Origin of the sequence: Pseudomonas pseudonitroreducens (assembly GCF_021603645.1) — a bacterium.
Classification (GTDB): Bacteria; Pseudomonadota; Gammaproteobacteria; order Pseudomonadales; family Pseudomonadaceae; genus Pseudomonas; species Pseudomonas pseudonitroreducens.
Window position 1 is genome coordinate 56645 of record NZ_BQHJ01000012.1, and the last position, 54475, is coordinate 111119.

Sequence of the window (54475 nt, forward strand, 5' to 3'; positions counted from 1 at the left end):
CTACTTCAACGCCGGCGACGTCACCACCAAGGGCCTGGAGCTGTCGCTCAACGGCCTGCTGCCGGCGAACTTCAACTACTTCGCCTCCTGGACCTACCTGCGCTCCACCCAGGACGACGACTACAGCGCCGGCGGCGCCAGCCTCGACACCAGGGGCAACCAGCTCTATGACACCCCGCGCAACCTGTTCAGCGCCGGCATCGGCTACGACAACCAGACCTTCTACGCCAACTTCCTCGGCCGCCACACCGGCAGCTTCTACGGCGACCTGGCGAACAACGAGAAGATCGGCGGCTACACCGTGTTCGACGCCAACCTGGGCTACCGCCTCAAGGACCTGGGCAGCGCGCTGAAGGAAACCACCCTGACGCTCAACCTCAACAACGTCTTCGACAAGCACTACCTGTCGGGCGTGAACTCGGGGACGGTCTCCGCCGACCCGGCCGACGGCGACTTCTACGGCGCGCCGAAGTACTACAAGGGCGCACCGCGCGCCCTGGTCGCCGGCATCTCCGTCGGCTTCTGATCACCCTGCACGCGCCCGGTGCGGGAGCGCCGGGCCGGGAGGCGACATGACCACTCCTCGCTACGACCACATCATCGTCGGCGGCGGCAGCGCCGGCAGCGTGCTTGCCAGCCGCCTCAGCGCCGACCCGCAACGCCGCGTCCTGCTCATCGAAGCCGGCCCGGACACTCCACCCCACACCACGCCGGCGGAAATCCTCGACGGCCACAACCCCTTCCGCCTGCGCCTGGAACTGCGCGAGCGCTATTTCTGGCCGGACCTGAGCGTCCGCCACGGCGCGCAGCCCGAAGGCGTCGAGCGCCCCGAGCGCTACCTCGAACAAGCCCGCGTGCTTGGCGGCGGCTCCAGCGTCAACGTGCTGGTGGCCAACCGTGGCCTGCCGCGCGACTACGACCAGTGGGCAGCGCTGGGTGCCGAAGGCTGGGGCTGGGACGACGTGCTGCCGTACTTCCGCAAGCTCGAACGCGACACCGATTACGCCGGACCACTGCACGGGCATGACGGGCCAATCCCGATCAGCCGCGTCTCCACCCGCGACTGGACACCCTTCACCCACTCCGTGGTCTCGGCGCTGCAAGCCGAAGCCCTGCGCGACATCGGCGACCAGAACGGCGTGTTCGACGACGGCTACTTCGCCCCGGCGGTGAACCTGGAGCACGGCCAGCGCGTGTCCGCCGCCCGTGGCTACCTGGACGAACAGGTGCGCGCGCGGCCCAACCTGACGCTGTGGACCGACAACCCGGTGCTCGGCCTGCTGCGCGATGGCACGCGCATCACCGGCGTCGAGCTGCAACGCAACGGAGAGCTCATTGCGGTGGAAGCTGGCGAAGTCATCCTTGCCGCCGGAGCGCTGCAATCGCCGGCCTTCCTGCTGCGTAGCGGCATCGGCCCGACCAGCCAGTTGCAGGAGCTGGGCATCGAGGTGATCGCCGACCGCCCCGGCGTCGGCGGCAACCTGTGGGAGCACAGCTCGCTGGGTACCCTCGCCACCCTGGGCGATGCCGCGCGCTCGGACGCGGTGCTGGCGCGGCCCGGCACCTCGCACCAACTGGGTATCCGGGTCTCCTCGGGCGTCGATCCGGACACGCCCTCGGACCTCTACCTGGCCATCGGCGCGGACGCCGAGCGCGGCGTCGCTCACGCGCTGTTCTGGATCAACAAGCCCAGCTCCAGTGGCCGCCTGACCCTGCGTGACCGCGACCCGGCAAGCCCACCGCAGGTCGATTTCAACCTGCTCGCCGACCCTCGCGACCTGCAACGCGCACGTGTGGCACTGCGCACCATCCAGCGCCTGTTCAAGCACCCGGTCCTGGCGCGCTACGAGCTGCAACTGGCGCTCACCCCCTTCGCCGTGCCGCAACCGGGCGGGCCGAAGCTGGAAACCCTGCTGGCCGACGACGCGGCGCTGGAAGCCTACCTGCGCCGGCACATCGGCGGCGTCTGGCACCCCAGCGGCACCTGCCGTATCGGCGCTGCCGATGACCCGCAGGCTGTGGTCGACAGCGCCGGTCGCGTCCACGGCGTTGAAGGCCTGCGCGTTGCCGACGCTTCGATCATCCCGGTGATCCCCACCGCCAACACCAACCTGCCGACCCTGATGCTCGCCGAGAAAATCGCCGACGCCATCCTGGGCGGTGCCTGAGGAACTCGCCATGTCGCGCTATGAACTGCTGATCGATGGTCGCCTGCAGGCGGCTGAGCACTACGACCGGGTGATCGACCCAGCCAGCGAAGAAATCGTCGGCGAGGCCGCCCGTGCCAGCCTGGCACAGGTCGACGCGGCGGTGGACGCCGCACACCGCGCCTTCCCGGCCTGGGCCGGCGATCTCGACGTCCGCCGCCAGAGCCTGGCCCGAGCCGCCGAACGAGTACGCGAGAATGCCCAGGCGCTGGCCGAGCTGATCACCCGCGAACAGGGTCGCCCACTGCGCTCGACACTGGAGGAAGTGGCTGGCGTCGCCGCCACTTTCGAGCACCACGCGCAGCTGGAGCTACCCGCCGACACCCCGTTGCGCGACGACGGCGAACGCCTGGTGCGCATCACCCGCAAGCCCCTCGGCGTGGTCGCCGCGATCACGCCGTGGAACGTTCCGCTGATCCTGCTGGTACTGAAGATCGCGCCCGCCCTGCACGCTGGCAACAGCGTGGTGGCCAAGCCCTCGGAGCACACTCCGCTGTCCACCCTGCTGCTGGCGCGACTGCTCGGCGATGTGTTCCCCGCTGGCGTGTTCAACGTGATCGCCGGTGCAGGCGAGGTCGGCGAACACCTGGTACGTCATCCGCGAGTGAGCCACGTGACCTTCACCGGCAGCGTCGCCACCGGCAAGCGCCTGTATGCCGGTGCAGCGGACGACCTCAAGCGCCTGACCCTGGAGCTGGGCGGCAACGATCCCGCGCTGGTGCTGGAAGACGCCGACCTCGACGCCATCGTCGAACCGCTGTTCTGGGGCGCTTTCTGGAACAGCGGCCAGGTGTGCTTCGCAATCAAGCGCCTGTACGTGCATGAAAGCCTGCTCGAACCCCTGCTGGCGAAACTCGCCGAGCGCGCCCAGCGCACCCGCCTCGGCCACGGGCTCGATCCGCAGACGGAACTGGGGCCGCTGACCAACGCGCAGCAACTGGAACGGGTGATCACCCTGGTGGAAGACGCCAAGGCTCATGGTGCGCGCATCCACAGCGGCGGCGTGCGGCCCGATGGCCCCGGTTATTTCTACCCGCCGACCCTGGTCAGCGGCGTGGCGGCCGGCGTCGCGCTGGTGGATGAGGAGCAGTTCGGCCCGGTGCTGCCGCTGATCCCGTTCCGCGACGAGGAGGACGCCATCGCCCAGGCCAACGCCAGCCACTATGGCCTCGGCGCCTCGGTATGGACCCGCGACCTGGCGCGCGGCGAAGCCATCGCCGGGCGGCTGGAGGCGGGCCTGGCCTGGGTCAACCAGCACGGCCACATCCAGCCCGGCGCGCCCAAGGGCGGACACAAGTGGAGCGGGCTCGGCTACGAAGGCGGGCAACGCGGTCATGAGGCCTTCAGCGAGCTGCAGGTTCTAAACATTTCGCGGCGCTGAAGCGATTCAAAAGCCCCCCACCCTGCCCCTGGCTACGCGCCCCGCTCCTCAAGCGGCAGAGGGGACCGCTCGGCGCAGGATGGAACTACCGCGTCTACCGGTACGAACTGTCCCTTCTCCCAAAGGGAGAGAGGACCGTTTGGCTCCGGATGAAACGGCTGCGTCAGCCAGCGCGGACTGCCCCCTCTCCCCAAGGGAGAGGGCTGGGGTGAGGGGAAAAACGCCGGCGCAAGCCTTCCCGGAAAACAGACAGCCATTGCAACCCAACTCTCAAAGAGGATTCCCCGATGCGTGCCGGAAGCTGGCCCTCGATCCTGCTCACCCTGGCCTTCGCCGTGATCATCGCGGCGTGCCACGGCAAGACCATCCTGCTGGTCGCCGACATCGCCAACACCTTCTCGGTCAGCCCCTCGCGGGCCAGCTGGGTAGTGTCGGCGGTGGCGGTAGTCGCCGCCCTCGCCTCGCCGCTGGTCAACTGGATCGTGGCGCGGGTCGGCGAGCGCCGCGCCATCGTCTTCGGCCTGTTGCTGGCGGCGGCGTGCAGCTACCTGGCGAGCCGCACTGAAGATTTCACCACGCTGATCACCCTGCGCGTCATCGAAGGCGCCGGCTACATCAGCGTGGTGCTCGCCGCACTCGCCTTGCTGGTGCACACCACCGAAGGCCGTCGCCGCACCACCGCGCTGGCGTTCTGGTCTGTGGCCTCGCCCCTGGGCGGCGCCATCGCCATCTTCGCCGTGGCGCCCTATGTCGGCGGCCAGCATGGCGAATGGCGCAACGCCTTCAGCGGCCACGCGCTGGTGCTGCTGGTTCTGCTGCTGGCGACGCCGCTGCTGCCGTCGGTGAACCTGGCGACCCGCAGCGAGCGCCACTCCCTGCGCCAGACCTTCCGCCTCTACGCCGACCCGTCCGTGCTGCGCCTGGCGCTGGCCGTGGGCGCACCGCTGACCGTGGCGCTGGGCCTGGTGACCATCACCCCCGACTACTTCATCCACAGCCTGGGCGTCGCCCCTTCGACCATCGGCGTGATCTCCACCATCGGTATCCTCTCCAGCGTGCTGGCCGGGCTGCTCGCCGGCTTCGTGCTCAACTTGCGCTTCTTCGGCCCGCTGGCGGTGGTCGGCGGCGCGCTGATCGGAGTGGTGCTGGAGGTGCTGGTGTTCATCCCCGGCATCGCCGCGTCCACCGCCATCGTGGCGAAGATCGTCCAGGGCTTCGTCGGCAGCTTCGTCGTCGCCTGGGTGTTCACCAGCATCCCGCGCATGAGCCGTGGCGGCGACGTGATGGGTGCCGGCGGTGTGGCAGAGCAGGCGCTGTACCTGTCGATGTTCCTCGGCCCGGTGCTGCTGTTCCCGCTGTTCAGCCTGCCCTCGCGCCTGCCGTTCTTCGCCGTGCTGATCGTCGCCAGCCTGCTGCCGCTGTTCCTGCTGCCACTGGGGCTGCGCTGGCGCGCAGCGGAACCGCCGGTAACCGCCTGACAAAGTCGGCCCCAGCAGGACGCTCACACTCGCGCTTTCCGTAGGATGGGTGGAGCCTGCGATACCCATCAGCCAAGGCCGGGCGAAACACGATGGGTATCGCTTCGCTCCACGCCATCCTACAAAGGCACGCCGGAAAGCCTGGTGTGTGAGTGTGTGTAGGAGCGAGCTTGCTCGCGAACCAACCTCGCTGCGGACTCTGTTCGCGAGCAAGCTCGCTCCTACTAAAGCTTCGGAGGTGGCTGGCCCATCCCGAGGAAATGGCAACCGCAGAGTGCTATCATATGGCGATAGCATTTCTGGATGCAGAACCGCCACCGTAAAACCCTCGCCATGATCTTCCGCACGCCAACCAGTGCATCGATAGTCTTTACCGACATCGAAGCTCTGGTTCTGCATCTGGGCGGCACCGTGGATAAGCGTGAAGGGTCACGGGTGAAATTGGTTCTGCATGGCCAGACCTGGCGCTGCCATCGCCCGCATCCAGGCAAGGAGGCCAAGCGTTACCAGGTCGAGGAAGCCCGGGAATTCCTGCGTCGGGCCGGAGTGGAAGCATGAGCCGCATGACCTACAAGGGCTACATCGCCCGTATTGAGTTCGATGATCGTGATGACCTCTTCGTCGGCCGCCTGCTGGGCGTGAACGACATCATCAGCTTCCATGCCGACAGCGTTGGTGGGCTGCATGCTGCCTTCCAGGATGCCGTCGAGGATTACCTGGCCGACTGCGCGGAGCGCGGTGTGGAACCGGAGAAGCCGGCGTCCGGCAAGATCATGCTGCGCATCCGCCCGGAAGTTCACGCTGCCGCCGCCATTGCCGCCAAGGCGTCCGGCAAGAGCCTGAACCAGTGGGCGGAGAGTGTTTTCGAACGCGCAGCCCGCAGACGCACCAGCGGTTGAGTGCAGATTTGTAGGAGCGAGCTTGCTCGCGAACCGAGCCCACAGCGGAGCCTGTTCGCGAGCAAGAACTTGGCGTCCCCCTCGCTCCTACGAAACGCCGCCGATTCGCAGCCATGAAAAAGCCCTCGCAAGAGGGCTTTTTCAGTTCAGGCGAAGGTTCAGGCCGCCGCGCCCAGCAGCTTCTGGCCCTGCTCCCAGAGGCCGGTCATCTTCCACTGCTGTTCCAGCACGCCGGGGCCGAATTCCTGGGAGCCGCCGAGGCCTTCGGCCAAGCCCTGGAAGTAGGCGCCTTCCTCGATCAGCAGGATCAGCTTGGACGCCTTGATCAGGTCCTCGCCCCAGAAGGTCGCGCCGCCGTTGGCTTCGAGGATGGCCGGGGTGTGCGGGTTCTCGGCAATGCGGTCGAGGATGAACAGCGGCTCCGGCTGGCGGCGGTCGATGTAGATCGGCAGCTCGCGGGCCAGGGTCACGCGCTGGGAGGCGGCGTAGCGGATCGGCAGCACGCGGTGGGCGCTGGCCCAGCCGCCGAGGTACGGCGTGTGCACGTGGATCACCACGTTGATTTCCGCGCGCGCCTGGAAGATCGCCGCGTAGCGCTTGCCGTTGCCGCCGGCGCCACGGCCGCTGAGCGGGGTCGCCCCGGCGATGCTTTCGTCGAGGATCACCTCGCCGTCCCAGGTCGAAATCACCGCACGGATTTCCTGGTCGTCCGCCCAGGGGTTGGGCGCATGGACGGCGATCACCTTGTCGCTGTCCGGCACGCGCACGTAGGCCTGGTAGGTATTGGTGGCGGTGAGGGTGCGGCTCTCCTTGAGCACGCGGAAGGCCTTGGCGAAGTCGCGGCGGACCTGTTCGAGCTGGCTGGCGAGTTGCGGGTCGAGGGTGGACATGGAGTGCCTCCTGGCAGTCGGGGATGGATGAACCGCGTGGCGGTGTTCCAGGGACTGAGCAGGACTTGTGCCATTAAAAAATATTCAAATTAATCAGCAAGTTAAGAAATTGCCCCGGTTTCACCAGGACAGCAACCGCGGCTGAACGGGAGAAATTGCTGCCCGTCCAGCATCCCCTGCTGACCCACTGCTGCTGTACAGACAAACGCCCTGCTGCGACAGCAGCACACTGCCCTGCAAGCCGCGCTCCGCCTGGCCTGCAGCCTTTGGGCACAGCCCTTGCTCAAGACCTTGCACGAGCAGCACGACGCTGCCCCCGCAAAGCAAAGGAGCACGGCCATGAGCACCGAATTCTTCTGGCGACTGCCGCTGGGCAGCGACGGTCCCTATCTCGCCTCGGACAAGAACAACCGTGGCAGCCACATCGAGCGCCCCGGCAACATCGCCCCGGGCCGCCTGCCCAACGGCGAGCCGGACGGTTTCACCTACATCGACTACATCGCCCAGGTCGCCAAGGCCGCCGAGATCGCCGGCTTCGAAGGTGCGCTGCTGCCCACCGGACCGGAGCCGTGGATCGCCGCCGCGGCGCTGGCCCGCGAGACCCGGCGGATCAAGTTCCTCATCGCCTTCCAGGCCGCCTGGACCCTGCCCGCCTATGCCGCGCAGCAGGCGGCGATCCTCCAGCACCTGTCCCGCGACCGCCTGGAGTGGAACATCATCACCGGCGGCAACCCCGCCAGCCAGCGCGCCAACGGCGACTTCCTCGAGCACGACAAGCGCTACCAGCGCACCGGCGAGTTCCTCGACATCATCGACGGCCTGTGGAAGAACGAGCAGTTCTCCTACCAGGGCGATATCTACCAACTGGAGAACGGCTCGCTGCCCATCGCACTGCGCAACGTGCGCAAGCCGGGCGTGTACTTCTCCGGCTTCTCCGACCCGGCGCTGGACGTCGCGGCGAAGCACGCCGACGTCTACCTGAACTGGGCCGAACCCATCGACAAGCTCAAGCCGCACCTGGAGCGCGTGCGCGAGCTGGCCGACAAGCAGGGCCGTGAAATCCGCTTCGGCATCCGTATCGACCTGTTCGCCCGCGAGACCGAAGAGGCCGCCTGGAGCGAGCTGCGCCGCCAGTACGAGCGCATCGACGCGCGCACCAGCGCCTTCATCAAGAACTTCGCCACCGGCTCGGACTCCGTCGGCGCCGCACGGCAGACCGCCTACCACCAGAACGTCGAGCGCTTCGACGACCTGATCCTCGGCCCCAACCTCTGGGCCGGCTTCGGCAAGGCCAAGCCGGGTCCGACCATCGGCCTGGTGGGCAGCCACGAGAACGTCGCCGAGCGTCTCGCCGAATACCGCGACGCCGGTTTCTCCACCTTCATCCTCGCCGGCAATCCGCACCTCGAAGAAGCCCTGCGCATCGGCCAGGAAGTGCTGCCGCTGGTGCAGGGCAAACGCGCCGACATCCACGAACTCAAGGCCCGCGCCTGACCCACAAGGAGCTGCACATGTCCCGTCCCCTCGATACCCTCTGGTACACCCGTTGCCCGGTTCCCACCGGCCTCGGCATCGCCGTGCAGAAAGGCTGGCTGGAAGAATCCCTGGCCGAGCAGGGCACGCAGATCCAGTCGCTGCGCGAGTCTGCCGACCAGGCGGTGCGCGAGTCGCACTTCGACCACACGCTGCAGAATTCGGTGCGCCACGGCGGCAACATCCCGGCCATCTGGGCCCGCGCCAGCGGCCGCGAAACCCGCGTGATCGGCCTGTCCTGGGCGGATGAAGCACAACTGATCCTGACCACCGCCGAGAGCGGCATCCGCAGCGTGCGCGACCTCAAGGGCCGGCGCTTCGGCCTGCCGGACTGGAGCGGCGCGCAGATCGACTTCACTCGCGCCCAGGCCATCCGCGGCCTGGAAAACGCCCTGCGCCTGGAAGGCCTGGAAGTACGCGACCTGGAGCTGGTGGACTTCGGCCTGAAGGGCACCTTCAGCGATGAAGCGCCGGGCAACATCGTCGGCATCACTGGCCATGGCGGCAGCCGCCGGCGCAGCCAGAACCCGGAACTGGTCGGCCTGCTGCGTGGCGAAGTCGACGCAATCTTCCTCAAGGGCGCCCACGCCGTGCAGCTGGCGCAGCAGTTCGGCCTGCACACGGTGATCGACACCGGCGCGCACCCGGAGCCGCTGATCCGCGCCAACAACGGCACGCCGCGCACTCTCAGCGTCGACCTCAACCTGCTGGAGCAGCACCCCGACGCCGCCACCGCGATCCTCGCCTCGGTACTGCGCGCCGAGGACTGGGCGCACCAGCACCCGGACGACACCCGTCGCTACCTGGCGCGGGAAACCAACAGCAGTGAGTTCTGGGTCGCCACCGCCTATGGCGAGGACGCCCACCTACGCCTGCGCACCAACCTCGATGAAGGCTCGATCCTCGCCCTGCAGGACTTCACCGACTTCCTGCAGCGCTGGAACTTCATCCCGACGCGCTTCGACGTGCGCGAGTGGATCGACCCGCGCCCGCTGGAAGCCCTGCGCAGCCGCCTGGCGCAGAAGGCCGGCTGACCAACGTCACGAGGGCGATTCCCTCTGTTTCCCGACCTGGGCCCCCGCGCGACGGCGCGGGGGCTTGCATCCCTGACGGACACCCATGAGCACACCGCTGGAAACCCTCTGGTACACCCACAGCCCCGTCCCCACCGGACTGGGCATTGCCGTCGAGTCCGGACGCCTGGCCCAGGCCTTCCGCCCCTTCGGCACGCGCATCCAGTCGCTGCGCGAGTCCTCCGAACGCGAGGTGCGCGAGGCGCACTTCGACCATCACCTGCCCTACTCCGTGCGCCACGGCGGCAATATCCCGTCGATCTGGGCCCGCGCCAGCGGCGCGCGTACGCGGGTGATCGGGCTGTCGTGGAGCGACGAGGTGCAACTGATCGTCAGCGCGCCGGACAGCGGCGTGCGCAGCGTCCGCGACCTGCGCCACCGGCGCTTCGGCCTGCCGAAGTGGGCCAACGTGCAGATCGACTTCACCCGCGCCCAGTCCCTGCGCGGCCTGGAAAACGCCCTGCGCCTGGAAGGCCTGGAAGTGCGCGACGTCGAGCTGGTGGACTACCCCTACGGCGGTACCTTCAGCGACGACCCGGTGCGCCATGTGTTCGGCGCCCAGGTGGCGCTCAAGGGCAACCGCGTGGTGCAGCGCAACAACGAACTGATCGGCCTGCTGCGCGGCGACATCGACGCGATTTTCCTCAAGGGCGCCCACGGCCTGCAGCTGGCCCACGAATTCGGCCTGCACGTGGTGATGGATGTCGGCTCGCACCCCGAGCCGCTGGTGCGCGCCAACATCGGTACGCCACGCACCCTGACCGTCGACCAGCAACTGCTGGACGAGCATTTCGACGCCGCCGTGCTGGTGCTCGACAGCGTGCTGCGCGCCGAGCAATGGGCCTGGGCACACCCGGAAGAGACCCGGCGCTTCCTCGCCCGCGAGCTGAACACCAGCGAATTCTGGGTGGCCAGCGCCTACGGTGACGATGCCCACCTGCGCCTGCAGACCAACCTGGCCGAGCGCTCGATCAACGCGCTGCGCGATCTCACGGCGTTCCTCCGGCGCTGGCAATTCATCGCCCACGACTTCTCGGTGGAAGACTGGATCGACCCGCGCCCACTGGGAGCGCTGCTGGGGAAAGTCGATGTCGCCATCTGACGCGCCGCGCGAAAGGCCTGCCGCCTTCCTGCTCAACTTCATGCTGCTGGCGGCCTTCAGTGGCGCCACCATCGGCATGGCGAAGATCGTCACCACGCTCTACGCCATCAGCATCGGCGCCAATGCCATGCAGATCGGCATCATCTCGGCGATGGAAGCCCTCGGCATGGTGATCCTCACCCTGCCCGCCGGCTTCGTCATCGCCCGTTTCGGCGCGCGTCGGGTGTACTTCCTCGCCAGCCTCGGGCCGATGCTGCTGAACCTGGCCATCCCGCTGTTCGGCGGCTGGCTGTGGCTGGCCTTCGCGCGGCTGCTGATCGGCCTGTGCATCCCGTTCCGCATCGTTGCCATGAACAGCGCCTTCCTGCGCCAGCTCAAGCGCATCGGCAACGACAAGGCCGGCTGGTACCGCGGCTCGCTGACCCTGGGCATGGGTCTGCTCGGCCCGCTGCTGGGCAACTGGCTGAGCGGCGCGGCGAGCTTCACCTGGGGCTTTGCCGCCATCGGCCTGTGCTTCGGCCTGATGGCTTTCTACAGCCTCGGCTTCTGGGAAGGCGAGGCGCCCAGCGACGACCTGCCCGTCGCTGCCGCCACTGGGGGCTTGCTGCAACAGGTCGGCGCCATGCTGGCCAACGTCGAGATCGCCGAGAGCTGCCTGATCGAATTGCTCAGCGCCGCCACCAGCGCGCTGTTCGGCACCTTCATCCTGCTGCTGGCGATGGAAGTCGCCGGCCTCTCGCAAGGCCAGGCGGTGAGCCTGGTGATGATCCAGGGCCTGGCCTCGGTGCTCGGCCTGTTCGGCTTCGGCTACCTGATCGAACGCAGCGGCCGGCGCCTGGCCTACATCGGCAGCCTCAGTGCGGCGCTGCTCGCCCTGCTGCTGCTCGGCAGCGCGCACAGCTACTGGCTGCTGGCCCTGGGCGGCGTGCTGCTCAGCGCGGCGGCGGCGCTGATCCACCTGGTGAACATGGCCCAGCTGGGCGAGCACGCGATGGACAAAAGCAAGATTTCCGGGCTGTTCAACCTCGCCTCGATGTCCGGCAGCTTCTCCGGTGCGCTGCTGGGCGGGGCGATCAGCCACTTCGTCGGGCTGGGCAACCTGTTCCTCTGCTGGATTCCCCTGGTGCTGCTGGCCGCGCTGTTCTGCTGGCAACGCAAGCTGCGCCGGCAAACCACCGAGCCTTTGCTCGGGCAGGAGGGCTGAATGGCCAAGCGCACCCTGGATAACCTGAGCTGGTTCGTCTCGCCGCTGCTCCTGCTGCTGGCCTGGTTCGTCGCCGCGCGCGCCGGCTGGTTCCCGCCGCAACTGCTGGTGCCGCCCGTGGAAGTCTGGGCGAGCTTCAAGGACCTGCTGGCCAGCGGCGAGTTGCGCGAGCACGTGGTCAACAGCCTGTCGCGCCTGGCCATCGGCTTCAGCATTGGCGCGCTGGGCGGCCTGGTATTCGGTACCGCCATGGCCCTGTCGAAAACCGTTGAAGCCTACTGCGCACCGTTGTTCCACACGCTGCGCCAGGTGCCGTCGATCGCGCTGATCCCGATGTTCATCCTGTTCTTCGGCGTGGAAGAGACCTTCAAGATCCTGATCGTCACCAAGGCCGCCTTCTTCCCCGTGGCGCTGGCCGCCAGCGAGGGTGTGAAGGGCATCCCCCGCGGCTACTTCGAGGTCGCCAGCGTGTACCGCCTGCCGCTGTGGAGCCTGCTGCGCGACGTCGCCTTCCCGGCTGCCGCGCCGCCCATCGTCACCGGCCTGCGCATCAGCCTGAGCCGCGCCTGGATGGTGCTGGTGGCCGCCGAACTGCTCGCCGCCGACAGCGGCCTGGGGCAGATGATCGAGCTGAGCCGGCAGATGCTGCGCATCGACATCGTGATGGTCGGGGTGATCATCACCGGGGCCATCGGCTTCGTCCTCGATTTCGCCTTCCGCCTGCTGGAGAAGCGCCTGCTGCGCTGGAGACCGACGCCATGATCCGACTTCTCAAGAGCCTGCGCGGGCTGGTGCTGCCGGCGCTGCTGATCGCCGCCTGGCACTGGCAGTCGCAACAGGGCGCCAGCGCTGCTTACGCCTTCGTGCCGCTGGAGCGTATCGGCGCCGGCTTCGCCGAGCTGATCCGCACTGGCGAGCTGTGGCTGAGCGTGTCCGCCAGCCTGCAACGCACTTGCCTGGGCCTGCTGATCGGCGTGCTCGCCGGCTTTGCGCTGGGCGCCGGCATGGCTCTGTCACGCCCGCTGGAGCGGCTGTTCGCACCGCTGTATCACACCATCCGCCAGGTGCCGATCCTCGGCCTGATCCCGCTGATCGCCCTGTGGTTCGGCAGTGGCGAGCCGTCCAAGGTGCTGATCGTCAGCCTCGCCGCCTTCTACCCGATGACGCTGAACGCCTTCGAGGGCTTCCGCGACGTGGAGAAGCGCTACCGCGAATTGGGCCGCCTGTATGCCTTCGGCCCCTGGCAGCAGTTCCGCGAAGTGCTGCTGCCCGGCGCGCTACCCAGCCTGAGCAACGGCGTGCTGCACGCGCTGGCCTTCGCCTGGGTCAGCTCGGTGGGCTGCGAGCTGTTCCTCTCCACCGGCATGGGCCTGGGCAACCTGATGATGAACGCCGAGACCGGCTCGCGCATGGAGATCGTGGTGATCGGCGTGCTCAGCATCGGCCTGCTCGGCTACGCCATGAACCAGCTGTTCGCCCGCCTCAGCCGCCACCTGCTGCGCTGGCGCCACCTGCGCTGACCCTTATTGCCATGAGTGCCTCGATCATGAACGCGATCCTCGACCCCGCCATCCTTCCGGCCCAGCAGGCGCAACACGGCGCGCTGGCCATCCAGGGCCTGAGCAAGGCCTATTCCATCGATGGCCGCAGCCTGCCGGTGCTGGAGAACATCTCCCTCGACGTACGCCCCGGCGAATTCGTCAGCATCGTCGGCGCCAGCGGCTGCGGGAAATCCTCGCTGCTGCGGCTGATCGTCGGGCTGGAGAACGATTACAGCGGGCGCATCCTGCTCGACGGGCAGAGCGTGACCGGCACCAGCCTGGAGCGCGGCATCGTGTTCCAGGACCATCGCCTGTTCCCCTGGAAGACCGTGGAGCAGAACGTCGCCCTGGCGCTGAAGAAGCAGAAGCTCAGCCGCGCCGAGAAGCGCGAACTCGTCGCCGATCATCTGGAGCTGGTGGGCCTGACCGGCTTCGAGCAGGCCTACCCGCACCAGCTGTCCGGCGGCATGGCGCAACGCGCGGCGATCGCCCGCGCCCTGATCACCCGACCCAAGGTGCTGCTGCTGGACGAACCCTTCGGCGCCCTCGACGCCCTCACCCGCGTGCGCCTGCAACACGAACTGCAACGCATCTGGGTGCAGCAGCGCAGCACCATGATCATGGTCACCCACGACGTGGAGGAAGCGCTGTACCTGGGCGACCGGGTGGTGGTGATGGACGCGCGGCCGGGACGGATCCGCCATGAGGTACGGGTCGACCTGCCCCATCCGCGCGAGCGTGGCGAGCCGCTGCTGGCGAAGCTCAAGGAAGAACTATTGGCCGAGCTGATGCACGGCTGATCTTCGCGTAGGGCGCATAACCCGGAACGGGTTATCCGTCATCGGCAGATAACGCCTGGGTGTTATCTGCCCTACGCAATCACCGAGCATCAGGAGAGCATCAACGTAGGATGGCGTGGAGCGCAGCGATACCCATCGATCAGCCCCACCGGTGAAGATGGGTATCGCAAGCTCCACCCATCCTACGTCCGTGTTTCGCCGGCAACCTCCGAGCTGGCAGCAGAAAGCGCCGCCGGGAAGTCCGGGTGATACCCCGCACCGATCTCCTCCAGCACGCCGGCCTTGCGCAGCTTGCCCAGCACCCGCGCATTGGCCTCGCACAAGCGCACTTCGATGCCACGCCGCTGCAGTTGCTCGATCACTTCCTGCAGGGTCTGCAGGCCGGTGATATCCATGAACGGCACGTGGCGCAGGCGGATGATCAGCACCTTCGGGTCGGTGTGGGTCTTGGCCAGGGCACGCTCGAAAGTCTCCGCCGCGCCGAAGAACAGCGGCCCCTCGATGCTGTACACCAGCACCCCCGGCGGCAGCTCGCCAAGACCGCGGCCGCGCAGCTCCACTTCGAGCTCCGGACCTTCTTCCGCGTGCACGTCCACCGAGGACGCCATGCGCCGCAGGAAATGCAGCATGGCGAGGATCACGCCGATGTTCACGGCGATCACCAGGTCGCTGAATACGGTGAGCAGGAAGGTCACCAGCAGGATGCCGACGTCCGCGCGTGGCGCGCGCTTGAGCATGAACAGGAAGTGCCGCGCCTCGCTCATGTTCCAGGCCACCACGAAGAGGATCGCCGCCAGTGCACAGAGCGGGATGTTCGACGCCAGCGGCGCGAGGAACAGCAGGATCAGCACCAGCGTGGCCGCGTGGGTGACCCCAGCCAGCGGGCTGTTGCCGCCGTTGCGGATGTTGGTCGCGGTGCGCGCGATGGCGCCGGTGGCGGCGATGCCGCCGAACAGCGGGGTGACCAGGTTGGCGATGCCCTGGCCGATCAGCTCCTGGTTGGAGTCGTGGCGAGTGCCGGCCATGCCGTCGGCGACCACCGCCGAGAGCAGCGACTCGATGGCGCCGAGCATGGCGATGGCGAACGCCGGGCCGATCAGTTCGAGCACCCGCGGCAGCGTTACTTCCGGCAGGCTGAAGCTGGGCAGGCCCTGGGGAATGCCGCCAAAGGCGCTGCCGATGGTGGCCACGCCGTCGAAATGGAACAGCGACTGGATCGCCGTCACCACCACCATCGCCACCAGCGGACCGGGCACCCGGCGCAACGCGGCGATACGCGGGGTGAACAGCACCAGCGCCAGGCTCAGCAGCGCCAGCAGGGTGGTCGCGATGTGCAGTTGCGGCAGGGCCTGGATCAGATGCCAGAGCTTCTGGTGGAAGTGCTCGCCGGTCACCGCGGGCAAGCCGAAGAAGTCCTTCCATTGGCCGACCCAGATGATCACCCCGATCCCGGCGGTGAAGCCGACGATCACCGGTGCGGGGATGAAGCGGATGATGCTGCCCAGGCGACTGACGCCCAGCAGCACGAGAATCACGCCAGCCATCAGCGTGGCGATCTGCAGGCCATCGATGCCGTACTTGGCGGTGACCCCGGCGAGGATGACGATGAAGGCGCCGGTCGGTCCGGCGATCTGCACCCGGCTGCCGCCCAGCAACGAGACCAGGGCGCCGGCGAAGATCGCCGTATAGATGCCCTGTTCCGGCTTCACCCCGCTGGCAATCGCGAAGGCCATCGCCAGCGGCAGCGCGACCACCCCGACGATGACGCCTGCGACCAGGTTGCGCGTCCAGTGTTCGCGGCCGAAGAGTCCGGCCTTCCAGGCTTCTCGCAGGGCGATCATCACAGTCTCCGACGGGATATCGATGCTGGATGCTAGCAGGCCGCAGCGGAAAACGGCCTGGCGCAGGTCATGACTGTGGCGTGCTGTCGCAGGCGAAACAGGGTGAACAAAATATTGCACAACCCTGGCAGCGCGCAGCTTCCAGCAGGCTTTTGAAATGCCGGAATATGGGCGTTTCGCCCCGGAATAGAGGCGGTCGATTTGCCAGGCGACCTGAAATTTGGCACAATATGTTCATTATGTTGAACATCAAGGCTCTACCTCTCCCCACTTCCCGCCTGGTGTCGCGCGAGCGCCACTGGACCGGCGACCTCTAGCTCCTCCCTTCGGCTGCTACCTGTTGGTCGCGCCAAGTGCGGCGGCCACCTGAAGGTGATCGCCGCCCGAGTCGGCGCCACCGAACCCGAACCGAAACCGCCGCAAGGATGCTCTTAGCGAGACTGCGCGCGGCTGCCCGTGGGAGGGCTCTACCATGCGTTCCTGGATCTATCTGTTTGCCGCCATCGGCTTTGAAGTCGTTGGCACCACCTCGATGAAATTCACCCATGCGCTGTACCCGGTCGCGGGTCTGCTGCTGATGTACGTGATGATCGGCCTGTCGTACTACTTCCTGTCGCTGGCCATCAAGCATGTGCCGGTCGGCGTGGCCTACGCCCTGTGGGAAGGCATCGGCATCGTGCTGATCACCCTGGTCAGCGCCTTCTTCCTCGGCGAGCACCTGAGCCTGGACAAGGCCCTGGGCCTGGCCGTGATGATCGGCGGCATCCTGCTGGTGAAATCCGGCACCCGCACCACCCCGCGTGAGAAAAGCCTGGAGGTGGTGACATGCTGAACCATGACCTGATTCCGATGGCCTGGCTGGGCCTGGCCATCGTCCTGGAAGTGATCGCCAACCTGCTGCTGAAGTACTCCGACGGCTTCCGCAAGCGCTTGATCGGCGCCGCCTCGATCCTCTGCGTACTGGGCGCGTTCACCGCGCTGGCGCAGGCGGTACGCGGCATCGAACTGTCGGTGGCCTACGCCATCTGGGGCGGCTTCGGCATCCTCGCCACCGTCGCAATGGGCTGGGCGCTGTTCGGCCAGCGCCTGGTGTGGCGCGGCTGGGTCGGCCTGGCGATGCTGGTGCTGGGCATGGGCCTGCTGAAGCTGGCGTGATTGCAGGGAGTGAAATGAAAAAGGCGGAGCTGGGCTCCGCCTTTTTTGTTGTCTTGAAGATCGCTGCCGTGCTGTTCGCGAGCAAGCTCGCTCCTACAAGTCGGGCGCCGTGCTCTTCGTAGGAGCGAGCTTGCTCGCGAACAGCCCTCGCGCCGGCGTATCAGGATCGTAGGGCGCATAACCTGGAACAGGTTATCCGCCGGCATGTCCGCGGCGGATAACGCTGACGCGTTATCCGCCCTACGAAAGGCCCACGCGAATCACGCCAGCAGGCTCACCACCGCAAAGCGACTGAGATTGGCCTGCGCCACCACCGTCTGCGCCGCCGCGCTGTAATGCGTGGCGCTGCGGCCCATGCGGTCGAGCATCGAGGCGGCAAAGCCATGCGCCCACTCGCGCTCGTCCTCGCTGGCGTGGCGGTCGAGGAAGTCGCGGATGTCGTCCTGGCGGTGGCGCAACTGATCGCGCAGGCCGCCGATACGATCCAGCGCGGAGACCACCGAATCGAGTAGCTGGCGCTGCTCGCGGAAGGCATCGGTGCTGATCTCGGTGGGGAACGCCAGCAGCCCTTCTTCCTGGCTCTTGAGTCGGGTGTTCTTGCCCTTGGCAAACAGCTTGCCCTCGCCCTGCACTGCCAGTTGCCCCTTCAGCTGCTGCCAGTCGGCCTCCGGGGCGGAGAACTTCAGCGCTCCGTCGCTATCCAGTTCGGCGCGGATACCGGCCTGGCCCAGTGTCGCGTTGAAGCGGCGCAGCACCTGCTCCGTGCTCATGCCATCATCCAGCACCACCGCCGCCGGTTCGCCGAGCTGGCGGCCGGCGCTGAAGAGCAAGGTTTCCTTGCCGGAGCGCTGGATCGCCTCCAGCGACTCCAGGCCTTCCAGGCTGAAGCGGCTGCGCACCGGCTCGTTGAGGCGCAGGCGGAAGTTGGCATCGAGGCTGCCGGCCGAACGCTGGGCACGCTGTTCCAGCAGCTCGTTGACCTGCCGGGTAGCCTGGCGCACGCCTTCACGGTCCTGGGACTGCGGCGCACTGAGTTCGCGGCTGAGGTTGAGCTTGAGGCCGCCGAGGCGATCCTGCAGGTCGCCCAGGTAGCTGTCGGCCGATTGCATGGACGACAACTGCTGGTTGAGTTGCAGGTTGAAGCTGCCGCTCTTCTGCGCGCCACGCGCCATCTGTGCAGCGTTCTCGCCCTTGTCCTCACCCTTGCGCAGGGCATTCTGCCGCTCGCTGGTGGAGGGCAGGATGACGTCGCGGCGGGCGCTTGGATCGAAGACGGCGGCAGCCGGCAGTTGCTTGATGACCTTCATGGTGACCTCTGCACCGATGTGCATCCGCCCGGCACGCGGGCCGGGCGGATACGGAACAAAAAGTAGGGGAGCCGGGCGCTGCGCCGCCGATTGGCGTCCAGACCTCCTTGCGGCGCGGCCCGGCCCCCTACGAAGTAACTTACAGGCGACTGAACAGCGACAGGTCGTTGAGCTTCAGGTAGGTCTTCTGCGTGGCCTGCAGCGCCAGCTGGTAGGTGTTCAGGTCGATGCTCGCGCCGGCGTAGTCCAGCTGCGACAGCTCGCCGTTGATCTTCTGGTTCACCAGCGAGACTTCCTCGTTGCTCGAGTTGAGCATGCTCAGGGTGTTCTGCCGGCCGCCGAGCTCGGTGATGGCGCCGAGCACGCCGTCGTGGGCGCTGTCGAGGCCGTCGATGGTCGCGGCGATCTGCGCGTGCACCGCCGGGTCGGTGGTGTCCAGGGCCGGGTCCTTGAGCATCTTCACGGTGGCATGCAGCTGGTTGAGGAAGTCCATGCCGTTGCCGAACACGTCGATCGCGGTAACGTTCTCCTCCACCTGCACGCCGTTGGCCACGGCCGCCTGGCGCGACTTGTCGTTGCCGGTGGCGACGTAGCTGTCGGTCAAGGGTTCGTAGGTCACCGCCGCGGTGTCGCTGAGGGTTCCGGAGAACAGGTAACGGCCCTCTTCGTCACGCACGTTGACGAAACTGACGATGGTCTTCTCGATGCTCTCCAGCTCGCCGGCCATGGCGTTGAGATCCTTGGGCGAGTTCGAGCCGTTGGCTGCCCAGAGCAGAAGGTCACGCACGCTGAGCATGGAGTCCGAGGTGGCCTGCAGGTTGGCCTCCTGGGTGGAGAGGTTGCCCGAGACGTTGCTGATGTTGGTGCGGTACTGCGCCAGGCTCGCTTCCTCGCGCTGGATACGCAGCATGCGCACGCTGGCGATGGGGTCATCGGACGGCTGGAGGATGCGCTTGCCGGTGGACATCTGCTGCATCAGCTTGCCCAGGGCCGCCGAGTTGCTGTTCATCGAGCCGCCCATCAGCGCGGTGATCTGTACGTTGGTAATGCGCATTCTGCTTTCCTTCGCAATGGCCTCAGAAGGCTGCGAGCATCGAGTCGAACAGCTCCTTGGCGGTGCTGATGACTTTCATGTTGGCCTGGTAGGCCTGCTGGTAGGTGATCAGGTTGACCGCCTCTTCATCCAGGCTGACCGCGCTGACGCTGTCGCGGCTGGCCTGCGCCTGGGCCGCCACGGTGGTGGCGGTCTTCTGGTCGGCCTGGTTCTGCCGGCTGGCACTGGCAACCTTGCCGAGCAGGCCGGCGAAGGCGTCGTTGAGGGTTACCTGGCTGCCGCCAACGCTGATGGTCTGGCCCTTGAGTTCCAGCAGCGCCAGCAGGTTCCTGTTGTTGCCGCTCTCGCCGGCGCTGTCCGACAGCGCCAGTTCCTCGGGCTTGAGGCCATTGAGCGAGAGCATCGCCGTGGTGCTGCCGGCGTTGTAGGTCAGCAGCGCCTGGCCAGGATTGCCAGCCAGGTCGAAGCCGTTGGCCAGGGTGTCGTTGACCAGCTGGGCGAACTGCCCGGCCATTTCATGCAGGGCGGTCTGGTTCGGCCGCAGCGTGTCGTACTCGGTGTCGTACAGCGCGCCGAGGGAGCCGCCCATGCCATCCTGGGCCAGCGGGAAGCTGGTGCCGGCAAAGGTCAGGGCGATTTCCTGCTCGCCGCTGGCGGTGCGGCTGATCGCCAGCTGGCCGGCGGAGTTGCCGGCCACCAGCGGCTGGCCATTGGCAAGCGAGACGGTGAGCGAGCCATCGGCCACTTCGTTGACGCGGATCGAGGCGTACCTGGACAGGTCCGCCACCAGGCTCTCGCGGTGGTCACGCAGCGCGGTGGTGTCGCCGCCGGCGGAGCCGACTTCGACGATCTGCTTGTTCAGCGCCGCCAGGTTGGCGGTCAGCCCGTTGATCTCGCCGACCATGGAACCGCGCTGTTCCTGCAGGGCGCGCAGCTGGCTGTCGATGTTGCCGGACAGGCCGTTGAAGCGCTGGGCGAGGTTCTTCGTCTCGTTGATGATCTGCTGGCGCAGGGCGACCGAGCCGGGCGTGGCGGTGGCCTCGCTGACCGCGGCGAAGAAGTTGTCGAGGCCGACGCTGATGCTCGAACCCTCGCCGCCCATCAGCCCTTCCAGCGCGGACAGGTACTGCTGGCCGCTGTCGTAGTAGCTCTGCTCGGTGGTGGCGCGCCACAGCTGCTGGTTCTGGAAGTCGTTAGCCATGCGGCGGATGCTGGTCACCACCACGCCGCCGCCGACCTTCAGGCCGCCTTCACCGGCCAGCGAGGCGAGGATCGGGCTCAGTCGGCTGAAGCCGGGCGTATTGGCGTTGGCCACGTTCTGCCCGGAGGTGGCCAGGGCAATCTGCGCCGCACGCAGGCCGCTGTAGCCGATCTGGCTCAACATACTCAAGAGGCACTCTCCTTCGACTCAAGGCGGATCGGCTGGGCGAACGCCGCCGAGGCCGGTCGGGAAACAAATTCGGGCTGTTGCCCCTGATAGGCGACGGAATCCGCGTGGCGCTTAAATCCTTCCTGCGGCGCGTGCTTCAGGCCACTCTCCGGCGACAGGCCGCTGCCGGGGATACGCGCCGGCGCCTGGGCCTCGCGCACGCGGCGGAGTACACCGAGGGTGTAATCGCGGGTTTCGTCGTAGGGAATGCTGCGCACCCAGTCGGCCATGCCGATCTTCCCGCTGCGCGGGTCGCCGTTGTTCTTCAGCCACTCGTCCACCTTGCCGGGCCCGGCGTTGTAGGCGGCCAGGGCGAGCACGTGCTGGCCGTCGTAGCGGTCGAGCAGCTTGCCCAGGTAGGCGCTGCCCAGCGCCTTGTTGTAGGCCGGGTCGCTGGTCAGGCGCTGCTCGTCGTAGGGCAGGCCGAGCTCGCCAGCAACTTCGCGGGCGGTGTCGGGCATCAGTTGCATCAGGCCGCGCGCCCCCTTGGGCGAGACGACGGCTACGTCGCCACCCGACTCCTGGCCGATCACGCTGTCCACCAGGGTGCGGAAACCGGCGCTGCCCTGCTGCCAGGCGTGGGCCAGGCGATCGACGCCACGTTGCCAGGTATCCACCAGCGGATTGCGGCTGGACACCGAGGGCCGGCGCAGTGCCTCGCCGCCATCGGCGAGTGCGACGGGCTCGGCGCCATCGCTCGGCTCGGCGGAAAGCTGGCGCACCAGCAGGTCGGCGATGCCGGTCTGCTTGCGCGAGGCCAGGTGCTCGGCCAGCGCTTCGTCGTAGAAGTCACGCATGGTGTCGAGGTCGCGGCTGCGCAGCGGGCTGCCGGCGGAAAGCACGTCGCCGGCCTTGCGCATCTGCTTGAGGATCTGCTGCAGGAACATCGCCTCGAACTGCTCGGAGGCGGCCTGCAACTGCTCGCGGCGGACCTGCTCGGGCGACTCGCCGGGCTGGCCGGTCGGCACGATGGGACGGTTGAGCGAGGTGATGCTCATCAGATCACCACCAGCTCGGCGTTCAGCGCGCCGGCCTGCTCCAGCGCCTGGAGGATGCTCATCACGTCGTCCGGCGTGGCGCCCAGGCTGTTTACCGTGTTGATGATGCTTTCCAGGCTGGTGCCCTCGGGCCACTTGAACATCGGCTTCTTGTCCTGGCTGACGGACACGTCCGACTGCGGCGTGACCGCCGTGGTGCCGTTGGAGAAGGGCCCCGGCTGGCTGACCTGGGGGTTCTCGCTGATGGTCACGGTGAGCGTGCCGTGGGCCACGGCGGCAGCTTTCACGCGCACGCCCTGGCCGACCACCACGGTGCCGGTGCGGCTGTTGAACACCACCTTGGGCCGGGTGCGGCCTTCCTGCACCTCCATGCCTTCGAGCATGGCCATGAAGCTGGTGCGCTGGGCGCTGCTGACCGGCGCACGCACCGACACCCTGGTGCCGTCCAGCGCGGTGGCAGTGCCGGAGCCGAAGCGTTCGTTCACCGCGTTCATCACCTGGGTGGCGGTCTGGAAGCTGGGCTTGCGCACGTTGAGCATCACGTCCGGGCGCTGGGTGAAGTCGCTGGGAATCATCCGCTCGATGGTCGCGCCGTTGGGAATCAGGCCGCTGTTGGCGCTGTTGATCGACACGCTGGAGCCGCTCTGCCCCTGCGCATGCAGGCCGCCAACCACGAGATTGCCCTGGGCCAGCGCATAGACTTCGCCATCCACACCCTGCAACGGCGTCATCAGCAGCAGGCCGCCGCGCAGGCTCTTGGCGTCGCCCAGCGAGGACACGGTGACGTCGATGGTCTGCCCGGCGCTGTAGGACGGCGGCACGCTGGCAGTGACGCTCACCGCGGCGACGTTCTTCAGTTTCGGGTCGACGTTCGGCGGCAGGTTCACGCCGAACTGCTTGAGCATGTTGGCCACCGACTGGTTGGTGAACTTCACCTGGTTCTTGTCGCCGGTGCCGTCGAGGCCGACCACCAGGCCGTAGCCGATCAGCTGGTTCTCGCGCACGCCTTCGATATCGACCAGGTCGAGCAGCGGAATGGCCAGCGCCTCGGCCTGCCAGAGCAGGCAGGCCGTCGCCAGCAGGCGGGAAAGATGTCTACGCATGGGGTGCTCGCCTGCTTACATCGGGAACAGCGGATGGGTGAAGAAGCGCGTCAGCCAGCCGGCCGAGTTGCTGTCGTTGAGCACGCCGCGCCCGGCGTAGGAAATCTTCGCGTTGGCGACGTTCTGCGAGGACACCTGGTTGGCACGGTTGATGTCGTCCAGGCGCACCAGGCCGGTGAGGCGGATGAACTCGTCGCCCTGGTTCAGGCGCAGCGACTTCTCGCCCTTCACCAGCAGTACGCCGCCGGGCAGCACCTTGTGCACGGTCACCGCGATGGAGCCGGTGAGGGTGTTCTGCTGCGAGCTTTTCGCCGAGCCATTGAAGTCGCGGTTGGCCGTGGCGGAGGTTTCCAGGCCGCCGTATTCCTTGGTCAGGATGGTCGGCACCGGCACGTCCAGGCTGGATTTCTTGCCGAAACTGGTGCCCGCGCTCTTGCTCGACTGGGTGGACTCGCTGAGCACCACGGTGACGATATCGCCGACGCCGATGGCGCGCTTGTCGCGCAGCAGCGAACCGCCGTAACCGGAACGGAACAGCCCGCCGCTGGTGGTCGGTGGCAGGCTGTAGTCCAGCTCCGGCGGCTGGTAGAGCGAGGAGTCCTCGTCCGGCAGCATCTCGTTGAAGCTCTGGCAGCCGGCGAGCAGCGCCAGGGCGAGCAGCAGGGCAAGGCGCGTCATGGTCAGACCGTCTGGTTGAGGAACTGCTGCATGCCCGACGCGGCGTCGAGTACCTTGGCGTTGGCCTCGTAGGCGCGCTGGATGGCGATCATGTTCACCATCGCTTCCACCACTTGCACGTTGGAGCCTTCCAGCACGCCCTGCTTGAGCGTGCCCAGGCCTTCCTCGCCCGGCGTGCCTTCCTGCGGCTCGCCACTGGCGGCGGTTTCCTTGTAGAGATTGCCACCCAGGGCTTCCAGGCCGGCGGGGTTGGTGAAGCTGACCAGGGTGATCTGGCCCAGCTCGGTGGGCAGCGTCTCGCCGGGGAGGATGGCGGTGACGATGCCGTCGCTGCCGACGGTGAAGCGGCTGGCGCCGGCCGGCACTTCGATGTTCGGCGTCAGCGGCAGACCCTGGGCGTTGACCACCATGCCCTCGTTGTTCAGCTGCAGCTGACCGTTCTCGGTGTAGTAGGTGTCGCCGTTGGGCGCCTCGACCTGGAAGAAGCCGCTGCCGACGATGGCCAGGTCCATCGGTTGCCCGGTGGTCTGCATGCTGCCTTCGGTGAACACCTTCTGCGTGCCGACGACGCGCACGCCGCTGCCCAGCTGGATGCCGGACGGCACGGTGTTGACCTGGTCAGCCTGGGCGCCGGGTTGCAGCTGCACCTGGTAGAACAGGTCCTCGAACACCGCGCGGTCGCTCTTGAAGCCGACGGTGTTCACGTTGGCCAGGTTGTTGGCCACGGTGGACATCGCGGTGTCCTGTGCCGCCAGGCCGGTCTTGCTGACCCAAAGTGCCGAACTCATGTTGTGCTCCTGTCTGCGCGCCGCGCGTTACGCGCCACGGATCATGCGGTCGCCGGCCTCGGCGAGGTCCGAGGCGGCCTTCATCATCTTCACCTGGCTCTCGAACCGCCGGTTCAGGCTCATGGTGCCCACCAGCTGGTCGATGGCCGAGACGTTGCTCTGCTCCAGGTGCCCGGAGACCAGGCGCACGTCGTCGCTGGCGGCGACGTTCTGGCCGTCCTTGCTCACCAGCAGGCCCTGGGCGTTCTTCACCAGCGACGCGGCCGGTGCGTCCACCAGTTTGAGGCGGTCGACGTCGGTCATCATGAAATCGCCGCGCGGCATCACCGAGATGGTGCCGTCGCTGCCGATGGCGATGGCGTCGTACTCGGGCAGGGTGATCGGGCCGCCCTCGCCGAGCACGGCGCGGCCGTTGATCATCAGTTGGCGGTCGGCGTCGATCTCCAGGTTGCCCTGGCGCGTGTACGCCTCGCCGTTGCCGCTCTGCACGGCGAGCAGCCCGCTGCCCTGGATGGCGACGTCGAGGTCGCGCCCGGTGGCCATCAGGGTGCCGGCGCTCATGTCGACGCCGCTGCTCTCGATGCGCGCGAGGTGGCGGCTGTCGTAGCCGGCGCCGCTCACGTCGACGGCGGTGGCGTGCTCCAGGTCGGCGCGGAAGCCGGGGGTGTTGACGTTGGCCAGGTTGTTGGCGCGGATGTCCAGCGCAGACATGCTGCGGCTGGCCGCCGTCATCGCGGTATAGCCGAGACGATCCATGGGGTTTCCTTAGATGGCCGAGAACAGCACTTGGGTGAGTTCCTTGTCGGTGGTCATCACCTTGGTGTTCGCCTGGTAGTTGCGCTGGCCTTCCATCAGGCCCACCAGTTGCTGGGTGATATCGACGTTGGAGCCTTCCAGGTTGCCGGCCGACAGCGAGCCGAACTGGCCGATGCCGGGCACGCCGATCAGCGGGGCGCCGGAGGCGGAGGTCTCGGTCCAGGCGGTACCGCTCTGGTTCTGCAGGCCGCCGCTGTTGACGAAGTTGGCCAACGCGACCTGGCCCTGCAGCATGCGCTGGCCGTTGCTGTAGTTGACGTAGACCTTGCCGTCGTTCTCCACCGCGATGCCGGTCTGTTCGCCGGCCGCGTAGCCGGTGGTGCGGTTGGTGGTGACGACGAAATCGGAGCCGTACTGGCTGGTGCCGGTGTAGTCGAGGGCGATGTTCATCGAGTTGACGCCCGGCAGGTTGAAGCTCACCGGCACCGCGGCGATCGGCGTGGACAGCGAGCCGTCCGGGGCGAAGCTCAGCGACTGGGTCGCGCCGACGGCATTGCCGTCCACCGCGTAGTGCGCGTCCCAGGTGTTGCTGCCGGTCAGCACGAAGTACTGGGTCAGGGTGTGTTCCTTGCCCTGCGAGTCGTAGATCTTGCTGGTGTAGGTGGAGTTGTAGGTCGCCACGTTCTGCGGATCGAACGGCGCAACGGTGGGCACCTTCTCGTTGGAGTCGAGGTTGGCGACGAACTCCAGCTTGTCGGTGGCCTTGGCTGGCAGGTTGGCGGTTTTCACCTGCAGGTCGGAGACGGTGCCCACCAGCAGGTTGCCGGCCGCGTCGGTCGGGTAGCCCTGCAGGCGCTGGCCGGTGGCGTTGACCAGGAAGTTGCTCTTGTCCTGGCCGAACACGCCGGCGCGGGTGTACTGGGTGTCGCCGTTGCCGCTCTTGACCACGAAGAAGCCGCCGCCGGAGATGGCCAGGTCCAGTGCGCGGTTGGTGGATACCAGCGAGCCGCCCTGGCTGATGCTCTGGGTGGTGCCGGTGACTTCCACGCCCATGCCCTTGGTGTCGGCGTAGACGCTGCCGAACTCGGTGCGCGAGGACTTGAAGCCGACGGTGCCGGAGTTGGCGATGTTGTTGCTGATGGTGTCCAGCTGCTGGGTGACCGCGTTGAGGCCGGTCAGGGCGATGTTGAAGCTCATGGCGTTAGCTCATCCTAAGAGTGGGAAACAGGCGCTCAGACGGCCTGGCCCTGACTGAATTCGACGATCTTGTAGAACGGCACCGAACCCGCGCCCGCGACTTCCAGCACCGGGCCGTCGGCGCTGACGCGAACGTTGTGCACCAGGCCGGAGACCTCGACGCCCGGCGTCTCGCCGCTCTCGGTCTTCACCGCCAGCGTGTATTTGCCCGGCTTCAGGCCGAGCGCTTCGGGGTCCACGGTGAAGGGCACTGCGCCCGGCTCCTGCGGGCCGAGGGGGATGTCGGTGCGCACGCCGTTGGCATCGGTGAGCTGCAGCACGGTGGTGGCCGAGGCGTGTTCCAGGTTGATCTGCCCGCTGACCTTGTCGCCGTCCAGCTGCAGGCTGTCGGCGCTGACCTTCACTTCCTGGCCGACCAGACCGGCGGCGGTGAGGGTCTGCAGGTTGTCCATCAGCACCAGGTTGTTCTGCTGCAGGGTGGTCATGTTCTGCATGCTCTTCACCTGCGCCATGGCCGAGTACTGGTTGATGAACTCGGTGCTATCCACCGGCTTGGTCGGGTCCTGGTACTGCACCTGGGCGACCAGCAGGGTGATGAAGCTGTTCTCCATATCGCCCATCTCGCCGAGATTCACCGCCTGCTTGGGCGTGCCGGACGAGGTGCCGTTGGTGCTGGTGCCGCTGGTGTCGTTGTTCACCGTGCTCATCAGGCGTCTCCCAGTTTCAGCAGGCTGGACTGCATGCTCTTGACCCGATTGAGCACTTCCACGCCGGTCTCGAAGCTGCGGGTGGCGGACATCATGTCGGTCATCTCTTCGATCTCGTTGACGTCGGGGTAGTAGACGTAGCCGGTGGCGTCGGCCAGCGGGCTGCCCGGCTCGTAGCGGCGCTGCGGCGAGCGGCCGGACGTCACCACGTCGAGCACCTGCACATGGGCGCCGCCCATGCCGGCGCCACGGGTGAGCTGGTCGTTGTCGTAGACGGCGGCGAACATCGGCTTGCGCGCCTGGTACACGTCGTCGGGCTTGGCGGCGGCGGAGTCGGCGTTGGCCAGGTTGCTGGCCACGGTGTTCAGGCGCACGGTCTGCGCGTTCATCGACGAGCCGGCGATGCGGTAGATGGAATCGAATGCCATGGCGTCAGCGTCCTTCGATGGCCTGCTTGAGGCCGCGGAATTTCATGGTCAGGAAGGTCAGGCTGGTCTGGAAATCCATCGCGTTGCGCGAGAACTCCGCCTGTTCGGTAGCCAGCTCGACACTGTTGCCGTCCTGGGAAGGCTGGTTGGGAATGCGGTATTTCAGCTCCATCGATTGCGCGCCGGCGCTGGCCAGCAGGGCCGACGGATGATCCTGGCGGCGCATCTCGGCGGCGAAGTCGATGTCGCGCGCCTTGAAGCCGGGGGTGTCTTCGTTGGCCAGGTTGGAGGCCAGGATTTCGCTGCGCTGCATGTGCAGCGAGAGGGCTCTCTCGTGGAGACCCAGGGTCTCGTCAAACCGTATACTCATTCGAAGCACCCACTCTCGTCGTTCGGCCATCTTTCGGTGTGCGCAGCGATAGAGCACAAAGCATGCCCACCCCGGAAAATCGCTTCATGTCGTTGATTTACAAGGCTTTACCTGCAGGAAGAAACAGCGCGTGCAACGCGGCTTTTCCGCTTTCGACGCACCCTGCGGCGGGATGCGGAAAGGCGCTTTCCGCCTGCTTCCTCCTCCTGCTTCCGGCCCTGGTACAAGCCCAGGACGCGCGCGCGCAAGTCGACGCCGCCGCGCAGCAGCAGGTCGCCATCGAACTGAAGGAAGCCGCACGCAAAGCCGGCTGGAAGGGCATGACCTTCACCGTGAACAACAACCTGCCCAGCAGCCTTGGCAAGCTGGCGGCCTGCCCTGCTGGCCCGCAGCTGCGCGCGCTTGAAACGCCTGCGGCGGCCACTGCGCGGCGACGCTTCGAAGCCTCCTGCAGCGGGCAAGCCGGCTGGCCGGTGACCATCATCAGCCAGCCCACGGTGTATTTGCCAAGCGTGGTCGCCAACGGCGAGATCGATCGCGGCCAGACACTGGACGCAGCACAGCTCAAGCTCGCGCCGGTGGAGCTGGGCAAGAGTTCGCGGGGCTATTTCACCGACATCGCCGAGGTCACCGGCAAGACCGCGCGCCGCCGCATCCGTGCCGGCCAGCCACTGACACCGGCGCTGCTCGACGGCGCACTACTGGTGCGGCGCGGCCAGCAGGTGAAGATCGTCGCCAGCCAGGACGGCATCCAGGCCAGCGCAGTGGGCGAGGCGCTGGCCAACGGCAGGCAGGACGACGTGATCCGCGTGAAGAACCTGCGCAGCCAGAAGATCATCGAGGCGAAGGTGATGGCCTCGGGAGAGGTGAGCAGTATCTTCTGATGCTGCTCCCGGCCGCCTCGTGCCGGGGTTTGACTGACGGTAGGAGCGGACTTCGTCCGCGATAGGTTGGCATCGCGCCGGCAGACATCGCGGACGGAGTCCGCTCCTACAAGATCAGAAGCCCCTCTTCCGAGTACGGCAGAAGGTGCCGCCCGTAGGGCGCATAACGCGCCAGCGTTATCCGCCGTGCCGAACCATCGCCCGGCGCATCAGGTCCACCAGTACCGCACGAAGTGGAAGAACACCGGCGCGGCGAAGCACACCGAGTCCAGGCGGTCGAGCATGCCGCCGTGGCCTTCGATCATGTGGCCCCAGTCCTTCACCCCGCGGTCGCGCTTGATCGCCGACATCACCAAGCCGCCGAAGAAGCCGAGGATGTTGATCATCAGCGCGATCAGCAGCGCCTGCCAGAAGGAGAAGGGCGTGATCCAGTACAATGCGCCGCCGATCAGCGTGGCCAGCGCCACGCCGCCGACAAAGCCTTCCAGGGTCTTCGACGGCGACAGGTTCGGCGCGATCTTGCGCTTGCCGAAGAGCTTGCCGCAGACGTACTGCAGCACATCGGACAATTGCACGACGATCACCAGGAAGGCGATCAGCAGCAGGTTGCGCCCCTCGTAGCCCTCGATGTCCAGGGTCAGCAGCGCCGGCACGTAGGAGATACAGAACACCGCCAGCATCAAGGCCCACTGCACCTTCGAGGCGCGCTCGAGGAAGTGCTTGGAGTCGCCGCCCAGCGAAGCGAGGATCGGCAGCAGGAGGAACACATAGACCGGGATGAAGATGGAGAACAGCCCGTACCACTGGATGCCGATCAGCAGGTACTGCATCGGCAGCACGAAGTAGAACGCCGCCACCAGCGCCGGATAGTCGCTGCGCCGGGTCGGCATCAGCGTGAGGAACTCGCGCAGGGCGTAGAAGGACACCCCGTAGAACAGCAGGATCACCGCCCAGTAGCCGAGGGCGAAAGCGCAACCGATCACTGCGACCATCACCCACCAGGCGTTGATCCGCGCGTTGAGGTTGTCGATCACCGCGTGCGGTCCCGGTGGCGCCTTCCAGCGCAGTACCGCGCCAACCAGCGAGGCGAGAACGAGGATACCGCCGATACCGGCGAAGAGCAGCCAGGTCTGGTTCATTTCAGCGACCCTCCGGCGCGGCGAGTTTCAACAGCGCCTCGCGGGCGCGTTCGAGGAAGGCTTCCTTGGCCTCGTCCTCCTGCACCGCCAGCGGTGCGCCGAAGCTCAGCGTGCACAGCAGCGGCAACGGCAGTGCGCGGCCCTTGGGCATCACGCGGTTTAGGTTGTCCAGCCATACCGGCACCAGCTCCACCTGCGGATGCGCCTTGGACAGGTGATAAATGCCGCTCTTGAACGGCAACAGGCGCACTTCCTCGTCGAGGTTGCGGGTGCCCTCGGGGAACAGGATCAGCGAGTCGCCGTCGGCCAGCGCGCGCTCCACCGGCTCCAGCGGATTGCCGCCTTCTGCGCCGCGCGTGCGGTCGATCAGCACGCCATGGAACACACGGTTGATGATGAAGCCGCGCAGGCCGCCCTTGCCCCAGTAGTCCATGCCGGCGACCGGGCGGGTGCGCGCGCGCAGTTCAGGCGGCAGCGAGGCCCAGAGCAGCACGAAGTCACCATGGCTGCTGTGGTTGGCGTAATAGATGCGCTGCGCCGGGATCGGCGTGGTACCGATCCACAGGCTGCGCAGGCCGGTCACCGCGCGGGCGCCGGCGATGATGGCGTAGGCGAAGAGTCGTTCCAGCATTGCGGGGGCGTTCCTCAGGATTGGAAGGTCAGGGCGATCAGGCACAGCAGCGCAACGAGCCACTGCGCAGCGCAGAGCATTACCTGCCGGCGCAGGAGTTTCAGCGCACCACGGCTGCGGTCGATCCAGGTGCGACCGGACAGTTCGGCGGGCACTCCGACATAGGTGGCCAGCGCGTCGTCCAGTTGCCGGGTTTTCTCCGGCAGCGCGTCACCGGCATTGGCCATGGCTTCGAACAGATCGGCGTCCAGCGCCACGCGCATGGCGTAGAACTTCTGCAGCAGGCCAAGCAGCACCAGCAGGGCCATGCTCAGGCTGTACGCCAGCGTGGCGCTGGCCATCAGCACGCCGTAGAAGCCCAGCGCCAGGGCCAGCACGGTGAGCGCGGAGGACAAGCCATTGAGGCTGCTACCACGGCGCAGCAGGCTGGCGACCAGGATCAGACTCGGATCAACCGACATGACTCACCTCTCGTGATCGTTGCGGCTGCCCGGCGACCTGCGCCAGCACCGCGAGTTGTTCGGCCTTGAGCACGATGCGTGGACGCGCGCGGCGAATATGCGCCACCGCGTCCTCGACCGTGGCCGCCTGGCCGGATAGCAGCAGCCACGCGGCCAGGACCGTCGCACTGCGCGAATAACCCAGGGCGCAGCAGACCAGCAACGGGCCACGCGCGCGAAGTTCGTCGATCAAGGCGGCGCCCAGTCGGCACTGATCGACGCTGGGCGCAATCAGGTCGAGCAGCGGCAGGCTCGCGTAGCGATCGTCATGCTCAGTGCAGGGAAGCTCCGCGCACAGGTCGAGCACTCCCAGCTCGGGCCGCGCCTTGCGCTCCGCCGTGCCGGGCAGGCGACCCAGCCAGAGCCCGGGCAGCACTTCATCGGGCTGCGGGTGCTGGCGCGTCCACGCGCGGGAGTTGATCCAGGCGGCCAGCCGATAAGGCGCCAGCAGCCAGCAGACAGCCAGCGAGTGGCGGCCCTCCGCGCGCTTCTGGAAGCCCTCCGCGCCGAGGCCGAGGTAGCACAGCGCAACCAGCGCCAGCGACACCGCCGGCCAGCACAACCAGAGCCAGATGCCGCCGCTCAGCGCCAACACTCCGCAAAGCGCCGCGCCGATGGCGTAGAAGGCGGCCAGTCGAAGTCGCCGCGGATCGAAGCTCAGCTTCCAGGAGGCCAGTGGTGAGCGCCCTTCCCGCGGCCACAGCCAGAGGCAGAAGAAACCGGCCAGGGCACCCGTCGGCACATCGATGAAGTGATGCTGCCAGGTGGTCAGTACCGACAGCCCGATCAGCGCGAACCAGCCATGCAGCAGCCAGCGCCAGACTCCGCTGGCGTAGCGCCCGTAGGCCGCCCAGAGCACCACCAGCAACGCGATGTGCAGTGATGGCGCCTGGTTGAATGGCTTGTCGAAGCCCATCAGTACGTCGAACAACCAGCCGAACAGGCCATCCAGCGCCGGCCGCTCGAAGCTGAAGCGCAGCGGGAAAAGCAGGAAGCAGCTCACCGCGATCACCTGCGCCGTGAGCAGGCGCAGGCCATGGCTGTCCAGCTCGCGGCGGGTGCGCGGCAGCAGGAAGGACAAACCGTAGAGCAGGTCGATCGACCAGTACGGAATGATCGTCCACGGCCACAGCGGCATGCCGCGCTCCCAGTCGAACACCAGCACGCCGACCGTCTCGCGCTGCCCGGTCAGCCAGTTGGCGAAGCCGTAGCTGGCGAAGAAGAACGGCGCGAGGCACAGCAGCCAGATCACCGCCCGACGAAATACACCGGGGTCGCGCGGCGGCATCGCTACAGCCATCAACTACGCTCCCGGCGCGCCAGGGATACGCTGAAGATGCCGTCCTCGTCGATGCGCTGGGCCAGCTTGCGGAAGCCCGCCGCTTCAACCAGCTGATCCATCTCCAGTTGCGTGCGGCGGCGCATGACCCAGGCCTGGCCGGCGCGATGGCTGGTGAGGGCACGGGCGATCAGTTCCAGTTGCGGGTGCCAGGGCTGGCCGGTGTAGATCAGGTAGCCGCCCTCCTCGACCGCCTCGCCGAGCCCGGCCAGCGAGCCGCTGACCAGGGCGTTGTCGGCGAACAGCTCGTAGAGACCGGAGACCACCGCCAGGCTCGGTTTCGGCTCGACAGCGGCCAGGTCTGCGCCATCGAAGGCGTCGCCCTGGACAAAGCGCGCACGCTCCTGCAGCCCCAGGCGCTCGATCAGCGCAGAGCCTTCGCGCACGTTCAGTTCGCTGTAGTCGCGCAGCAGCACGCTTTCCGGCAGCGATTCGACGCCGTGCAGCGCTTCGAGAATGTAGCGCCCGTGGCCCGCGGCGATATCGAGGATGCGCACCTCGCGGCCCTGCTCGCGCAGGCTGGCCATGGCCAGGCGCAGCAATTCCTCGATGTGTACCTTGCGCTGGCGGATGCCACGCCAGCCGGCGGACTCCAGGTAGGTGCGGTCGATCATCCGCCCCACCGGCCCCGCGCCGGCGGGCTGGTTGCGGTAGACGTAATCCAGCGTGCTGCCGGAATCGAAGCCGGTCTGGAAGCCGAGGTTGATGCCGTCCGACAGCAGCCGGCCTAGGCGCATGTTGGCGCGTGTCGCGCGCCAGTAGAGGTCGCGGATCGACCAGTTGGGCAGCGGGGTCGCCAGGGCTTCGGCTTCGGCGCAGGTGTAGCCGAAGCGGTCGGCGTCGCGCAGGTCCGGGCGTTCCGGCGCGCGGGCAAAGCATTCGAGAATGAAGCGCTGCGCGCGGCTCACTGCCTGCTCGCGGTTCAGCTCGCCGAGGGTGTCGTGGAAGAAACCGGGCAGGATGTGCAGTTCCTTGCGCGCCGTGCCGAGGTTGTCGAAGAAGCGCTGCTGCGGCTTGCGGTGTACCACGAAGTCGGAGCCGGAGATCAGCAGCTGGGTCGGCACCTGGATCGCCTGTGCGTCCGCTACCACGCGGTCCGCGGCCTCATACAGGCCCAGCAGCACGTTCACCGAGATCGCCTTGGCGATCAGCGGGTCGCTGTCATAGGAGGCGATGCGCTGGGGATCGTGGGTGAGGAATTTCGCCTTCACATAGCTGTTGACGAAGAAGTTGCCGCGCCAGGCCCTCGCCAGTTTCAGGCCCGGCCGGGCGAAGGGCACGTAGAGCTTGACCTTGAACGCCGGCGAAGCAAGCACGAGGCTGCGGATCGGCGGGGCGTAGTCGTGGACCCAGGTGGAGGCGACCACGGCGCCGACGCTCTGCGCCACGACGGCCATGTCACTGATGGCGATGCCGTGAGTGGCAGCGAGGTGCTCGACGAAGGTCTGCACGTCACGCACGCTGGTGCCGAAGCTCGGGCTGTCGCCGCGCGCACCGGGCGACTGGCCGTGGCCGCGGGCATCCCAGGCGAAGACATCGAAGCCGGGCAGGTCGACCTCGTCGGCGAGGTGGCCGATGCGCCCGGAATGTTCATGCCCACGGTGGAACAACAGCACCGCGCGGCGCGGCTCCGCACTGGCGGCTGCGGCTGGCCAATGGCGATAGAACAGCTCAACGCCGTCGTGGGTAACGAAGTGGTGATTCGAAGACTCGCGCATAACTTCCTCTGTTTCGATGGCTTGCGGGACAGTCCTGTGCCCTTCCTGACGTGACAGGCCCTGGTTCAACCGGCCTGTTGTTCCTTCTGTTCGGCCAGCCCCTGGCGCACCCGGTTGACGATAGTCAGCACCAGCAGCAGCGCCAGCAGCATCAGCAACGGGTCGAGCCAGTTCAGCGGCAGCAGGCCGCTGGCCACGCCGGCGCCGAAGATGCCGAAGCACAGTGCGCGGTCGCTCTTGCCCATGGGCCCGTCGTAACGCCGCGAGGCGCCGACCATCACGCCCAGCACCCCGGCGTACTCGCTGATCAGCGCCAGCAGGACCACCAACAGCACCAGCGCCGGGGTCACACCCGGCAGCAGGGCGAACGGCAGGTACAGCGCGCTGTCGGCGATCACATCGGTCAGTTCGTTGAGGTAGGCGCCCAGCTTCGACTGCTGGCCGAACTCGCGGGCGAGCATGCCGTCCATGGCGTTGAGCGCCATGCGCAGGAACATCCACAGGGGGATCAGCAGGAATATCCAGGCGTGGCTGGCCAGCAGCGCGACGCAGAGCGCAACCAGCAGCGAGAGAGCACAGGCGGCCAGCGTCACCTGGTTGGCGGTGACACCGCGCTGGTTGAGACGCGCGACCTGGGGGCGGAGAAGGTTCTGGAAGCGGGACTTGAGCTGGTAGACGGAGATCATGAGGTTCCTTCTCATAGTTCGGAACAGGGCAGGGTTCGGAACGAGCGGTTCGAACGAACGATCCACAGCCTTGTGGACCAGGGAGCTTAGCCGCACCCCGGCGCCAGGGCTGTCAGATATGTCTCAACAACATAGATGACCGATCCTAGGCAGCAGGGCACACGGCGTAGGCTGATGCTGTCAGCGGCGCGACCGCCGGCATCGTCGGATTCCCCGCGCCAAATTTTTTTCGCCCGGCCTTAATCCTTCTTCGCGAGCTGTCGCCTTACCCCTTCAGCAGGCACAACGCCGGCTTCATTCAGCTCATACAGGAAGTCCACCATGGCCTTGTCGATTCAAACCAACTACTCATCCCTGATCACCCAGACCAGCCTGAGCAAGACCAACGGTCAGCTGGCTACTTCCCAGCAGCGCCTGGGCACCGGCCTGCGCATCAACTCCGCCGCCGACGACGCCGCCGGCCTGCAGATCGCCACCCGCCTGAACGCCCAGACCCGCGGCATGAACGTTGCCATGCGCAACACCAGCGACGCCGTTTCCATGCTGCAGACCGGCGAAGGCGCCTTCAGCGAAGCTACCGACATCCTGCAGCGCATGAAGGACCTGGCCACCCAGTCCGCCAACGGCACCAACTCCGACAAGGACTTGGACGCCCTGAAGTCCGAGTTCGACGAGCTGGGCAAAGAGCTGACCAACATCGTCACCAACACCAAGTACGCTGGCGACAGCCTGTTCGGCACCGGCGGCAAGCTGGCAGCCGACATCAAGTTCCAGATCGGCTCCGACTCCGCTGAAGTCATGACCGTTGCCGCCGCCGACACCGACATCGCCGCCACCGTCACCGCGCTGGGCACCACCGTCCAGGCCCTGGACCCGAAAGCCGGCGCCGCTGCCGCGATCACCGGCCTGAACGATGCCCTGGACCAGGTCGGCAAGACCCGCGCTGCCTTCGGTGCCGCGATCAACCGCCTGGGCCACACTTCCAACAACCTGGCCAACATGAAGGACAACACCGACATGGCCAAGGGCCGCATCATGGATGCCGATTTCGCCAGCGAAACCGCCAACATGACCAAGAGCTCGATGCTGATGCAGTCCGGCATCTCCATGCTCAAGCAAGCGGGCCAGATGCCCAGCATGATCATGGGCCTGCTGGGCTAAGGCCCGGCCTGCGCGAGGCGGCCCGCCTCGCGTAGCCTGAATCGACAGCGCCCCGCCCGTGCGGGGCGTTGTGCTGTCTGCGGGTACGCTGACAGGCGGCATTGCGACTAGCAGTCGCGGCGCAGCCGCTCTGCGCCAGTGCTTTCAAGGCTTGTAGGAAAATAGCAAGCACGAGTGTGCAAAATTCAGAACTTGCACCCACATTTTTCTGACGTCAAAATAATGCCTCTGCCTCCATGGACAAATGGAGTTTCCCCGCGACCGTCAAGGGAGCGGCTCGCAAGGGCAAGATGAACACACTCACTTCCACGCTGCCGGACAGTCGGCCGATCGCCTGCCTGACCCTCCGGACCGGGCGTTCCGATTGCGTTGCGCAGTTCTACCCCGCGCTCTATCAACTCGACCTCGACCGTGATGGCCAGGTAGAGCGTATCGACCTGGGTTTTTCCGGCAGCCGCGTGCTCGAGCGCCTGCTGCAGAGCCCGGGGGACGTGGTGGCGCGCGATGAGTTGCTGACCCATGCGTGGTCTGACCGCGTCGTCGGCCAGGGCAGCCTGAACCAGCAGATCTATACCCTGCGCCAGGTGCTGGCGGACGAGAAGCAGCGGCAGATCATCCAGACGCTGCCGCGCCGCGGCTACATGTTCAACCCGCAGTACCTGGTCAGCCCGGCTGGCGAACCGGATGCGGAAGTCGCCGACGCTACGCCGGAAGTCATTCCGCTGGATCGCGCAGTCCCTGCACCAGGGTTGCGGCCGCCAAGTCTGCGGCGCCTGAAATTCGCCGCCGCCAGCCTGTGTATCCTCGGGCTCCTGGTCCTCTCCGGTGCCTTCTACTACACCCAGGTACGCAGCCCGGTGCGCACCGCCGAACAGAATCTCGGCACCCTGCAGATCACCTACGTCGAAGACAACGAACAGGACCTGCAGCGGCTGATCAGTAACACCCGGCCCCTGGCCCACCAGTTGGCCGACCTCGCCACCCGCCCCATCGGCCTCATGCTGCACATGACCTCGGGCTTCTACGAACTGGTCTGCGTGCAACCCGAAGGCAATTCCAACTGGCTGCTGATCCACGAAAGCCAGGTCGCCCGGATTCCCCAGGAGCAGCTGCGCAAGTGCCTGAACTGACCTTTCGCCGCCAGGCCGGCGTGGCCCGCCGCTGCCTGCTGATCTCGCTGTTCGGCGTCATGTGCCTGGCCCTGGCGCTGGGCATGCTGTGGAAACACGCCCACAGCACCTCGGCCATCGACGGCCGCTACGCCTCCACCGGCCAGGTGCTGCTGGGCAACGGCAAGGTGCTGGAAATCGCCCAGACCACCATGTTCCACGAAGGGCGCTTCTATTCGATGATCCAGCAGGACGCCAACATCCTCGAAGTCTCCGGCCAGGTGGGCAACGATCTCGGCGGGCGCTACCAGTTGCAGGTGGAAGAAAACAGCATCAGCAACCTGCAGGCCGACAGCGGCCTGGACAGCGAGCTGATCTTCAACCTGCTCTACGGCCGCCAGCGCGGCGCGCGCATCACCCTCGAACCCCTGGGCGGCTGCCTCTACGGCGTGGAGACACGCCAGGTGTTCTGTCCGCGCCTGCGCAACCGCTGAGCCCTCTCACAGTTTCAATGCCGGCTGGCTCGTCGCAGCGGAAGCGGGTGCCTCGACTGCCGCTGACGTGGGCGCTTCCGCTTGTTGCGGCTGCGGCTGCGGCTGCGGCTGCGGCTGCGGCTGCGGCTGCGGCTGCGGCTCGATGAGCCTTGCGCCCGATGCCGAGTAGTGCACCTGCGCATAGCTCTCGCCGAAGATTTCCCGGTACAGGCTTTCCGCGCGGCGGGTCAGCAGGAGAATCTCGATGCGGCGGTTGGCGCCGTTCTCCGGGTCTTCCGGGCGTAGCGGCATGACGTCGGCCTGGGCCGCCACCTGCAGCACATGGGCAGCCGGCAGGCCGCTGTCGACCATCACGTTGCGCGCGCGCAGGGCACGGTCGCCGGAAAGGTTCCAGTTGTTGTAGCCATCAGGACGACGGTATTGCACGGCGTCGGTATGGCCACTGAGGATCAGCTTGTTCTGCACCTTGGCCAGCACCCCGGACAGCGCGCCGAGCAGGGTCTGGAAATGCGGGTCGAGGGTGGCCTGGCCACGGGCGAACATGAAGCGCTGCTGGTCGTCCTTGATCAGGATGCGCAAGCCCTGCGGGACTACCGTCACCTCGATATTGGCCAGCGCGTCGACCTTGCCGGACACCTCGCGGATCAGCTCGGCCAGCTCGCGCAGGTCCTCGTTGCTGTCGTACTGGCGGCCGTCGCCATCCTGCTGCAGGCTGGAGTCTCTGGCCTGCTCGCCGGCCTTGCCCTGCCTGCCGGCATCCAGCGCCAGCTGCGGCGCGGGCTTCTCCGGCGTCTTCACCGGCTGCGGCATGCCATCCAGCTCGACGGGCGTGCGGCTGGCGCCATCGAACACGCCGGCACCGCCGTCGACCACCGGGTTGGCATCCTGGTCGCCCACCGCCACCGGTTGCGGCTCGGTCTGCGGGTGGACGATCCACAGCACCATGAACAGCGCCATCATCGCCAGGGTGAAGTCGGCGAAGGCGACTTTCCAGGCGCCGCCGTGTTCATCATCGTGGCCCTTCTTGCTGCGGCGCTTGATGATGATTTCGCTGTGCTTGTCGGCACGTTTCTTCATGCTGCGTCCCGCTCTTCCTCATAGCGGGTGACCCAGGTCTCCAGCTGTTTGAAGGCCGGCTTGACGTCCTGCTCGATCAGCTTGCGCCCGGCATCCACCGCCAGCAGCGTGGGCTTGCCAGCGACGTGGGCAACCAGCGTGGTACGCACGCACTCCAGTGCCGACAGCTCGGTCTTCACGCGCTGCGCCATGGCGTTGGACAGCGGGTCCATCAGGCAGTAGCAGACGAAGATACCGAAGAAGGTCCCCACCAGGGCCGCGGCCACGTGGGCGCCGATCTCGGCCACCGAACCGCCGATGTTGCCCATGGTGATGATGATGCCGAGGATCGCCGCGAGGATGCCGAAGCCAGGCATCGCCTCGCCAACCTTGTGCAGCGACTTGGACGGCTGCAGCAGGGCATGCTCCATCGCGTCCAGCTCCTGCTCGAGGAAGCCTTCCAGCTCGTGGGCGCTGATCTTGCCCATGGCCATCAGGCGGAAGTTGTCGGCGATGAACGCCATCAGGTTCTTTTCCTGGAGGATCAGCGGATAACGGGCGAACAGGTCGCTCTGCTCCGGCTCCTCGATGTGCGCATCGAGCACCTTCAGGCCGCCGACGTCGACCATTTCCAGCAGCTCGTAGAGCAGCATCAGCAACTGGCGCTGGAACTCCTCGCCACGGCGCTTGAAGACGAACACGCCCTTGATCTGCGAGCACATTTCCAGCAGCACTTCGCGCGGGTTGGCGACGACCAGGGTGCCCAGGCCCGCGCCGAGAATGATGATCATCTCCGCCGGCTGCCAGAGCGCGCGCAATTCGCCGTGGGCCATGGCGTAGCCGCCGAGGACGCAGGCGATGATGATCAGGGCGCCGATGATTTTCTGCATGGTTATGGGTTCTTCAAAGGGTGTCGGGGTCGTTGAGGAAACGGCTGCACTTGCCGATCGCCTGCTTCATCAGCTGGCAGATGCGTGCATCGGTCAGCTCCAGTACCAGGGCGATTTCCCTGAGGTTCAGCTCGTGCTGGTAATACAGGTTGAGGATCAACCGCTCGCGCTCGTTGAGGCGTTCCAGCGCCTGGGCCAGCAGGCGCTCCTTGAGCACCCGTTCCTCCAGTGCATCGCCGCTGCCCTGCACGCCGTCATGGCCGCTCTGCAGCAGTGCGTCGAAGCTCTCGATGGCTTCGGAGGACTCGGCGCGCAGGTAATCCTGGTAGCCCGCCTCGTCGAGGCCGGTGGCGGCGAACACTTCCTCGTCGCTGGGCACGCGGCCGAGCTGGCGCGCCAGCGCACGGATCGCATCGCGAACCTTGTGTGCCTGCTGGCGCACCTGGCGCGGGCGCCAGTCCTGGCGGCGCAGCTCATCGAGAATGGCACCACGGATACGCAGCGCGGCGAAGCGACCGAACTGCTCGTCCGGCTCGCCGTAGCGACGCAGCCCCTCGAGCAGGCCCATCAGGCCGATCTGCTCCATGTCCTCGCGGTCCAGCACCTGGTTGGCCTGCAGCGACAGCTGGCTGACGATGCGCCGCACCAGTGGCAGGTACTGCATCATCCAGCGCTGCTCGGCAGCCGGCGACAGCCGCGCATGGCCGCCTTCGGGGCTGTCGTAGCCGCCGACGCCACTGGCATAGCCGTGAACAGGATCGCGAAGGGCGTGCATGGCGGCCTACTGGACGATCATCTTGCTGAGCAGCACGTGCTCGAAGGGCACCACCACCTTGCGCGTGGCAAAGTCGTCGATCACCGCCTTCTCCAGGCGCGCCTGCACCTCGCCGATCGGCATGGCGCGCAGCACTTCGAACTTTTCCGGGGTCAGGTTGGCGACCACCGAGCTGCGCACCATCGGGGCGACGCTCTCCAGCTTCTTGCGCTCCTGCTCGGCCCGGGCCTGCAGCACCAGGTCGATCACGAAGTAGTGCTCGCGGTCTTCGCCACGGGAGCTGACGATGATCTTCTCCACCGGCACGAAGAGGTATTCGGCGCTCTCCTGCTCTTCCTCCTCCCTGGTGTCGTCCTTGCCGCCGTCCTTGTCGGCGGTTGCGGCGGCCGGGGCCAGGCTGGCGGACTTGATCATCTGGTAATTGACGAACACGCCACCCAGCACGACGGCGATATTCACGATGAGCATCAGTAGAACGAGACGCGGCGTGGACATGGAGTTTCTCGAAAAATCCTGTGGGGGTGCGGGCCGTAGGCGGCCTACACGGTAATCAGTACATCGCTGTCGCCATGCGCCGCGGAGCGCCCGGCCGCCTGCGCATCACGCGGGTTGGCGGCGACTACGGGCTGTTCCTCGGCGAAGCGCTGGCGGTTCTGCTGGCCCTGCTGGCCGGACTGCGAATCGGAGGAAACCTGCACGTTGACCTGCAGGAAGTTCTGCCCGACCAGCTCCTGGCGCAGGCGCTCGCTGGTGTTCTGCAGCAGGCGCACGACGTCGCCGTTGGACGCGGAGATCTGCACGTTGAGCTGGCCGGCTTCGTGGCGCACGAGGATTTCCATGGCGCCCAGCTCCGGCGGGTCGAGGCGGATCGTCGCGTTCTGCACGCGCTGGCCCAGCTGCAGCTCGACGTTGTCGCGCAGGGCGCTGACCATCTGCTCGCCCCAGTGCGCATCGTTGCCGCCCTTGAGGTGCAGCGGCTTGTCGAACAGCGGCGACGCCGGTGCAGCAGACGAGGCTGGCGTGCTGCTGTCGGTCGCCGGAAGACGCGAGTCGAGCGTGCCGGTGGGCAACGTCGGTACGGCGGATTCCGGGGTCTGTACGGCAGCCGCCAGGTGCTGTTGCAGCAACGTCTGCGCCTGGCTCTGGGTCGCCTCGCGCGGTGCCGGCTGCGTGGGTGCGGCCGGCTCTTCGGGCAGGTCGGCGGGCGGCAGCAGCACGTCTTCGGGCTTCACTGCGACGGGCGCCGGCTGCGCCTGGCCATCCACGGCCTGGGTGGCGAAACCGGCCACCTGGGCGTGGGTCCGGGCCGCCGGGTTATCCCGTGCCTGCACCACCAGCCCGGCCTGGCCAAGCATGCCGGCGAGCCAGTTTTCCGCGCCGGAGGGCGATGCCTCTTCGCTTGCCCGGCCCTGCGTATCGTCGTCGCGGGTAGCAACGGCTAACGCCTCCGGCGGCAGCGCAGCCGTGGCTTGCTGCACCGGTTCCTCGGCCTGCGCGGTATCGAACTGGGCGAGGAACGACTGCACGCTGATGGTTCGCTCACCGGCATTCGACTGTGCCGGCGGCTGCGCGCGAAATCCCGCCACAGCGGCACTGTCGGCGCCGTCGCGGCGCGAGTCCTGCGAACGCGCCTCGGCCACCGGGCGTGCCGCACGGTCGGTGGTCGGCAGTGATTGGGTCGGCAACTGGATCACGGTCTATCGACCCTCCTGGTACGTATCCACCTGCATGTACGCCGAGCGTCCCTCGGCGTATTCCAGGTGCGAGAGCAGGAGCCGGCGCAGGCGCTCGCACTCCTCGGCGCAGGCCTGCGACGCCTGCTCGTGCAGGCGCTTCAGGTGTTTCTTGGCCAACAGCACGTCGGCCGCCAGCCCGGTCTGCGACGACATCGCCACCAGTTGCGCACGGATCGCCAGGTCGACCTGCCCCATGGCTTTCCAGTCCTTGCGCTGCAGCGCCGCACCCAGCCGTTCGTAGAGCTGGAGCAGGCGCTGGCGGTCATCCACGGGCGGCACTCACGCCCTCCCAGCCTTCGCGCAGGATGCCCAGCAGGCGCACCACTTCATCGATGCCGGCGACATCCAGGGAGATACTCACGTCGGAGATCCGGTAGATGCAGTAGTCGTAGAGGCGCGCCAGGCCCTGCACGGTCTCGCCGCCGCCCTCGTAGTCGAGAGCGCCGTTGAGGCCGTTGAGGATATTCAGGCACTTCTCCAGGGAGCGGCCCTTCTGCTGGTAGCGCTTGTGCTCGATATGCCCACGGGCGCGGGCCAGTTCGTCGAGCAGGCCGTCGAACAGCACCAGCACCAGCTCGTAGGGCGAGGACGACGCGGCCTTGGCTTCCAGGTCGATCATCCGGTAGCTGTCGTAGCTTTCATTCATGCCGTAGGCGCTCATCCGAACATCCCGCTGGTCTGGTCCATCGACTGCATGGTCTGCATCATCGAGGTGTATTGCTTGAGGTAGCGCGCGTAGTAGGTGTCGTACTGCTTCTGCAGGTTGTCGTAGTCATCGTTGACCCGCTTCAGGCTGCTGTTGAGCGACTCCTTGCGGTTCTTCAGTACGCCGTTGACGCTGCTGGTGTAGAGCGACAGCGCCTTGTCGGTGCTGTCGAGCAGGTTGCCCTTGCCCATGAACAGCTTGTCCAGCCCTTCCGGGTCGGCGGCGATGGCCTTCTCGAAGCGCGTCGAGTCCAGGGTCAGCTTGCCGTTGCGGTCGGCGCTGATGCCGAAGCTGATCAGGTTGGCGCCACCGAAGGTGGTACGCAGCATCTGGTTGAGGCTGTTCTCGATGGCCCGCACGCTGGAGTCGCCGGCCAGGGCGCCACGGGAATTGCCGCTCTGGTCGCCGGAGGCGGTGAGGCTGTCGATCTGGCTGGCCAGGGCGTTGAAGGCGTCGATGAAGGTCTGCACCTTCTTCTTGGTCTCGCCCTGATCCTGGGAGATGGTCATGGAGATCGGCTGCTCGCCGGATTTCTGCGCCTGTGTGAAGGTGACGCTGACGCCATCGATGATGTTGTCGAAGGTGTTGCTGGCGTTGGTCAGCAGCATGCCGCTCTCGCCGCCCAGGCGGACGCGGGCGTCCTGCGCCCTGGACAGTTCCTGCGGATTGCCGATGGCATTCTCGAAGGCACTGTTGGCGCCGTCGGTGCCGCTCAGCGACAGGCTGATGGCATTTTCCGCGCCGGACTTCTCCGCGCCCAGCACCAGCGAGACCTGGCCGTTGCTGCGCACCAGGGTGGCCTTCACGCCGGTGTTGTCGGTGGCCTTGTTGATCGCCGCGGCCAGCTCATCCATGGAATTGCTGCCGTCGCCGTCGGTATCGATCTTGCTCAGGTCGATGTCGAAGGACTTGCCGTTCTGGCTCAGGGTCAGGGTGCCCTGGGTGTCGATGTCGCCGCTCTGCAAGCCGGAGAAGGACAGCTGGTGGCTGCTGGCGAGTTGCTCGACGAAGAAGTCGTAGCGGCCGGCGACGGCGCTCTTGCCGACAGTGGCGGTGAGATAGCCGTCCTTGCTCAGCTTGGCACTGTTGATCAGCATGCTGGTGTTGCTGCCGGTGGTGCCCTGCAGCCCCTTCACCGCGGTGGAGAAGGTCTTCAGCGCCGTTTCCAGCGAGGTCACGGCGGTCAGCTGCGACTGGTACGAAGCCTTGTTGCGGTCAGCCTTGTTCAGCCCGCTCTGCACATCGTACGTCGCCAGTTGCTGGGCCATCTGCTTGACGTAATCGGAATCTATGGTCGCCATCTGAATCCACCTCTTTGTAGCCGAAGGAGCAATTACGGTGCCAATGCCGTAAGGCCCGCCGTTCAAGGCTTTGCGGGTTTCCCAGGGAGAAGGTGAACTTCCGCCCGGCGTGGTTTGGCGCGCAGCGGGAAGCGGCATTTCCGCCTGCCGCAAGCGCGCCCTGATGCAGAGGAAGGGCGACCGTGGGGAGGGATTCGTTAAGAGGTTTCGACGGGGTGTTTTACGGAGGCACAGCGGCCATCGCCGAACTCACGTGCCGGTGCCTCCCTCACCCCAACCCTGGCTAGGTGCCGCGCTTCTGAGGGAGAGGGAACAGATCGCGGGGCGCACTCCGTTCGCGGTGGGCATGGCGCTGTACGGTTCGCGAGCAAGCTCGCTCCTACGAAGAGCGCGTCGACATTAGCCTGTAGGAGCGAGCTTGCTCGCGAACAGAGCCCAGCCAGAGGAAACCGCAACTGAAAGGTAAGGCCTGGATCAGTAGGACTGCCGCGAATACACCGGCTGTTCGCGCGGATCGCCCAGCAGTTGGCTGAGGATGTCATGGTGCATTGCCAGCAGCTTGCCGTTGCGCTCGTTGAGGCGCTTGCACTGGGCGGTCAGCTGCCCCAGCTGCAACCACTCCTGCTGCAGCTCTTCGCGACGTGGCGGCTGGTAGTTGGACAGCAGCGTGCGCATGCCGTCGGCGTCCATCGGCAGCTGGAAGGCGCGCAGCACGCGGCTGCGGCGCTCGGCGCGGCCGGCGATGGCTTCAAGCAGTGCCTGGATGTCCGGGTTCAGCGCCTCGATCTGCGCACTGTCCCGCGCCAGCAGGTGACGATACAGCTCCTGCAGGCGTTCGCGCAGCGCCAGGCAATCGCGGCCATCCTGCTGGATGTCCTGCTCGACCACCTGCAACAGCCGCGCGCGCTGGGTCATGCGTCGCTGCCGCGATGGTAGGAGAGGATGCTGGTGGCGAGCACGCTGGTGTCGTTGCCCAGCTCGCCATTCATCAGTGCGCGGCGGATTTCCGCGACGCGGCTCTGGTCCACGTCGGGCATGGCGCGCAGGGTTTCCTGCATCTCGTCCAGGCGCAGCGAGTCGCTGACCGGCGCACTGGCGGCGGTCTCCGCCACCGGGGCGACGCGCTCGCTGCGCGCGCTCTTGGCGGACTCGCTGGTGGCCAGCGCGACGCTGGTCAGTTGCCGGGTGATTTCCATGGTCGGTATCCGAATGTTTTTGGGCCTTTCCCCCAGAGGGCGACCGCCCCGCGGGAAAACTTAAATGCCGTGTTTCGAGTTCGCCACACGGACGGCAGATAACCGCAAGCGGTTATTCGCCCTACGGTTCGAAGCCCCATCGTAGGGCGCATAACGCGGAACGCGTTATCCGCCATTCCCTTCACGCCCGCGCCCGCCACCAGGACTGCGCGGCGAGGCCATCCTGGATTTTCTGCTCCTGCTGCGCAAGTTGCGCCTGCCACTGGCCGATCTTGGTTTCGATCACCTGGGCCAGCACTTTCTCACTGCGCATGGCCGCCAGCAGTTCGCCCTGGATACGCGCGAGGGCCTGCTCGGCGACTTCCAGCTCGCGGCGCTGCAATTGCAGCATCTTGTGCAGGGTGGCCTTGTACTGCTGCTGGTTGTGCCGCTGCAGCGGTGTGCTGGTGGCCACACTGAAGCCGCACAGGCGGTCGAGTCCGGTGATGTTGTTGCGGTAGCGCTGGCAGAGGTTCTGCTGGTAGTTGACCCGTCCGAGCAACTCGCGGACCTTGCCGCCACGCACGTCGGCCAGGCGTCCGAGCATATCGATCTGCGCCCTCATCAGCGGCCACCGACGATGCTTTGCAGGGTCGCGACGCTGTTGCCGAGCTCGGCGCCATCGGCGGTTTCCTGGCGCAGGTAGCGCTCCAGCATCGGCGCCAGCTGCACCGCGCGGTCGGTCTTCACGTCCATGCCCGGTGTGTAGCCGCCCAGCGGGATCAGCTCCTTGATGCGCTCATAGGTGCCGCTGAATTCCTTGAACTGGCGCGCCGCGGAGAGGTGCAGCGGATCGGCCACCTGGCTCATGCAGCGACTCACCGAAGCGCCGATGTCGATGGCCGGGTAATGCCCGACATCAGCCAGCCGGCGCGACAGCACGATATGCCCGTCGAGGATGGCGCGGGCGCAGTCGACGATCGGGTCCTGGTGATCGTCGCCTTCCGCCAGCACGGTGTAGATGGCGCTCAGGCTGCCCGTCTCGCCCTCGCCATTGCCGGCGCTTTCCACCAGCTCCGGGAGCATGCCGAACACCGACGGCGGGTAGCCCTTGGTGGCCGGCGGTTCACCCAGGGCCAGGGCGATCTCGCGCTGGGCCATGGCGTAGCGGGTCAGCGAATCCACCAGCAGCAGCACGTCCTTGCCCTGGTCACGGAAGTAGGCGGCGATGCTGTGGCACAGCTCGGTGGCCTTCAGCCGCATCAGCGGCGACTCGTTGGCCGGCGCGACCACCACCACGGCCTTCTGCAGGCCTTCCGGGCCGAGGGAATGCAGGATGAATTCCTGCACCTCGCGGCCGCGCTCGCCGATCAACCCGACCACCACCACGTCGGCCTTGGTCTGCCGGGTGATCATCCCCAGCAGCACGCTCTTGCCCACCCCGCTGCCGGCGAACAGGCCGACGCGCTGGCCCTTGCCCAGGGTCAGCAGGCCATTGATGGCGCGCACGCCGACGTCCAGCGGCTCGGATACCGGACGCCGGCGCAACGGGTTCACCTGCGGCAGCTCGGTAGGCAGCGGGTGGCGGCCGGCAAGCTTGCCGAGGCCGTCCAGGGGTTCGCCAAGGCCGTTGACCACGCGCCCCAGCCAGGAATGATCGATATGCAGCACGGCTTCGTCCGGCGCCGGGAAGACCCGTGAGCCGGAGGTCAGGCCGACGGGCTTCTTGAAGGGCATGAGGTAGGTGATGTCTCGGTTGAAGCCGACCACCTGCGCCTCCAGGCGCTCGCCGTCGGCGACTTCCACGTAGCAACGCTGGCCGGTCATGCGGCGGCAGCCGAGGCTTTCCAGCAGCAGGCCGGAGACCCGCACCAGGCGACCGCTGACCCGCGCCAGCTGGACCGAGTCCAGCGAACGCAGCGCTTCTTCGAGCTTGAAGCCGTCGCCCAGGGCCATCTTCAGTCTTCGTCCTGCAGGTGCGCGCTCAGCGTTTCCATGCAACTGTCCAGGCGCTGCTGGCAGCCGATGTCGGCTTCCGCCTGGGCGGTGACGACACGGCATTCGCCCAACGCCAGGCGCTCGTCCGGCACCAGGCGCCACTTCGCGGCGCGCTCGGGGTTCAGCTCGCGGATGCGCGCGCATTCTTCCGGGTTGAGCAGGATCTGCACCTCGCCCTGCTCGCCCGGCATGGCGGCCAGCGCTTCTTCCGCGAGCGTCAGCAGTTGCGTGGGGTTGAGCGTGAGCTCGACGCGGATGACCTGCTTCGCCACCTTCTGCACCAGCTCCAGCAACTCTTTCTGGCGGCTGCGCTGGAAGGCCTGGTGATAGTCAGCGAAGGCATCGACGGCAGCCTGCAAAGGCGCACTGGCCTGCTCGAATACCTGGCGGCCAGCAGCGCGGCCTTCCTCGCGGCCCTTGCGCAGGCCGTCCTGGCGCCCAGCTTCGAAGCCTTCGCGCAGGCCGGCTTCGCGGCCTTCGCCGACGCCGTCCTGGTAACCCTTCTCCAGGCCTTCCTGGAAGCCGTCGGAGATGGCGCGCTGGCGCGCGGCCGGGTCGCTGTCCCAGCCATGATTGTCGGCGCTGGCAGTCGCGCAGCGCGGCGGGAAGCGGTAGGGGCGCCAGGCGCGGCTGTCGGCCTTGATGACTTTGATCGCCATGCGCGGTTACCCCACCGTCTGCTCGCGGAACAGTTGCACCTGCAGGTCGCCCTCGGCGGCCAGTTCGCGCACCACGCCCATGATTTCCTTGCGCACCTGCTCGACGCGGCTCAGCGGCACCGGGCCCTGGCGGCGGTTGATCGACTCCATCTGCTGCGCCTGGCGCTTCGGCATGGCGCCCTGGATGGCGCGCACCAGCTCGGGCTCGGCGCCCTTGAGGGCGACCACCCACTCGTCCAGCGGGATCACCTCCAGCAGGGTCTGCAGCACTTCCTGGTTCTGTCGCGAGAGAATGAAGAAGTCGTACATCTCGTCTTCGATCCTGCCGACCAGGCTGTCGTTGTGGGCGCGCAGCAGCTCGAACATCTGGTTACGGTCGCCCTTGAAGCGGTTCATGATGTCCGCCGCCTGCTTCACCCCGCGCACCTGCGAGCCCTGGGTGGAGAGCACGCGCAGGCTGCGGTCGATCAGTTGCTCCAGCTCGGCGATGACATCGCTGTTCACTTCGCTGAGGTTGGCGATGCGGAACAGCAGTTCGTCCTGGCGTTCGGCGGGCATCGCTTCGAGCACGTCGGTGGCCATGCCCGGCGGCAGGAAGGCGAGGAACACCGCCTGCATCTGCGCGTGCTCCTTGGCGATCAGCGCGGCGAACTGCTTGGGATCGATCCACTCCATGCGCGCCATCTTGGCGCGGATTTCCTCGCCATAGATGCTGTCCAGCAGGTTGCGCGTGATGTCGCTGCCCAGCGCCTTGCCGAGCATGCCGGCGAGGTAGGAACGCGAGGCGCCCTTGATGCTCGATTGCAGCTTGTAGTCGTCGAAGAAGCGCCCAATGACGTCGGACACGGTGTTCTGCTTGACGTTGGACAGCCGCGCCATCGCCTGGCTGATGCTGACGATCTCCTCGCGGCTGAAGTTGCGCAAGATGCCCGCGGAGGCCTCGTCACCCATGCTCAGCATGAGGATCGCCGCCTGTTCCAGGGAGCTCACGGCGCGCATCTGCGGGCCGCGCTTTTTCGTTTCTTCAGGCAGGCTCGTGTCGGTCATTGCGGCCAATCCAGTGCTTGATCACTTCCGAAACCCGTTCCGGGTCGTTCTTCGCCAGCATCTGCAGATGCTCGATCTGGTGCTCCAGGCCCGAGCCCGGCGCCGGCAGACGGATCTCCGAGAGCGGGTTCAGCTCGCCGAGCACGTTGAGCCCGCCGACGCTTTCATTGGAGAGCGCCAGGCGCCGCTCGGCGTCCAGGGCCAGGGGATACTCGTGGCTCCCTTCAGGCAGCGCGGCAGTCGCCGCTGGCTGGCTGCGCTGGGTCAGGCTGCGCACTGCCGGGCGCACGCCGAACAGCAGGAACAGCAGGGCGATCAGGCCGAGCACGGTGTAGCGCACCAGTGCTTGCAGGGCGCTGCTTTCCCACCAGCTGGCGCCCGCCTCTTCCACCGGCACGGCGGCGAAGGGGAACACGCTGACGGTGATCAGGTCGCCGCGCTGGGCGTTGAAGCCCACCGCGCTCTTGACCATGGCCTCGAAGTCGGCGCGGGCTTTGTCGGTCCAGCCGCCTTCGGGCGCGGTGGCGGCGTTGATCACCACGGCGACGCTCTGCTGGCGCAGGGCGAAGGCCGGGTACTTGATGTGGGTGACGCGCTGGTCGAAGTCGTTCTGCCGGGTGGTCTCGTTGCGGGTCGAGGTCGCGGCCTTGTTGTCGGTCGCGGCGACCTTGCCGTTGCCCGGCGGGTTGGCGCCCTGGGCGGCATTCTGTCCCTGCTGCGGTGGCGGCGGCTCCGGCGGGCGGTTGCTCAGCGAGCCGGGCACGCCAAGGGCGAGCTGGTCCAGGGTGCTCTCGTTGCGCAGCGACTCACTGCGCAGGCGCGGCGCTTCGCCGTAGACCTGCTGGGTCTCTTCCTTCTGGCTGAAGTCGATGTCGGCGGACACGCTGATGCGGTAGTTGCCCAGGCCCAGCACCGGCGCCAGCACTTCCTCGACATTGCCCACGGCCTTGCGCTGGTACTCGTCCACCGCCTGCCAGTTCTGTGACGGGCCGCCAGCACCGCTGATCCCGCGCGAGAGCAGCACACCGTTCTGGTCCACCACGCTGACGTCCTCGGCTTTGAGCTGCGGCACGCTGCCGGCCACCAGGTTGACGATGGCGCCGACCTGCTCGGGGCTTAGCCGCTGACCGGGCGCCAGTTGCAGCAGCACCGAGGCCTTGGCCGGATCGCGGCGGCCGACGACGAAGGAATTGCTGTCCTCGCGGGCGACGTGCACGCGCGCCTGCTCGATGCCCTTCAGGCCCATGATGGTGCGCGCCAGTTCGCCCTCCAGGCTGCGCTTGAGGCGCACGTCCTGGAGGAAGTGGCTGGTGCCCAGCGGCTCGTCCTTGTCGAACAGCTCGTAGCCGGCCGGCATCGATACCTTCACGCCCTTGGCCGCCAGCAGCATGCGCGCGCGGGCCAGGTCCTCCTCGCGCACCAGCACCTGGCCGCTCTGCGGATGCAGGCGATAGTCGAAGGCTTCGGCGTCCAGCACCTGCATCACGTCGGCGGCCGGGTAGGCCTCGCCGGCGCCATACAGCGGGCGATAGGCACCCTGGTCGCGCCACAGGTAGAACACCACGGCGGCGGCCAGCAGCGCGGCGCCCAGGGCGATAGCGAGCAGCCCCAGGCGCGGGTCGAGCTTGAGTTTGTCGAGCGCCAGGCGCCCTTTCAGATTCTGCAGCACTGTCAGTCCTTACAGCGGCATGCGGATGATGTCGTCGAAGGCGCCGGTGAGCTTGTTGCGCACCTGCAGCAGCGCGGAAAACGACACGCTGGCCTTCTGGCTCTGGATCATGGCGCCGACCAGGTCGTCGCTCTGGCCGCTGTCCACCGCGGCCATGGCGGCACTGGACTTGTGCTGCTCGGCATCCACCGAGCGCAGCGCCTGCTCGAAGCTGGCACCGATGCCCTGCGCCGGCGCATTGCCGCCGAGCGGCGCGGCGGGCCGCACGGCCGGGCCGCTGGCCAGATCGGCGTAACGGTTCATCCGGTCCAGCATGTCCTGCTGCACCTGCATGATCGAACTCATGGAAGGTCTCCCCCGGAAGACGTAATCAGAACTGCACCTGCACGCCCTGCTCACGCATCGCGTTGAGCCGGTAGCGCAGCGCGCGGGTGGTCATGCCCAGGCTCTCGGCGGCCTTGGTCTTGTGCCCGCCGAAGCGGCGGATGGTGTCGATCACATGCTGGTACTCGGCGAGCTTGCCGCTGGCGCGCAGTGCGGCGCGGCCGCCTTCGGCCGCCAGCGGGATCACCGCGGCGACAGTCGCCAGCGTGGCCGGCGGCGCGGCCAGGCCGAGGTCGCGTGGCTGGATGAACAGGCCGTTGCGCAGCACCAGGGCGCGTTGCAGGGTGTTCTCCAGCTCGCGCACATTGCCCGGCCAGTCGTGCTGCAGCAGCGCGCGGCCGGCGGCCTCGGTAAGCAGGTCATGCTCGGCGTCCTGCGGGGCGTACTGGCGGATGAAACGCCGCGCCAGCGGCAGCACGTCTTCCTTGCGCTCGCGCAGGGGGGCGATGTGCAGCGGCAGCACGTCGAGGCGGAACATCAGGTCGGCGCGGAAGCGCCCTTCGCCGACTTCGGCCTGCAGGTCGCGGTTGGTGGCGGCGATCACGCGTACGTCGAGCTCGATCTCGCGGCGCCCGCCGAGGCGCTCCACGCGCTGCTCCTGCAGGACGCGGAGCAACTTGGCCTGCAGGGCCAGCGGCAGCTCGCCGATTTCGTCGAGCAGCAGGGTGCCGCCGTTGGCCAGCTCGAACTTGCCCGGCTGGGCAGTCACCGCGCCGGTGAAGGCACCGCGTTCGTGGCCGAAGAGGATGGATTCGAGCATCGCCTCGGGGATCGCCGCGCAGTTCACCGCGACAAACGGCGCGTCCGGGCTGGCGATGCCGTGGATGTAGCGGGCCAGCAGTTCCTTGCCGGTGCCGGTCTCGCCGGTGATCAGGATCGGCGCGCGGGTCTGCGCGACACGCTGCGCCATGGCCAGCAGGCGGCGACCAGCCTGGGAGCGCGAAACGAACAGTTCCTGGGCAGCGCTGGAGGCTTCCTGACGCCGCAGCAGTGCGGCCAGCTGGCCGGCGCCGAACGGCGACAGCAGGTAGTCGACGCAACCCAGGTCAAGCAGGGTGGCGGCCTTTTCCTGCTCTTCATAGCCGACGATGGGCACCACGTCGCGCTCGCGGCCATCGCCGAGCAGCGCGCCAACCTGGGCATACAGATCAGGCGCGGGGAAGGCGCCGGCGAGGATGAACAGCAGGGCCGCGTCGCTGCGCGCACGGGCCAGTTCGGCGAAGCCGGAGAAACGTTCGACGCGGCAGCCTTCGGCCAGCAGCGTCTGCAAAAGCAGGGCGTGAGCGGCGTCCGAGGACGGCCCGATGATCGCAACTTTTTTCTGCGCAGGCCGCTCTTCGAGCAGCGTTTCACATAATTGATCGATCGACTGGCTTAAACTGTTCACCGCAACTTTCCATTCGCTAGTGCGTTCGCAAGCCCTCCATCGTTCAACGCCAGCATCAGCCGACAACTATAATCGGCGACTGCGGAACCTGTTTCTGGATCGGCTATCTCACGGGTGGCATTGCAACAACTTCGTCATATATGAAGTCGCTGCAACCTGTAACTAACCCAGCCACCCTAACAAGTGCCAGCACTACGCCATAGCTTCCCGCCGATTAATTAAGATCAATAGACAAAAAGTTCCGTCAAAAACAGCATTTGATATCTATTGATTTAATCGGGCGACCTCAGATCGCTATCATTGCGCCACGTCAGCAGCCTGTGACGCAGCAGTCACGGGCCTCCTGACAGACAGAGCATGCCGCGAGCAACGATCAGCCGACCCCGGCGGTCACGACACTTCCCGTGTCCTTGGGCAGATGGCAGATCGAACCTGGAAGTACGACGCTGAGCATGACTGGCAAATCAAAAGTCCACCATGGCGTGCCCGCCGACAGTCTCATCCGACTGAAACCGCAGAAACTCGGCCGGCATTATCACAAGATTCCGCAGTACATCAAAGAGATCTCCGGAAAGTATCCGCGGATTATCAGCGACTATTTCCTGCGACATTATCGAATCAATCTCGAACTGGCCAACCTGACTATTCACGAGGAACTTCCCCGTGAACTCGAGTGCCTTTTCGATTCGCCCCTGGGCAAGTTCGGTTTCGCCATGGACCGCGCCCTGCTCACCGAAGTCATCGAGTGCTATTACGGCGGCACGCTGGTCGCCAATCGCGATACGCCGCCGATCAGCAGCTCCGAGCAACGCATGCTCGAGCGCCTCGGCCTGGACGTGGTCGACCTGTTCGGCCGCGCCCTGCTGATGGGCGAATCGGTCGGCCGCCTGCAGCAGATCGACCCCACCTATGAAGAGGTGCAGTGGGAGTATGTGGCCGAGTTCAGCTACGTCAGCCACCTGACCGGCGAGCGCTCCTCGCTCTACCTCTACCTGGACAACCCGCTGGCGGACGAGCTCACCCGCCGCCTCGCCGGCCCACCACCGCCGCGCCTGACCGGCAACCCGGTGGAGCACATCAAGCACCTGCCGCTGCGCCTGGACTGCGTGGTTGCCGCCGCGCGCATGCCACTCGCCCAGGTACTCGCCCTGGAGCCGGGTGATGTGTTGATGATCCGCCCGCTGGACCGCGTCGAGGTCCGCGTGAACCAGCAGAAGCTGTTCCGCGGCGCCATCTTCGAAGACGACGGCACCCTCTTCCTCTCCTCCCTGGAAAGCGTGAAAAACCCATGACTGGCTCTCTCTCCGACTCCGAGTTCGAGTCGCTGATCAACGATGACGACCTGGACCTGACCCAGGACGCCACCGACATTCCCGCCGAGCCCGTGCGCGCTTCATTGCCGCAGCAGGACCTGAGCTTCTTCGGCAAGATTCCGGTAAACGTCACCCTCGAAGTCGCCTCGGTGGAAATCTCGCTGAAGGAGCTGATGGATGTGGACGCCAACAGCGTGATCATCCTCGACAAGCTCGCTGGCGAGCCGCTGGACGTGAAGGTCAACGGCGCGCTGTTCGCCAAGGCCGAAGTGGTAGTGATGAACGGCAACTACGGCCTGCGCGTGCTCGAACTGTGCGGCGCCAGCCTCGACGCCCTGACTGCCTGATGAAATTGCGCCGCTTCCTGACCGGCAGATTGCCAGCCACGCTGGGCCTGCTCATCGCCGTGCTGTGCCCGCTCTACGCGCAGGCAGCCGGCGGCGAGGTGACGCTGTTCAACCTGCACGACACGGCAGACGGCCAGGCCTTCAGCGTCAAGCTGCAGATTCTCATCGTCATGACGCTGCTGGGCTTCCTCCCGGCGATGCTCATGCTGATGACCTGCTTCACCCGTTTCGTCATCGTGCTGGCGATCCTCCGGCAGGCCATCGGCCTGCAGCAGAGCCCGCCGAACAACGTGCTGGTGGGCATCGCCCTGATCATGACCCTGCTGGTCATGCGCCCGGTGTGGCAGGACATCTACGCCAATGCCTACCAGCCCTTCGAGGCCGACCAGATCAGCCTGGAAGACGGCCTCGGGCGCGCCAAGCAGACGCTGAGCCGCTTCATGCTCGCGCAG

At 66.7% G+C, this 54475-nt stretch carries 59 protein-coding genes (2 of these 59 cut by a window edge); 22 read left to right on the forward strand and 37 right to left on the reverse strand.

Going from position 1 to position 54475, the window contains the following annotated elements; genetic code table 11:
* The 6 genes from L6D89_RS25605 to L6D89_RS25630 form a co-directional block, all read left to right on the forward strand.
* Nucleotides 1-526 carry the 3' end of a TonB-dependent receptor family protein gene (locus L6D89_RS25605; protein ID WP_236201555.1) on the forward strand. It extends 1637 nt beyond the left edge of the window, so only the last 526 of its 2163 coding nucleotides appear in the window; its start codon lies beyond the left edge, outside the window; the stop codon is at nucleotides 524-526.
* 46 nt (nucleotides 527-572) lie between these two features.
* On the forward strand, nucleotides 573-2168 hold the full coding sequence (locus L6D89_RS25610; RefSeq protein ID WP_236201556.1) for a GMC family oxidoreductase: 1596 nt from the start codon (nucleotides 573-575) through the stop codon (nucleotides 2166-2168).
* A gap of 10 nt (nucleotides 2169-2178) precedes the next feature.
* Nucleotides 2179-3588 (forward strand): aldehyde dehydrogenase family protein, encoded by a 1410-nt coding sequence (locus L6D89_RS25615; RefSeq protein WP_236201557.1) that lies wholly within the window; start codon nucleotides 2179-2181, stop codon nucleotides 3586-3588.
* Nucleotides 3589-3875: 287 nt separating this feature from the next.
* Complete coding sequence (locus tag L6D89_RS25620; protein ID WP_236201558.1) at nucleotides 3876-5066, forward strand: MFS transporter; 1191 nt, start codon at nucleotides 3876-3878, stop codon at nucleotides 5064-5066.
* A 303-nt stretch (nucleotides 5067-5369) separates the two neighbouring features.
* The gene (locus L6D89_RS25625) at nucleotides 5370-5624 is read left to right on the forward strand and encodes a type II toxin-antitoxin system HicA family toxin (RefSeq protein ID WP_236201559.1); all 255 of its coding nucleotides are present in this window, start codon (nucleotides 5370-5372) and stop codon (nucleotides 5622-5624) included.
* Complete coding sequence (locus L6D89_RS25630; RefSeq protein ID WP_236201560.1) at nucleotides 5621-5965, forward strand: type II toxin-antitoxin system HicB family antitoxin; 345 nt, start codon at nucleotides 5621-5623, stop codon at nucleotides 5963-5965. Before L6D89_RS25625 ends, L6D89_RS25630 begins: the two co-directional genes overlap by 4 nt.
* Before the next feature lie 158 nt (nucleotides 5966-6123).
* Here L6D89_RS25630 and L6D89_RS25635 read toward each other — a convergent pair whose 3' ends face one another.
* A complete protein-coding gene (locus L6D89_RS25635; RefSeq protein ID WP_236201561.1) occupies nucleotides 6124-6855 on the reverse strand; it encodes a class II aldolase/adducin family protein in 732 nt (243 codons plus the stop codon).
* Nucleotides 6856-7194: 339 nt separating this feature from the next.
* On the opposite strand from L6D89_RS25635, the gene L6D89_RS25640 reads away from it, so the two are divergent.
* The 7 genes from L6D89_RS25640 to L6D89_RS25670 all read left to right on the forward strand — a co-directional run bounded on the left by L6D89_RS25640 (nucleotide 7195) and on the right by L6D89_RS25670 (nucleotide 14108).
* Nucleotides 7195-8349, forward strand: coding sequence for an LLM class flavin-dependent oxidoreductase (locus L6D89_RS25640; RefSeq protein WP_236172116.1), 1155 nt, complete (start codon nucleotides 7195-7197; stop codon nucleotides 8347-8349).
* Between the two features lie 17 nt (nucleotides 8350-8366).
* Nucleotides 8367-9422, forward strand: coding sequence for an ABC transporter substrate-binding protein (locus tag L6D89_RS25645; RefSeq protein ID WP_236172117.1), 1056 nt, complete (start codon nucleotides 8367-8369; stop codon nucleotides 9420-9422).
* 85 nt (nucleotides 9423-9507) lie between these two features.
* Nucleotides 9508-10563: an ABC transporter substrate-binding protein gene (locus L6D89_RS25650; protein WP_236201562.1), complete on the forward strand. Its 1056-nt coding sequence runs from the start codon at nucleotides 9508-9510 to the stop codon at nucleotides 10561-10563.
* Nucleotides 10550-11767, forward strand: coding sequence for an MFS transporter (locus tag L6D89_RS25655; protein ID WP_236201563.1), 1218 nt, complete (start codon nucleotides 10550-10552; stop codon nucleotides 11765-11767). Before L6D89_RS25650 ends, L6D89_RS25655 begins: the two co-directional genes overlap by 14 nt.
* Nucleotides 11768-12529: an ABC transporter permease gene (locus L6D89_RS25660; protein ID WP_236201564.1), complete on the forward strand. Its 762-nt coding sequence runs from the start codon at nucleotides 11768-11770 to the stop codon at nucleotides 12527-12529.
* Complete coding sequence (locus L6D89_RS25665; RefSeq protein ID WP_236201565.1) at nucleotides 12526-13287, forward strand: ABC transporter permease; 762 nt, start codon at nucleotides 12526-12528, stop codon at nucleotides 13285-13287. The genes L6D89_RS25660 and L6D89_RS25665 overlap by 4 nt, the downstream gene beginning before the upstream one ends.
* A 26-nt stretch (nucleotides 13288-13313) precedes the next feature.
* Entirely contained in the window at nucleotides 13314-14108 is a 795-nt protein-coding gene (locus tag L6D89_RS25670; protein WP_236172122.1) for an ABC transporter ATP-binding protein, read from the forward strand.
* Between the two features lie 182 nt (nucleotides 14109-14290).
* Here the strand turns inward: L6D89_RS25670 and L6D89_RS25675 are convergent, their stop codons facing one another.
* On the reverse strand, nucleotides 14291-15949 hold the full coding sequence (locus L6D89_RS25675) for a SulP family inorganic anion transporter (RefSeq protein ID WP_236201566.1): 1659 nt from the start codon (nucleotides 15947-15949) through the stop codon (nucleotides 14291-14293).
* 472 nt (nucleotides 15950-16421) lie between these two features.
* Here L6D89_RS25675 and L6D89_RS25680 point away from each other — a divergent pair, with 472 nt between their 5' ends.
* Both L6D89_RS25680 and mdtI read left to right on the forward strand, forming a co-directional pair.
* The gene (locus L6D89_RS25680) at nucleotides 16422-16781 is read left to right on the forward strand and encodes an SMR family transporter (protein ID WP_236172124.1); all 360 of its coding nucleotides are present in this window, start codon (nucleotides 16422-16424) and stop codon (nucleotides 16779-16781) included.
* Complete coding sequence (gene mdtI / locus L6D89_RS25685) at nucleotides 16775-17104, forward strand: multidrug/spermidine efflux SMR transporter subunit MdtI (protein ID WP_024766311.1); 330 nt, start codon at nucleotides 16775-16777, stop codon at nucleotides 17102-17104. Before L6D89_RS25680 ends, mdtI begins: the two co-directional genes overlap by 7 nt.
* Before the next feature lie 260 nt (nucleotides 17105-17364).
* On the opposite strand, the gene L6D89_RS25690 is transcribed toward mdtI, so the two are convergent.
* From L6D89_RS25690 to flgB, 12 genes are all read right to left on the reverse strand, one after another.
* Nucleotides 17365-18411 carry a hypothetical protein gene (locus L6D89_RS25690; RefSeq protein ID WP_236201567.1) on the reverse strand — a complete coding sequence of 349 codons (1047 nt, stop codon included), beginning with the start codon at nucleotides 18409-18411 and terminating at the stop codon, nucleotides 17365-17367.
* Nucleotides 18412-18550: 139 nt separating this feature from the next.
* Complete coding sequence (flgL, locus tag L6D89_RS25695) at nucleotides 18551-19465, reverse strand: flagellar hook-associated protein FlgL (RefSeq protein WP_236201568.1); 915 nt, start codon at nucleotides 19463-19465, stop codon at nucleotides 18551-18553.
* A 22-nt stretch (nucleotides 19466-19487) separates the two neighbouring features.
* The gene (flgK, locus tag L6D89_RS25700; RefSeq protein WP_236201569.1) at nucleotides 19488-20855 is read right to left on the reverse strand and encodes a flagellar hook-associated protein FlgK; all 1368 of its coding nucleotides are present in this window, start codon (nucleotides 20853-20855) and stop codon (nucleotides 19488-19490) included.
* Nucleotides 20852-21892, reverse strand: coding sequence for a lytic transglycosylase domain-containing protein (locus tag L6D89_RS25705; protein ID WP_236201570.1), 1041 nt, complete (start codon nucleotides 21890-21892; stop codon nucleotides 20852-20854). Before L6D89_RS25705 ends, flgK begins: the two co-directional genes overlap by 4 nt.
* Nucleotides 21892-22995, reverse strand: a complete 1104-nt coding sequence (locus L6D89_RS25710) for a flagellar basal body P-ring protein FlgI (protein ID WP_236172129.1) — start codon at nucleotides 22993-22995, stop codon at nucleotides 21892-21894. Before L6D89_RS25710 ends, L6D89_RS25705 begins: the two co-directional genes overlap by 1 nt.
* Nucleotides 22996-23010: 15 nt before the next feature.
* Nucleotides 23011-23673 carry a flagellar basal body L-ring protein FlgH gene (flgH, locus tag L6D89_RS25715; RefSeq protein ID WP_037016153.1) on the reverse strand — a complete coding sequence of 221 codons (663 nt, stop codon included), beginning with the start codon at nucleotides 23671-23673 and terminating at the stop codon, nucleotides 23011-23013.
* A gap of 2 nt (nucleotides 23674-23675) precedes the next feature.
* Entirely contained in the window at nucleotides 23676-24461 is a 786-nt protein-coding gene (gene flgG / locus L6D89_RS25720) for a flagellar basal-body rod protein FlgG (protein ID WP_024766305.1), read from the reverse strand.
* A 27-nt stretch (nucleotides 24462-24488) separates the two neighbouring features.
* The gene (locus L6D89_RS25725) at nucleotides 24489-25217 is read right to left on the reverse strand and encodes a flagellar basal body rod protein FlgF (protein ID WP_236201571.1); all 729 of its coding nucleotides are present in this window, start codon (nucleotides 25215-25217) and stop codon (nucleotides 24489-24491) included.
* A gap of 9 nt (nucleotides 25218-25226) precedes the next feature.
* Nucleotides 25227-26414, reverse strand: coding sequence for a flagellar hook protein FlgE (flgE, locus tag L6D89_RS25730; RefSeq protein ID WP_236201572.1), 1188 nt, complete (start codon nucleotides 26412-26414; stop codon nucleotides 25227-25229).
* Nucleotides 26415-26449: 35 nt separating this feature from the next.
* Nucleotides 26450-27121 (reverse strand): flagellar hook capping FlgD N-terminal domain-containing protein, encoded by a 672-nt coding sequence (locus L6D89_RS25735; RefSeq protein WP_236201573.1) that lies wholly within the window; start codon nucleotides 27119-27121, stop codon nucleotides 26450-26452.
* Nucleotides 27121-27549 carry a flagellar basal body rod protein FlgC gene (gene flgC, locus L6D89_RS25740; protein ID WP_236201574.1) on the reverse strand — a complete coding sequence of 143 codons (429 nt, stop codon included), beginning with the start codon at nucleotides 27547-27549 and terminating at the stop codon, nucleotides 27121-27123. The genes L6D89_RS25735 and flgC overlap by 1 nt, the downstream gene beginning before the upstream one ends.
* 4 nt (nucleotides 27550-27553) lie before the next feature.
* Nucleotides 27554-27919 carry a flagellar basal body rod protein FlgB gene (flgB, locus tag L6D89_RS25745; RefSeq protein ID WP_236172133.1) on the reverse strand — a complete coding sequence of 122 codons (366 nt, stop codon included), beginning with the start codon at nucleotides 27917-27919 and terminating at the stop codon, nucleotides 27554-27556.
* 86 nt (nucleotides 27920-28005) lie between these two features.
* On the opposite strand from flgB, the gene flgA reads away from it, so the two are divergent.
* Complete coding sequence (gene flgA / locus L6D89_RS25750) at nucleotides 28006-28803, forward strand: flagellar basal body P-ring formation chaperone FlgA (RefSeq protein WP_236201575.1); 798 nt, start codon at nucleotides 28006-28008, stop codon at nucleotides 28801-28803.
* Between the two features lie 209 nt (nucleotides 28804-29012).
* Here flgA and L6D89_RS25755 read toward each other — a convergent pair whose 3' ends face one another.
* From L6D89_RS25755 to L6D89_RS25780, 6 genes are all read right to left on the reverse strand, one after another.
* Nucleotides 29013-29942: a phosphatidate cytidylyltransferase gene (locus L6D89_RS25755; RefSeq protein ID WP_236201576.1), complete on the reverse strand. Its 930-nt coding sequence runs from the start codon at nucleotides 29940-29942 to the stop codon at nucleotides 29013-29015.
* Between the two features lies 1 nt (nucleotide 29943).
* On the reverse strand, nucleotides 29944-30573 hold the full coding sequence (locus L6D89_RS25760) for a lysophospholipid acyltransferase family protein (protein ID WP_236201577.1): 630 nt from the start codon (nucleotides 30571-30573) through the stop codon (nucleotides 29944-29946).
* Between the two features lie 14 nt (nucleotides 30574-30587).
* Nucleotides 30588-31034, reverse strand: coding sequence for a hypothetical protein (locus tag L6D89_RS25765; RefSeq protein WP_236201578.1), 447 nt, complete (start codon nucleotides 31032-31034; stop codon nucleotides 30588-30590).
* Nucleotides 31024-32361, reverse strand: coding sequence for a phosphatase PAP2/dual specificity phosphatase family protein (locus tag L6D89_RS25770; protein ID WP_236201665.1), 1338 nt, complete (start codon nucleotides 32359-32361; stop codon nucleotides 31024-31026). The genes L6D89_RS25765 and L6D89_RS25770 overlap by 11 nt, the downstream gene beginning before the upstream one ends.
* A gap of 11 nt (nucleotides 32362-32372) precedes the next feature.
* The gene (locus tag L6D89_RS25775) at nucleotides 32373-34130 is read right to left on the reverse strand and encodes a bifunctional alpha/beta hydrolase/class I SAM-dependent methyltransferase (RefSeq protein ID WP_236201579.1); all 1758 of its coding nucleotides are present in this window, start codon (nucleotides 34128-34130) and stop codon (nucleotides 32373-32375) included.
* A gap of 65 nt (nucleotides 34131-34195) precedes the next feature.
* Nucleotides 34196-34816 (reverse strand): CDP-alcohol phosphatidyltransferase family protein, encoded by a 621-nt coding sequence (locus L6D89_RS25780; RefSeq protein WP_236201580.1) that lies wholly within the window; start codon nucleotides 34814-34816, stop codon nucleotides 34196-34198.
* Between the two features lie 321 nt (nucleotides 34817-35137).
* Between L6D89_RS25780 and lafA the strand changes: the two genes are divergently transcribed.
* The 3 genes from lafA to L6D89_RS25795 all read left to right on the forward strand — a co-directional run bounded on the left by lafA (nucleotide 35138) and on the right by L6D89_RS25795 (nucleotide 37580).
* Complete coding sequence (gene lafA / locus L6D89_RS25785) at nucleotides 35138-35977, forward strand: lateral flagellin LafA (protein WP_236172140.1); 840 nt, start codon at nucleotides 35138-35140, stop codon at nucleotides 35975-35977.
* A gap of 290 nt (nucleotides 35978-36267) precedes the next feature.
* The gene (locus tag L6D89_RS25790; RefSeq protein WP_236201581.1) at nucleotides 36268-37107 is read left to right on the forward strand and encodes a winged helix-turn-helix domain-containing protein; all 840 of its coding nucleotides are present in this window, start codon (nucleotides 36268-36270) and stop codon (nucleotides 37105-37107) included.
* Nucleotides 37095-37580 (forward strand): hypothetical protein, encoded by a 486-nt coding sequence (locus tag L6D89_RS25795; protein ID WP_236172142.1) that lies wholly within the window; start codon nucleotides 37095-37097, stop codon nucleotides 37578-37580. Before L6D89_RS25790 ends, L6D89_RS25795 begins: the two co-directional genes overlap by 13 nt.
* A 6-nt stretch (nucleotides 37581-37586) precedes the next feature.
* Here the strand turns inward: L6D89_RS25795 and L6D89_RS25800 are convergent, their stop codons facing one another.
* The 17 genes from L6D89_RS25800 to L6D89_RS25880 all read right to left on the reverse strand — a co-directional run bounded on the left by L6D89_RS25800 (nucleotide 37587) and on the right by L6D89_RS25880 (nucleotide 52363).
* On the reverse strand, nucleotides 37587-38657 hold the full coding sequence (locus L6D89_RS25800) for an OmpA family protein (protein ID WP_236201582.1): 1071 nt from the start codon (nucleotides 38655-38657) through the stop codon (nucleotides 37587-37589).
* Nucleotides 38654-39526 carry a flagellar motor stator protein MotA gene (motA, locus tag L6D89_RS25805; RefSeq protein ID WP_236172144.1) on the reverse strand — a complete coding sequence of 291 codons (873 nt, stop codon included), beginning with the start codon at nucleotides 39524-39526 and terminating at the stop codon, nucleotides 38654-38656. The genes L6D89_RS25800 and motA overlap by 4 nt, the downstream gene beginning before the upstream one ends.
* Before the next feature lie 13 nt (nucleotides 39527-39539).
* A complete protein-coding gene (locus L6D89_RS25810; protein ID WP_236201583.1) occupies nucleotides 39540-40301 on the reverse strand; it encodes a FliA/WhiG family RNA polymerase sigma factor in 762 nt (253 codons plus the stop codon).
* Between the two features lie 6 nt (nucleotides 40302-40307).
* Entirely contained in the window at nucleotides 40308-40796 is a 489-nt protein-coding gene (locus L6D89_RS25815) for a flagellar basal body-associated FliL family protein (protein ID WP_236201584.1), read from the reverse strand.
* Nucleotides 40797-40840: 44 nt separating this feature from the next.
* A complete protein-coding gene (locus L6D89_RS25820) occupies nucleotides 40841-41995 on the reverse strand; it encodes a flagellar hook-length control protein FliK (RefSeq protein ID WP_236201585.1) in 1155 nt (384 codons plus the stop codon).
* 3 nt (nucleotides 41996-41998) lie between these two features.
* On the reverse strand, nucleotides 41999-42316 hold the full coding sequence (locus L6D89_RS25825; RefSeq protein ID WP_236172148.1) for a hypothetical protein: 318 nt from the start codon (nucleotides 42314-42316) through the stop codon (nucleotides 41999-42001).
* Nucleotides 42300-42698 (reverse strand): flagellar export chaperone FliS, encoded by a 399-nt coding sequence (gene fliS, locus L6D89_RS25830; RefSeq protein ID WP_236172149.1) that lies wholly within the window; start codon nucleotides 42696-42698, stop codon nucleotides 42300-42302. Before fliS ends, L6D89_RS25825 begins: the two co-directional genes overlap by 17 nt.
* Entirely contained in the window at nucleotides 42695-44044 is a 1350-nt protein-coding gene (gene fliD / locus L6D89_RS25835; protein WP_236201586.1) for a flagellar filament capping protein FliD, read from the reverse strand. The genes fliS and fliD overlap by 4 nt, the downstream gene beginning before the upstream one ends.
* Nucleotides 44045-44518: 474 nt before the next feature.
* Nucleotides 44519-44959 (reverse strand): flagellar protein FlgN, encoded by a 441-nt coding sequence (gene flgN / locus L6D89_RS25840; RefSeq protein WP_236201587.1) that lies wholly within the window; start codon nucleotides 44957-44959, stop codon nucleotides 44519-44521.
* Entirely contained in the window at nucleotides 44956-45240 is a 285-nt protein-coding gene (gene flgM / locus L6D89_RS25845) for a flagellar biosynthesis anti-sigma factor FlgM (protein WP_236201588.1), read from the reverse strand. The genes flgN and flgM overlap by 4 nt, the downstream gene beginning before the upstream one ends.
* A gap of 181 nt (nucleotides 45241-45421) precedes the next feature.
* Nucleotides 45422-45844, reverse strand: coding sequence for a flagellar FliJ family protein (locus L6D89_RS25850; protein WP_236201589.1), 423 nt, complete (start codon nucleotides 45842-45844; stop codon nucleotides 45422-45424).
* Nucleotides 45844-47175 carry a flagellar protein export ATPase FliI gene (gene fliI / locus L6D89_RS25855; RefSeq protein ID WP_236172154.1) on the reverse strand — a complete coding sequence of 444 codons (1332 nt, stop codon included), beginning with the start codon at nucleotides 47173-47175 and terminating at the stop codon, nucleotides 45844-45846. The genes L6D89_RS25850 and fliI overlap by 1 nt, the downstream gene beginning before the upstream one ends.
* A gap of 2 nt (nucleotides 47176-47177) precedes the next feature.
* Complete coding sequence (gene fliH / locus L6D89_RS25860) at nucleotides 47178-47876, reverse strand: flagellar assembly protein FliH (RefSeq protein ID WP_236201590.1); 699 nt, start codon at nucleotides 47874-47876, stop codon at nucleotides 47178-47180.
* A 6-nt stretch (nucleotides 47877-47882) separates the two neighbouring features.
* Entirely contained in the window at nucleotides 47883-48923 is a 1041-nt protein-coding gene (locus L6D89_RS25865) for a FliG C-terminal domain-containing protein (protein ID WP_236201591.1), read from the reverse strand.
* Entirely contained in the window at nucleotides 48901-50592 is a 1692-nt protein-coding gene (fliF, locus tag L6D89_RS25870; protein WP_236201592.1) for a flagellar basal-body MS-ring/collar protein FliF, read from the reverse strand. The genes L6D89_RS25865 and fliF overlap by 23 nt, the downstream gene beginning before the upstream one ends.
* Before the next feature lie 9 nt (nucleotides 50593-50601).
* On the reverse strand, nucleotides 50602-50937 hold the full coding sequence (gene fliE / locus L6D89_RS25875) for a flagellar hook-basal body complex protein FliE (protein ID WP_236201593.1): 336 nt from the start codon (nucleotides 50935-50937) through the stop codon (nucleotides 50602-50604).
* A 25-nt stretch (nucleotides 50938-50962) separates the two neighbouring features.
* Entirely contained in the window at nucleotides 50963-52363 is a 1401-nt protein-coding gene (locus L6D89_RS25880) for a sigma-54 dependent transcriptional regulator (RefSeq protein ID WP_236201594.1), read from the reverse strand.
* 452 nt (nucleotides 52364-52815) lie between these two features.
* Between L6D89_RS25880 and L6D89_RS25885 the strand changes: the two genes are divergently transcribed.
* The 3 genes in view from L6D89_RS25885 to fliP are tightly spaced (each overlapping or abutting the next) and all read left to right on the forward strand, a layout consistent with a single transcriptional unit that may run on beyond the window.
* Complete coding sequence (locus tag L6D89_RS25885) at nucleotides 52816-53655, forward strand: FliM/FliN family flagellar motor switch protein (protein WP_236172160.1); 840 nt, start codon at nucleotides 52816-52818, stop codon at nucleotides 53653-53655.
* Nucleotides 53652-54023 (forward strand): FliM/FliN family flagellar motor switch protein, encoded by a 372-nt coding sequence (locus L6D89_RS25890; RefSeq protein ID WP_236201595.1) that lies wholly within the window; start codon nucleotides 53652-53654, stop codon nucleotides 54021-54023. Before L6D89_RS25885 ends, L6D89_RS25890 begins: the two co-directional genes overlap by 4 nt.
* A protein-coding gene (fliP, locus tag L6D89_RS25895; protein ID WP_236201596.1) for a flagellar type III secretion system pore protein FliP crosses the window boundary here: on the forward strand, nucleotides 54023-54475 show its 5' portion. It continues 318 nt past the right edge of the window; 453 of the gene's 771 nt are visible here — the first part of the coding sequence; it begins with the start codon at nucleotides 54023-54025; its stop codon lies beyond the right edge, outside the window. The genes L6D89_RS25890 and fliP overlap by 1 nt, the downstream gene beginning before the upstream one ends.

Bases quoted from the DNA above. Each gene is read 5' to 3' on its own strand.
- flgG (WP_024766305.1), bottom strand. From the start codon at position 24,461: ATGAGTTCGGCACTTTGGGTCAGCAAGACCGGCCTGGCGGCACAGGAC.
- L6D89_RS25755 (WP_236201576.1), bottom strand. From the start codon at position 29,942: ATGAACCAGACCTGGCTGCTCTTCGCCGGTATCGGCGGTATCCTCGTT.
- L6D89_RS25735 (WP_236201573.1), bottom strand. From the start codon at position 27,121: ATGAGCACGGTGAACAACGACACCAGCGGCACCAGCACCAACGGCACC.
- L6D89_RS25710 (WP_236172129.1), bottom strand. From the start codon at position 22,995: ATGCGTAGACATCTTTCCCGCCTGCTGGCGACGGCCTGCCTGCTCTGG.
- flgH (WP_037016153.1), bottom strand. From the start codon at position 23,673: ATGACGCGCCTTGCCCTGCTGCTCGCCCTGGCGCTGCTCGCCGGCTGC.
- L6D89_RS25680 (WP_236172124.1), top strand. From the start codon at position 16,422: ATGCGTTCCTGGATCTATCTGTTTGCCGCCATCGGCTTTGAAGTCGTT.
- L6D89_RS25660 (WP_236201564.1), top strand. From the start codon at position 11,768: ATGGCCAAGCGCACCCTGGATAACCTGAGCTGGTTCGTCTCGCCGCTG.
- L6D89_RS25890 (WP_236201595.1), top strand. From the start codon at position 53,652: ATGACTGGCTCTCTCTCCGACTCCGAGTTCGAGTCGCTGATCAACGAT.
- mdtI (WP_024766311.1), top strand. From the start codon at position 16,775: ATGCTGAACCATGACCTGATTCCGATGGCCTGGCTGGGCCTGGCCATC.
- L6D89_RS25815 (WP_236201584.1), bottom strand. From the start codon at position 40,796: ATGTCCACGCCGCGTCTCGTTCTACTGATGCTCATCGTGAATATCGCC.
- L6D89_RS25625 (WP_236201559.1), top strand. From the start codon at position 5,370: ATGCAGAACCGCCACCGTAAAACCCTCGCCATGATCTTCCGCACGCCA.
- L6D89_RS25620 (WP_236201558.1), top strand. From the start codon at position 3,876: ATGCGTGCCGGAAGCTGGCCCTCGATCCTGCTCACCCTGGCCTTCGCC.
- L6D89_RS25725 (WP_236201571.1), bottom strand. From the start codon at position 25,217: ATGGATCGTCTCGGCTATACCGCGATGACGGCGGCCAGCCGCAGCATG.
- L6D89_RS25885 (WP_236172160.1), top strand. From the start codon at position 52,816: ATGACTGGCAAATCAAAAGTCCACCATGGCGTGCCCGCCGACAGTCTC.
- fliI (WP_236172154.1), bottom strand. From the start codon at position 47,175: ATGGCCCTGGGCGACGGCTTCAAGCTCGAAGAAGCGCTGCGTTCGCTG.
- L6D89_RS25655 (WP_236201563.1), top strand. From the start codon at position 10,550: ATGTCGCCATCTGACGCGCCGCGCGAAAGGCCTGCCGCCTTCCTGCTC.
- flgC (WP_236201574.1), bottom strand. From the start codon at position 27,549: ATGGCATTCGATTCCATCTACCGCATCGCCGGCTCGTCGATGAACGCG.
- L6D89_RS25615 (WP_236201557.1), top strand. From the start codon at position 2,179: ATGTCGCGCTATGAACTGCTGATCGATGGTCGCCTGCAGGCGGCTGAG.
- L6D89_RS25765 (WP_236201578.1), bottom strand. From the start codon at position 31,034: ATGTCGGTTGATCCGAGTCTGATCCTGGTCGCCAGCCTGCTGCGCCGT.
- L6D89_RS25775 (WP_236201579.1), bottom strand. From the start codon at position 34,130: ATGCGCGAGTCTTCGAATCACCACTTCGTTACCCACGACGGCGTTGAG.
- L6D89_RS25850 (WP_236201589.1), bottom strand. From the start codon at position 45,844: ATGAGGGCGCAGATCGATATGCTCGGACGCCTGGCCGACGTGCGTGGC.
- L6D89_RS25770 (WP_236201665.1), bottom strand. From the start codon at position 32,361: ATGCCGCCGCGCGACCCCGGTGTATTTCGTCGGGCGGTGATCTGGCTG.
- fliD (WP_236201586.1), bottom strand. From the start codon at position 44,044: ATGGCGACCATAGATTCCGATTACGTCAAGCAGATGGCCCAGCAACTG.
- motA (WP_236172144.1), bottom strand. From the start codon at position 39,526: ATGCAGAAAATCATCGGCGCCCTGATCATCATCGCCTGCGTCCTCGGC.
- L6D89_RS25610 (WP_236201556.1), top strand. From the start codon at position 573: ATGACCACTCCTCGCTACGACCACATCATCGTCGGCGGCGGCAGCGCC.
- L6D89_RS25650 (WP_236201562.1), top strand. From the start codon at position 9,508: ATGAGCACACCGCTGGAAACCCTCTGGTACACCCACAGCCCCGTCCCC.
- L6D89_RS25790 (WP_236201581.1), top strand. From the start codon at position 36,268: ATGAACACACTCACTTCCACGCTGCCGGACAGTCGGCCGATCGCCTGC.
- L6D89_RS25865 (WP_236201591.1), bottom strand. From the start codon at position 48,923: ATGACCGACACGAGCCTGCCTGAAGAAACGAAAAAGCGCGGCCCGCAG.
- L6D89_RS25800 (WP_236201582.1), bottom strand. From the start codon at position 38,657: ATGAAGAAACGTGCCGACAAGCACAGCGAAATCATCATCAAGCGCCGC.
- L6D89_RS25665 (WP_236201565.1), top strand. From the start codon at position 12,526: ATGATCCGACTTCTCAAGAGCCTGCGCGGGCTGGTGCTGCCGGCGCTG.
- L6D89_RS25675 (WP_236201566.1), bottom strand. From the start codon at position 15,949: ATGATCGCCCTGCGAGAAGCCTGGAAGGCCGGACTCTTCGGCCGCGAA.
- lafA (WP_236172140.1), top strand. From the start codon at position 35,138: ATGGCCTTGTCGATTCAAACCAACTACTCATCCCTGATCACCCAGACC.
- L6D89_RS25690 (WP_236201567.1), bottom strand. From the start codon at position 18,411: ATGAAGGTCATCAAGCAACTGCCGGCTGCCGCCGTCTTCGATCCAAGC.
- flgB (WP_236172133.1), bottom strand. From the start codon at position 27,919: ATGAGTATACGGTTTGACGAGACCCTGGGTCTCCACGAGAGAGCCCTC.
- L6D89_RS25635 (WP_236201561.1), bottom strand. From the start codon at position 6,855: ATGTCCACCCTCGACCCGCAACTCGCCAGCCAGCTCGAACAGGTCCGC.
- flgN (WP_236201587.1), bottom strand. From the start codon at position 44,959: ATGACCCAGCGCGCGCGGCTGTTGCAGGTGGTCGAGCAGGACATCCAG.
- L6D89_RS25760 (WP_236201577.1), bottom strand. From the start codon at position 30,573: ATGCTGGAACGACTCTTCGCCTACGCCATCATCGCCGGCGCCCGCGCG.
- L6D89_RS25645 (WP_236172117.1), top strand. From the start codon at position 8,367: ATGTCCCGTCCCCTCGATACCCTCTGGTACACCCGTTGCCCGGTTCCC.
- L6D89_RS25780 (WP_236201580.1), bottom strand. From the start codon at position 34,816: ATGATCTCCGTCTACCAGCTCAAGTCCCGCTTCCAGAACCTTCTCCGC.
- flgM (WP_236201588.1), bottom strand. From the start codon at position 45,240: ATGGAAATCACCCGGCAACTGACCAGCGTCGCGCTGGCCACCAGCGAG.
- L6D89_RS25640 (WP_236172116.1), top strand. From the start codon at position 7,195: ATGAGCACCGAATTCTTCTGGCGACTGCCGCTGGGCAGCGACGGTCCC.
- L6D89_RS25630 (WP_236201560.1), top strand. From the start codon at position 5,621: ATGAGCCGCATGACCTACAAGGGCTACATCGCCCGTATTGAGTTCGAT.
- fliS (WP_236172149.1), bottom strand. From the start codon at position 42,698: ATGAGCGCCTACGGCATGAATGAAAGCTACGACAGCTACCGGATGATC.
- flgE (WP_236201572.1), bottom strand. From the start codon at position 26,414: ATGAGCTTCAACATCGCCCTGACCGGCCTCAACGCGGTCACCCAGCAG.
- fliE (WP_236201593.1), bottom strand. From the start codon at position 50,937: ATGAGTTCGATCATGCAGGTGCAGCAGGACATGCTGGACCGGATGAAC.
- L6D89_RS25670 (WP_236172122.1), top strand. From the start codon at position 13,314: ATGAACGCGATCCTCGACCCCGCCATCCTTCCGGCCCAGCAGGCGCAA.
- flgA (WP_236201575.1), top strand. From the start codon at position 28,006: ATGTCGTTGATTTACAAGGCTTTACCTGCAGGAAGAAACAGCGCGTGC.
- fliH (WP_236201590.1), bottom strand. From the start codon at position 47,876: ATGGCGATCAAAGTCATCAAGGCCGACAGCCGCGCCTGGCGCCCCTAC.
- L6D89_RS25810 (WP_236201583.1), bottom strand. From the start codon at position 40,301: ATGCACGCCCTTCGCGATCCTGTTCACGGCTATGCCAGTGGCGTCGGC.
- L6D89_RS25705 (WP_236201570.1), bottom strand. From the start codon at position 21,892: ATGAGCATCACCTCGCTCAACCGTCCCATCGTGCCGACCGGCCAGCCC.
- flgL (WP_236201568.1), bottom strand. From the start codon at position 19,465: ATGCGCATTACCAACGTACAGATCACCGCGCTGATGGGCGGCTCGATG.